The organism is Micromonospora sp. HM5-17, from assembly GCF_003762835.1.
Classification (GTDB): domain Bacteria; phylum Actinomycetota; class Actinomycetes; order Mycobacteriales; family Micromonosporaceae; genus Plantactinospora.
In genome coordinates this window covers 692,058-749,297 of record NZ_RJWA01000002.1, presented here as the reverse complement: position 1 = coordinate 749,297, position 57,240 = coordinate 692,058, and the positions used below count along the sequence as shown (strand labels likewise).

Annotated in this window: 49 protein-coding genes, 1 tRNA gene and 1 pseudogene (2 of these 51 running past the window's edge); 26 read left to right on the top strand and 25 right to left on the bottom strand. The window is 72.7% G+C overall.

The genetic code is table 11. From position 1 onward, the window contains the following. On the top strand, positions 1-459 hold the 3' portion of the coding sequence (locus EF879_RS28050; protein ID WP_233604313.1) for a hypothetical protein. Its footprint begins 324 nt before the window's first position; 459 of the gene's 783 nt are visible here — the last part of the coding sequence; its start codon lies off the left edge, out of view; its stop codon occupies positions 457-459. 419 nt (positions 460-878) lie between these two features. On the opposite strand, the pseudogene EF879_RS28045 reads toward EF879_RS28050, so the two are convergent. The 5 genes and pseudogenes from EF879_RS28045 to EF879_RS08385 form a co-directional block, all read right to left on the bottom strand. Further along, positions 879-1,241: pseudogene (locus EF879_RS28045) on the bottom strand (hypothetical protein); the annotation flags it as partial. A 279-nt stretch (positions 1,242-1,520) separates the two neighbouring features. Further along, positions 1,521-2,075, bottom strand: a complete 555-nt coding sequence (locus tag EF879_RS08395; RefSeq protein WP_123556429.1) for a GNAT family N-acetyltransferase — start codon at positions 2,073-2,075, stop codon at positions 1,521-1,523. Positions 2,076-2,090: 15 nt separating this feature from the next. After that, complete coding sequence (locus EF879_RS28495) at positions 2,091-2,213, bottom strand: hypothetical protein (protein WP_255420903.1); 123 nt, start codon at positions 2,211-2,213, stop codon at positions 2,091-2,093. A 152-nt stretch (positions 2,214-2,365) separates the two neighbouring features. Then, a tRNA-Val gene (locus tag EF879_RS08390) sits at positions 2,366-2,440 on the bottom strand. 50 nt (positions 2,441-2,490) lie between these two features. Next, positions 2,491-3,093, bottom strand: coding sequence for a TIGR02611 family protein (locus EF879_RS08385; RefSeq protein WP_370375457.1), 603 nt, complete (start codon positions 3,091-3,093; stop codon positions 2,491-2,493). 299 nt (positions 3,094-3,392) lie between these two features. Between EF879_RS08385 and EF879_RS08380 the strand changes: the two genes are divergently transcribed. Next, on the top strand, positions 3,393-3,824 hold the full coding sequence (locus tag EF879_RS08380) for an SsgA family sporulation/cell division regulator (RefSeq protein ID WP_101365276.1): 432 nt from the start codon (positions 3,393-3,395) through the stop codon (positions 3,822-3,824). A 197-nt stretch (positions 3,825-4,021) separates the two neighbouring features. Here the strand turns inward: EF879_RS08380 and EF879_RS08375 are convergent, their stop codons facing one another. The 3 genes from EF879_RS08375 to EF879_RS08365 form a co-directional block, all read right to left on the bottom strand. Then, the gene (locus EF879_RS08375) at positions 4,022-4,798 is read right to left on the bottom strand and encodes an SDR family oxidoreductase (protein ID WP_123556426.1); all 777 of its coding nucleotides are present in this window, start codon (positions 4,796-4,798) and stop codon (positions 4,022-4,024) included. A 259-nt stretch (positions 4,799-5,057) separates the two neighbouring features. Further along, positions 5,058-5,999: a hypothetical protein gene (locus EF879_RS08370; protein WP_123556424.1), complete on the bottom strand. Its 942-nt coding sequence runs from the start codon at positions 5,997-5,999 to the stop codon at positions 5,058-5,060. Positions 6,000-6,080: 81 nt separating this feature from the next. Next, positions 6,081-6,602, bottom strand: a complete 522-nt coding sequence (locus tag EF879_RS08365; RefSeq protein ID WP_123556937.1) for a VOC family protein — start codon at positions 6,600-6,602, stop codon at positions 6,081-6,083. A 159-nt stretch (positions 6,603-6,761) separates the two neighbouring features. Between EF879_RS08365 and EF879_RS08360 the strand changes: the two genes are divergently transcribed. Then, on the top strand, positions 6,762-8,558 hold the full coding sequence (locus EF879_RS08360; protein WP_123556422.1) for a tetratricopeptide repeat protein: 1,797 nt from the start codon (positions 6,762-6,764) through the stop codon (positions 8,556-8,558). On the opposite strand, the gene EF879_RS08355 is transcribed toward EF879_RS08360, so the two are convergent. Together EF879_RS08355 and EF879_RS08350 are read right to left on the bottom strand one after the other, a co-directional pair. Further along, positions 8,555-9,970, bottom strand: a complete 1,416-nt coding sequence (locus EF879_RS08355; protein ID WP_123556935.1) for a cell wall metabolism sensor histidine kinase WalK — start codon at positions 9,968-9,970, stop codon at positions 8,555-8,557. The two genes, EF879_RS08360 and EF879_RS08355, sit on opposite strands and share 4 nt — an antisense overlap. Before the next feature lie 74 nt (positions 9,971-10,044). Next, positions 10,045-10,701, bottom strand: coding sequence for a response regulator transcription factor (locus EF879_RS08350; RefSeq protein ID WP_123556420.1), 657 nt, complete (start codon positions 10,699-10,701; stop codon positions 10,045-10,047). Positions 10,702-10,797: 96 nt separating this feature from the next. On the opposite strand from EF879_RS08350, the gene EF879_RS08345 reads away from it, so the two are divergent. From EF879_RS08345 to EF879_RS08330, 4 genes are all read left to right on the top strand, one after another. Next, a complete protein-coding gene (locus tag EF879_RS08345; RefSeq protein ID WP_123556418.1) occupies positions 10,798-11,904 on the top strand; it encodes a hypothetical protein in 1,107 nt (368 codons plus the stop codon). Beyond that, positions 11,901-12,884, top strand: a complete 984-nt coding sequence (locus EF879_RS08340; protein WP_123556416.1) for an ABC transporter ATP-binding protein — start codon at positions 11,901-11,903, stop codon at positions 12,882-12,884. The genes EF879_RS08345 and EF879_RS08340 overlap by 4 nt, the downstream gene beginning before the upstream one ends. After that, on the top strand, positions 12,871-13,770 hold the full coding sequence (locus EF879_RS08335; protein WP_123556414.1) for an ABC transporter permease: 900 nt from the start codon (positions 12,871-12,873) through the stop codon (positions 13,768-13,770). Before EF879_RS08340 ends, EF879_RS08335 begins: the two co-directional genes overlap by 14 nt. 335 nt (positions 13,771-14,105) lie before the next feature. Further along, positions 14,106-16,427: an AAA family ATPase gene (locus EF879_RS08330; protein WP_123556413.1), complete on the top strand. Its 2,322-nt coding sequence runs from the start codon at positions 14,106-14,108 to the stop codon at positions 16,425-16,427. A gap of 84 nt (positions 16,428-16,511) precedes the next feature. On the opposite strand, the gene EF879_RS08325 is transcribed toward EF879_RS08330, so the two are convergent. Continuing rightward, positions 16,512-16,907, bottom strand: a complete 396-nt coding sequence (locus EF879_RS08325) for a hypothetical protein (protein ID WP_123556933.1) — start codon at positions 16,905-16,907, stop codon at positions 16,512-16,514. A 295-nt stretch (positions 16,908-17,202) separates the two neighbouring features. On the opposite strand from EF879_RS08325, the gene EF879_RS08320 reads away from it, so the two are divergent. Then, the gene (locus EF879_RS08320; RefSeq protein WP_233604312.1) at positions 17,203-17,598 is read left to right on the top strand and encodes a hypothetical protein; all 396 of its coding nucleotides are present in this window, start codon (positions 17,203-17,205) and stop codon (positions 17,596-17,598) included. Between the two features lie 215 nt (positions 17,599-17,813). Here the strand turns inward: EF879_RS08320 and EF879_RS08315 are convergent, their stop codons facing one another. Next, positions 17,814-18,791: a sporulation protein gene (locus EF879_RS08315; protein WP_123556411.1), complete on the bottom strand. Its 978-nt coding sequence runs from the start codon at positions 18,789-18,791 to the stop codon at positions 17,814-17,816. Positions 18,792-19,045: 254 nt separating this feature from the next. Here EF879_RS08315 and EF879_RS08310 point away from each other — a divergent pair, with 254 nt between their 5' ends. Further along, positions 19,046-19,933 carry an LLM class flavin-dependent oxidoreductase gene (locus EF879_RS08310; RefSeq protein ID WP_123556409.1) on the top strand — a complete coding sequence of 296 codons (888 nt, stop codon included), beginning with the start codon at positions 19,046-19,048 and terminating at the stop codon, positions 19,931-19,933. A gap of 159 nt (positions 19,934-20,092) precedes the next feature. On the opposite strand, the gene EF879_RS08305 is transcribed toward EF879_RS08310, so the two are convergent. Further along, a complete protein-coding gene (locus EF879_RS08305) occupies positions 20,093-21,475 on the bottom strand; it encodes a cellulase family glycosylhydrolase (RefSeq protein WP_123556407.1) in 1,383 nt (460 codons plus the stop codon). A gap of 502 nt (positions 21,476-21,977) precedes the next feature. Between EF879_RS08305 and EF879_RS08300 the strand changes: the two genes are divergently transcribed. The 4 genes from EF879_RS08300 to EF879_RS08285 all read left to right on the top strand — a co-directional run bounded on the left by EF879_RS08300 (position 21,978) and on the right by EF879_RS08285 (position 27,372). After that, on the top strand, positions 21,978-22,940 hold the full coding sequence (locus tag EF879_RS08300) for a TIGR03557 family F420-dependent LLM class oxidoreductase (RefSeq protein WP_123556405.1): 963 nt from the start codon (positions 21,978-21,980) through the stop codon (positions 22,938-22,940). Positions 22,941-23,778: 838 nt separating this feature from the next. After that, entirely contained in the window at positions 23,779-24,273 is a 495-nt protein-coding gene (locus EF879_RS08295) for a hypothetical protein (RefSeq protein WP_123556403.1), read from the top strand. A gap of 27 nt (positions 24,274-24,300) precedes the next feature. Further along, on the top strand, positions 24,301-26,625 hold the full coding sequence (locus EF879_RS08290; RefSeq protein ID WP_233604311.1) for a sensor histidine kinase: 2,325 nt from the start codon (positions 24,301-24,303) through the stop codon (positions 26,623-26,625). Between the two features lie 21 nt (positions 26,626-26,646). Continuing rightward, on the top strand, positions 26,647-27,372 hold the full coding sequence (locus tag EF879_RS08285; protein WP_123556401.1) for a response regulator transcription factor: 726 nt from the start codon (positions 26,647-26,649) through the stop codon (positions 27,370-27,372). 97 nt (positions 27,373-27,469) lie between these two features. On the opposite strand, the gene EF879_RS08280 is transcribed toward EF879_RS08285, so the two are convergent. Continuing rightward, positions 27,470-28,501, bottom strand: coding sequence for a YihY/virulence factor BrkB family protein (locus EF879_RS08280; RefSeq protein ID WP_123556399.1), 1,032 nt, complete (start codon positions 28,499-28,501; stop codon positions 27,470-27,472). Between the two features lie 464 nt (positions 28,502-28,965). Further along, complete coding sequence (locus EF879_RS08275; protein WP_123556397.1) at positions 28,966-29,727, bottom strand: methyltransferase domain-containing protein; 762 nt, start codon at positions 29,725-29,727, stop codon at positions 28,966-28,968. A 75-nt stretch (positions 29,728-29,802) separates the two neighbouring features. On the opposite strand from EF879_RS08275, the gene EF879_RS08270 reads away from it, so the two are divergent. After that, positions 29,803-30,219 (top strand): MerR family transcriptional regulator, encoded by a 417-nt coding sequence (locus EF879_RS08270; protein ID WP_123556395.1) that lies wholly within the window; start codon positions 29,803-29,805, stop codon positions 30,217-30,219. Positions 30,220-30,384: 165 nt separating this feature from the next. Here EF879_RS08270 and EF879_RS08265 read toward each other — a convergent pair whose 3' ends face one another. Continuing rightward, a complete protein-coding gene (locus EF879_RS08265; protein ID WP_123556394.1) occupies positions 30,385-31,002 on the bottom strand; it encodes a bifunctional 4-hydroxy-2-oxoglutarate aldolase/2-dehydro-3-deoxy-phosphogluconate aldolase in 618 nt (205 codons plus the stop codon). A 108-nt stretch (positions 31,003-31,110) separates the two neighbouring features. Here EF879_RS08265 and EF879_RS28040 point away from each other — a divergent pair, with 108 nt between their 5' ends. The 5 genes from EF879_RS28040 to EF879_RS08240 all read left to right on the top strand — a co-directional run bounded on the left by EF879_RS28040 (position 31,111) and on the right by EF879_RS08240 (position 37,324). Next, the gene (locus tag EF879_RS28040) at positions 31,111-32,103 is read left to right on the top strand and encodes a PP2C family serine/threonine-protein phosphatase (RefSeq protein WP_233604310.1); all 993 of its coding nucleotides are present in this window, start codon (positions 31,111-31,113) and stop codon (positions 32,101-32,103) included. Between the two features lie 208 nt (positions 32,104-32,311). Continuing rightward, positions 32,312-33,160 carry a universal stress protein gene (locus EF879_RS08255; RefSeq protein ID WP_123556392.1) on the top strand — a complete coding sequence of 283 codons (849 nt, stop codon included), beginning with the start codon at positions 32,312-32,314 and terminating at the stop codon, positions 33,158-33,160. A gap of 88 nt (positions 33,161-33,248) precedes the next feature. Then, a complete protein-coding gene (locus tag EF879_RS08250; RefSeq protein WP_123556390.1) occupies positions 33,249-35,627 on the top strand; it encodes a phosphoketolase in 2,379 nt (792 codons plus the stop codon). 127 nt (positions 35,628-35,754) lie between these two features. Beyond that, positions 35,755-36,678, top strand: a complete 924-nt coding sequence (locus EF879_RS08245; RefSeq protein ID WP_123556388.1) for a helix-turn-helix domain-containing GNAT family N-acetyltransferase — start codon at positions 35,755-35,757, stop codon at positions 36,676-36,678. 97 nt (positions 36,679-36,775) lie between these two features. After that, positions 36,776-37,324, top strand: coding sequence for an NUDIX domain-containing protein (locus EF879_RS08240; RefSeq protein ID WP_123556386.1), 549 nt, complete (start codon positions 36,776-36,778; stop codon positions 37,322-37,324). Positions 37,325-37,475: 151 nt separating this feature from the next. Here EF879_RS08240 and EF879_RS08235 read toward each other — a convergent pair whose 3' ends face one another. Together EF879_RS08235 and EF879_RS08230 are read right to left on the bottom strand one after the other, a co-directional pair. Further along, the gene (locus EF879_RS08235) at positions 37,476-37,886 is read right to left on the bottom strand and encodes a hypothetical protein (protein ID WP_123556384.1); all 411 of its coding nucleotides are present in this window, start codon (positions 37,884-37,886) and stop codon (positions 37,476-37,478) included. A gap of 69 nt (positions 37,887-37,955) precedes the next feature. After that, positions 37,956-38,825 carry a TIGR04222 domain-containing membrane protein gene (locus EF879_RS08230; protein WP_123556382.1) on the bottom strand — a complete coding sequence of 290 codons (870 nt, stop codon included), beginning with the start codon at positions 38,823-38,825 and terminating at the stop codon, positions 37,956-37,958. A 504-nt stretch (positions 38,826-39,329) separates the two neighbouring features. On the opposite strand from EF879_RS08230, the gene EF879_RS08225 reads away from it, so the two are divergent. From EF879_RS08225 to EF879_RS08210, 4 genes are all read left to right on the top strand, one after another. Then, the gene (locus tag EF879_RS08225) at positions 39,330-43,001 is read left to right on the top strand and encodes a discoidin domain-containing protein (RefSeq protein ID WP_123556380.1); all 3,672 of its coding nucleotides are present in this window, start codon (positions 39,330-39,332) and stop codon (positions 42,999-43,001) included. Positions 43,002-43,316: 315 nt separating this feature from the next. Continuing rightward, on the top strand, positions 43,317-44,453 hold the full coding sequence (locus tag EF879_RS08220) for a DUF418 domain-containing protein (RefSeq protein WP_199736237.1): 1,137 nt from the start codon (positions 43,317-43,319) through the stop codon (positions 44,451-44,453). A gap of 261 nt (positions 44,454-44,714) precedes the next feature. Then, positions 44,715-45,356 (top strand): RNA polymerase sigma factor, encoded by a 642-nt coding sequence (locus tag EF879_RS08215; protein WP_370375456.1) that lies wholly within the window; start codon positions 44,715-44,717, stop codon positions 45,354-45,356. Continuing rightward, positions 45,347-46,411 carry a hypothetical protein gene (locus EF879_RS08210; protein WP_123556376.1) on the top strand — a complete coding sequence of 355 codons (1,065 nt, stop codon included), beginning with the start codon at positions 45,347-45,349 and terminating at the stop codon, positions 46,409-46,411. Before EF879_RS08215 ends, EF879_RS08210 begins: the two co-directional genes overlap by 10 nt. Here EF879_RS08210 and EF879_RS08205 read toward each other — a convergent pair. Together EF879_RS08205 and EF879_RS26950 are read right to left on the bottom strand one after the other, a co-directional pair. Further along, entirely contained in the window at positions 46,350-47,540 is a 1,191-nt protein-coding gene (locus EF879_RS08205; protein ID WP_123556375.1) for an SGNH/GDSL hydrolase family protein, read from the bottom strand. The two genes, EF879_RS08210 and EF879_RS08205, sit on opposite strands and share 62 nt — an antisense overlap. A gap of 85 nt (positions 47,541-47,625) precedes the next feature. Further along, a complete protein-coding gene (locus tag EF879_RS26950; RefSeq protein WP_148086385.1) occupies positions 47,626-48,258 on the bottom strand; it encodes a hypothetical protein in 633 nt (210 codons plus the stop codon). Positions 48,259-48,495: 237 nt separating this feature from the next. Between EF879_RS26950 and EF879_RS08190 the strand changes: the two genes are divergently transcribed. Next, positions 48,496-48,933 (top strand): hypothetical protein, encoded by a 438-nt coding sequence (locus tag EF879_RS08190; RefSeq protein WP_233604309.1) that lies wholly within the window; start codon positions 48,496-48,498, stop codon positions 48,931-48,933. A 150-nt stretch (positions 48,934-49,083) separates the two neighbouring features. On the opposite strand, the gene EF879_RS08185 is transcribed toward EF879_RS08190, so the two are convergent. Beyond that, a complete protein-coding gene (locus EF879_RS08185; RefSeq protein WP_123556923.1) occupies positions 49,084-50,334 on the bottom strand; it encodes an FAD-dependent oxidoreductase in 1,251 nt (416 codons plus the stop codon). Between the two features lie 198 nt (positions 50,335-50,532). Beyond that, a complete protein-coding gene (locus EF879_RS08180) occupies positions 50,533-51,087 on the bottom strand; it encodes a hypothetical protein (RefSeq protein WP_123556369.1) in 555 nt (184 codons plus the stop codon). A gap of 75 nt (positions 51,088-51,162) precedes the next feature. Between EF879_RS08180 and EF879_RS08175 the strand changes: the two genes are divergently transcribed. Continuing rightward, entirely contained in the window at positions 51,163-51,828 is a 666-nt protein-coding gene (locus EF879_RS08175; protein WP_148086384.1) for a hypothetical protein, read from the top strand. Continuing rightward, a complete protein-coding gene (locus EF879_RS08170; RefSeq protein ID WP_123556365.1) occupies positions 51,825-52,472 on the top strand; it encodes a hypothetical protein in 648 nt (215 codons plus the stop codon). The genes EF879_RS08175 and EF879_RS08170 overlap by 4 nt, the downstream gene beginning before the upstream one ends. Here the strand turns inward: EF879_RS08170 and EF879_RS08165 are convergent. The 3 genes from EF879_RS08165 to EF879_RS08155 form a co-directional block, all read right to left on the bottom strand. Beyond that, the gene (locus tag EF879_RS08165) at positions 52,448-52,996 is read right to left on the bottom strand and encodes a hypothetical protein (RefSeq protein WP_123556363.1); all 549 of its coding nucleotides are present in this window, start codon (positions 52,994-52,996) and stop codon (positions 52,448-52,450) included. The two genes, EF879_RS08170 and EF879_RS08165, sit on opposite strands and share 25 nt — an antisense overlap. 89 nt (positions 52,997-53,085) lie before the next feature. After that, a complete protein-coding gene (locus EF879_RS08160) occupies positions 53,086-53,328 on the bottom strand; it encodes a hypothetical protein (protein WP_148086383.1) in 243 nt (80 codons plus the stop codon). Continuing rightward, positions 53,328-57,240 carry the end of a DUF6531 domain-containing protein gene (locus tag EF879_RS08155; protein WP_123556360.1) on the bottom strand. It continues 20,273 nt past the right edge of the window, so the window shows 3,913 of its 24,186 coding nt (coding positions 20,274-24,186); its start codon lies off the right edge, out of view; the stop codon is at positions 53,328-53,330. The genes EF879_RS08160 and EF879_RS08155 overlap by 1 nt, the downstream gene beginning before the upstream one ends.

The window sequence follows — 57,240 nt, the reverse complement described above, 5'->3', positions numbered from 1 at the left end:
CTGGACCAGGAGCTGCGCGAGGCTCCCGACCACTTCGAGCTGCCGTACGAGTACAACCCGCGGACGAGCCGGATTCCCCTGGCCGCCGGCGCCACGTCCACCCCGCGACGCTCGCCGCTGACCGACGACGACCTGACCCGCCTGATCGGGGACCGGAGAACCAGCCCGACCGGCGCGGGCAAGACACACCTGGCCGGAGCGGACTACCGGCTCGCCGTCGTCACCGGCACGCCCGCACTGGGCATCGACCGGGTGAGAGAGGTGCTGACCACGGTCGCCGCCCGGCAGGGCCGGCCACTCGAAACGGTCCCGCTCGCCGAGGTTCGCCGGTGGCGGCAGCGACGAGTCATCACTGCCGGTTGGCCAGTAGCCGATCGTCGGGGCGGGCCGGCTGTGCGGTCCCACTCCCGAATCTGCTCGACCATCGCCGTCGCGGGCCGCTCACCGTGTCGGCCGTAGGCGCGCGCCCCGAACTCCACGCCCGCACCCCGCAGGGCGGGACGGACCGCGAGATAGGCGAACGAGTCCTCCCGCACAACTCCGTAGGGGAACCACTGCCCACGCTCGGCGGCCAACTCTGTTCCATCCTCGGCGATAACCTGGCAGAACCCAGGCAGGTAGCCGGCATTCCACAGATGCAAGTCGGCGAACGACGTCCCGTGCGGGATCGTGACACCCGACCACACCTCGGTGCGGCCGGTCGCCAGCACCCCGTCGAGCCGGTCGATACCCTCGGGCACGGCTTCGTCGAACCGAAGCTGGACATGATGGCCATTCGCGTCCGGCAGCTCGACGACCCGCTCCTGGTGCTGCCCGCCGCCCTGCATAGGCACAAAACCGCATACCTCGGCGCTCTCGCTCACCAGGTGATCGCCGTCTCGGTGGAACGCGACGGAGCGGGTGACTCCACCCATCCGCAACGGCACAACCAGCGTCCCGTTGCGTGCCAGCTGGTCCAGCCAGGCCGGAGAGATGTCCCAGGCACCGACCGTAACGATGATCGCTGCGAACTCGCCGTACCCGGGCAGGCCCTGCTGCGCGTCGGCCCGTACGACCGTGACCCGGTCGTCATACCCGGGCTGGCCAGCAGCCAGGCGGGGGTGGACTGGCAGTCCGGTGAGTTCTACGTCAAGCGCAGGCCAGGACGGGTCAACAGGCTCGCGTTGGACGCGGCGCTGGCGCGTGGACTGTGGGAGCGGTCGGAGCAGTTGCTCGGGCGCGCGTAGCCCGCCGGGCTGCATGACCATCAGCAGCGGGGCCGTCACCTCGCTTCGCGCGCGACGTGTCCGTCCACGATCGCCGCTTCTCCCCGATCGTGCGGCGGTCGCCGCACCCGGACGCGTTGTCGGCGGCGGTGCAGCCCTGCCTCGGCTTGCTCGCGGGATGGGTGTGGTGTTGGGGTGTGCGGCGGGGCTGTGGTCCGGGGCGCGGCTGTGTCCGCGTATGTCCGAGTGCCACGGACGCTCGACGAGTGGTGATCCTGCCGTGTCAGGTTGAGCGACCGACCAGCGTGGAGCTGCCTACGCCTGGGTCGGGGTGGTGGGCCATTCGTGGGCGAGGAGGGAGTAGAGCAGGGAGTCTCGCCAGGCGCCGTTGGTGAAGACGTGGTCGCGCAGTCGACCCTCGTACCGCATGCCAAGCCTCTTCACCACGGCGATGGAGGCGGCGTTCTCCGGGCCGATGGCGGCGGTGATGCGGTGCAGGCCGAGGGTGGTGAAGCCGTAGGCGACGAGGGTGCCGGCGGCGTCGGTGGCGTAGCCGTGGCCCCAGTGGTCGGCGTGGATGGCGTACCCGAGCTTGGCCGCCTGGTGTCCGGTGAGGCCGAGTCGGGCGAAGCCGATCATCCGATCGGTGTGGTCGGCGACCGCGAGGTAGTACTCGGTCCGGGGTTCGGCCTCGGCACGCTGGATGGCGCCGTCGATCATCGCGGCGGCCTGGTCTCGGTCGCGGCTGTCGAAGGACAGCCACCGGGTCACCCGGTCGTCGCCGACGATCGCGTGGGCGTCGGGGACGTCGTCGTGGCGGAACTCGCGGAGGGTGATCAGGCGGCCGGGGATGGGGTCGATCGGGTACACGCGGTCAATCCTGACCTATCGCGGCAGGGCGTTGGCGGGGGTGTGGGTGAAGTGCTCCATGCCGTCGATCAGGTCGCGGGCGTCGGCGGCGAGTCCGGCGCGGGTGACGGCCTGGTGGACGAGACGCATGGAGTACACGACGCCATTGAACCGCTACACCCACTCGACGGCCGAGCGGGACAGAGGGTGCTCAAGTCGTTTGCTGCCTTCTCGCTGCCTCCGGCCACCAAGTAGCCCTCAGGAACGAGTCAAGGCCCCTCACTTGGGGGGCCTTGAGCTTGTTATATGGATGGTGGGCGATACTGGGATCGAACCAGTGACCTCTTCGGTGTGAACGAAGCGCTCTCCCGCTGAGCTAATCGCCCTCAGCGCCGACGACTGTACCTGATCGGCCGGACGTCGCGCATCTTTGGGGTCAGTGCGTCGCGAGGTAGGTCATGATCCGGGCGACGACATCGATGCCCAGGCTGACCCGCAGTGAGAACCAGACCACCACGGCGACGAAGACGAGACCGACCGAGCCGATGACCATTCTCACCAGAAGCGACTGACCGCGTACCCAGCGTGCCCAGGCCTGCACATGCCGCCGGGTAAAGCCCAACAGCCTCTTGGCCCAGTGGAACTCCACCGCCCAGATACCCAAACCACCGATCACGATCAACCAGCCGGGGCCGGGCAGGGGGATCAGGGCGAGGCCGAGCAGGACGACGACGGCACCGGCGAGCGCCACCATGACCCTGAGGGTGAACCGGCCCGTCGGGTTGGCCCGAACGATCTGCAGGGCGGTACGGATCCGCCGCCACCGCAACGGCGGGTCAGGGCTGGTGGCGGTCATCACCGACTCACCACCGGTGACGGACTCCCCCATCGCACACTCCTCTCGCGAGTCTGCCGACCGATCCCCCCGTGGGACGCGCTCGCCCTCCGGCACGTCGTACCTCCGCTCCTTGCCCGTCCCTGCCGTATCGGTGCGGAGCCCGGCCGCCGTCCTCGCCCCCGTCGCGGGCGCTGTCTCCATTGAGGATGGATTGGTCGGCATTTCACCCCCCAGCGCGGCCCGGGCCGTCACCCAACAGGACGACTGGACGTTACCGGAGTAAGTCGACGACTGAACCACCTGGCGTCGTCGGGCAGGGATCCGTACCTGGGTAGAACCGGACATCCTACATAAAGATTCGATTTCGATCCGCGACTACGAAACCCCTTCCCACTACTGGGTGATATCAGCGTATGGCGGAGCGTAACCATGAGTAGCAGCTGAGGATGGGAAAGGGCGGGGCACATACGTCCCGCAGCGGTGCCGGGGGGAGAACGTCCATGAGTGTCATCCGACCAACCACGGTCGAGGTCGAGACGTCGTTAAGGCTCGTTGCACCTGACGCCACGGCTCTGCCCGTGCGCGCCAGCCTGCGCTACGACCCAGCCGACCCGTACGCGGTCCATGTCCTGTTCCACGCGGAATCCGCCGGCGGCGAGGCCGTCAGCTGGTCCTTCGCGCGGGAACTGCTCGTCACCGGGCTGGACGAGCCGGCCGGGATCGGCGACGTCCGGGTCTGGCCCTGGGCAACGCCCCGCGGGGACTTCGTCGCTCTCGCGCTCTCGTCACCCGACGGTAACGCACTGTTCGAGGTGCCTCGGAGCGTCCTGGTGAGGTTCCTGCGCCGGACATACGTGGTGGTGCCCCGCGGTCGGGAAGGGGACCACCTCGACGTCGACACCGCCGTCAACCGTCTGCTCGCCGGGCGCTGAGGCGCGCCGGAAGCACACTCCGTAGTACCGACCACGCCGCGCGGACCTGCCGAGTCCGCGCGGCGCCCTGTTTCTACCGGTCCGGTGTCACGTCCGGGACGCGAATCGCCCCCTGTTTCGATCCTCCACCGCCCGGCCGCCCCCGTTCGGCCGTCCAGCCCCCGGATGTCCTGATCCGACCCGGCCGGAGCCTCGGGTCAGCCGTGCGCGGTAATCCCGCCATCGACCGGAATGATCGCTCCGGTCAGATACGACCCCGCCCGCGACGCCAGATAGATCGCCGCCCCGGCCATGTCGTCCGGCCGGCCGATCCGCCCGAGCGGTACCTGGTGCTCGATCGTTGCCCGGGTGGCCGGATCCTCCAACGCGAAGGCGGTCATCTTGCTCTCGAAGGGTCCCGGGGCGATCGCGTTCACCGTGATGTGCTCGGGCGCGAGCTGGTGGGCGAGGCTGCGGGTCAACATGTGGACGGCGGCCTTGGTCGCCGAGTACGCGTACACCTCCATCCAGGGCACCCGGATCCCGTCGATCGAGCCGATGTTGATCACGCGAGCCGGATCGTCGGCGCTGGCCGACGCCCGCAACGCCGGCAGCAGCGCGGTGGTCAGCTGGAAGACCGCCTTGACGTTGATCGCCCAGAGCTTGTCGAAGGCGCTCTCCGGGTACGCCTCAAGCGGTGCCCCCCAGGTCGCGCCGGCGTTGTTGACCAGGACGTCCAGTGCCGGAACCCGATCGAGCACCGCCTCGGCGAGCCGACTCGCCCCCGCGGCGGTCGAGATGTCGGCGGGTATCGCCTCGCACCGGCCGAGCGCGGAGAGGCGCTCGGCCACCGCCGCGCAGACGTCCGGCTTGCGGGAGGAGACGATCACGTGTGCCCCGGCCTCGACGAAACCCTGGGCGATCATGAGGCCGATTCCTCGGGTCCCGCCGGTGACCAACACCGCCTTGCCGTCGACCGCGAACAGCCCGGACATGGACGCCTCCCTCGTGGGCGGCCGACGCCGCCGCGACGACGTCGGATCCGAGTGACGTTCGCAACTGTATGCCGGCGCCCCGCCCGGGCGGCCACCCAAGCCCGGCCGGTGCGCCACCGACACCGCGATGCGGTCACCGCCGAGGCTGCCCGTCCTCGTCCGCGCTGCCGCCGCCCCTGCTCCGGCCTGCTGGCTCGGACCGCGGGGGGTGGCGCCGCCGGACGCGACGTCAACCCGGCCCGAGCCCACCGGACCGGGGTCAGCCGTCCTGTCGCCGTAGCCGGATGACGACCTCGCCGGAGAGGCGGCCGGCGGCCGGGTCCCGGTCGACCACCCCGGCAGCCAGTAGGTCGTCGAGCACCCGCACCACGTCACCGGCCCGGTAGACGGTCCGTTCGGCGGCGAAGTGCCGCAGCTCGGCCACCGTGGCGCCGTCGAGCCCGGCGAGCCGGGCCAGGAGGTCACGACGCAGCGGGCCGGTGTCCGGCACCGGTGAGATCTCCAGCAGGTGTCCCTCGGGATCGCCGGGATCGCGGTACCGCACGTTCGCGTGCTCCGGCACCGCCCAGAGCGCGTCCTTGAAGGCGTCCAGCCGCCTACCGTGGGTGGTGGCGAAGGCGACGAGTCTCGCCTCGGCCGCCGTTCCGGGGTGCGCGGTTCCCTCGACCACCTCCACCTCGGTCAGCAGCGGAAAGCCGAGGTCATCCAGCTGCTGTCGAAGGTCGGCGCCGGACCGGGCCGGCGGATCGAGCACGAGCATCAGCTCGGCGGGGCGGCCGGCCGCGACCGCGGCGAACAGGTCGGTGCCCGGAAGCGGCCCGCCGGTCGCGTCGAGGTAGACCAGCACCGGCGCGGCGGCCGCGCCGCTCGCCTTGAGCAGCACCGGCAGCCGGCCGACGTCGCCGGGTGCCGCGTGCGCGGTCACCGCCGCCGGGAGCTCCGCCGCCACCGCCTGGTGTCGGGCAAGAAGGTCGTCCTCGGGCGGGACGAGCGTCACCGCGGTCAGCTGCCGGCCTCGTGGCGGCACGTCGGCGAGGTCGCGGAGGACCCGCAGGGCGGCCTCGGCGGTCCCGTCGGCGGAGTCGCGGTACGTCTGGACGAAGGTGGCCCGCCGGGATCGGCGGAGGGCGTCCGGCACCCAGGCCGCGAGATGGCGGACCAGGACATCGCGGAGGACGGAGCCGATCGGGTGAGCGGACATGGTGCCGGTTCTACCGTGCCTCGCCCGGGCCCGTCGCAGCGGGGTGGCGGGAGCGGGCTGATGCCGCCCGTAGCCCGCGGTTCAGGTTGGTATCGAGATCCCGACGCCACCCCGGGTCTGGCCGCCGTACCGCTGCTTCTCCCGGGCCAGGTCGAGGCGGCCGATCCGCTTCCGGGCCTCCAGGGCCGCGTCGTCGAGCCGGTCCGCCGGAACCAGCCAGACCACCTCGAACTCCAACCCGTCCGGGTCGCGGCCGTAGAGGCTCTTCGTGCTGCCGTGGTCGGAGCTGCCGACCAGCGCGCCGACCTCGCCGAGCCGGGCCCCGATCGCCTCCAACTCGTCGAGGGTGTCCACCTCCCAGGCGAGATGGTAGAGGCCGACCGTGCTCCTCCCCGCGTCAGACGCGCCGGCCGCGGCGCCCACCTCGAACAGTCCCAGGTCGTGGTCGTTGGTCGAACCGGGTGCCTGCAGGAACGCGGCGCCGTCGAATCCGTCCGGGGTCATCGCGACCTGCCGGAAGCCCAGGACGTCCCGGTAGAAGGCGACGCTGCGGGCGAGATCGCGGACGAAGAGGACGGCGTGGTTGAGGCGATGGATCGGCATGGCCACCACGGTAGCCCTCGCGACCACCCCCGAACGCGGGTCGCACCGCGACGCCGGGCACCGCACCCGACGCCACGATCCCGGTTCGGCGGATCTCCTGAGCGAACTGCCCCCGGCCGGCCCCTTGTACCGACCGTCGCCGGCCAAGCACGATGAGGCGTGGCTTCCGGCTTCGGTGAACTCACCCAGCAGGCGCACGCGCTCGTGGCCGCGGGCGACCTGGCCGGCGCCCGGGACCTCCTCGGGGCTGCACTGCGCGGTGCCGACCCGAGCCCCGGCAACGCCGAACCCGACCTGGCCGAGGCGGCCGGCCTCCAGGCCCGCGTACTGGTCACGCTCGGGGACGCCCACGCGGCACGCGGCTGGGCCGCCTTCGCGTACTCCGCGGCCACCCGGCTGTACGGGCCGACCGATCAGCGAACGGTCGCCGCCGCCGCCACCCTCGCCGCCGTTCTGCACCGGGTCGGCAACCACGCCCGAGCCGCCGAGCTGTACCGCGATGTGATCATCGAGTTGACCGCAACCGACGGACCCGAGTCGCTACGGGTGCTCGCCGCGCACGCCGACCTCGCCACCGTCGAGTACGCCCAGGGCGAGTGCACGGTCGCCCGGGATCGGCTCCAGGACGCCTGGGAACTGCACCGCGAGGTGTACGGCGACGCCCACCCGAGCGGCATCCGAATGCTCGCCCGGCTCGGCGCCATGCAACGGGACTGCGGCCGCTTCGCCGAGGCGCACCAGAGTCTCGCGCTCGCCCGGGAGCTGTGCCGCGCACACCTGCCGGCCGACCATCCGCTGACCGCGCAGGTCGCGGCGCTCGCCCGAGCGGCGGCCGACCCCGACCACGTCTGTGCCGACGCCTCGACGCCGACCGGGAAGCCGCCCCGGGCCCCGGCCGCCCGGATCGACACCCCCGCCGATCCGCCCGACCCGGGCCCGGGCGCGCCGCCTGGCACCACCCACGCGTACGGCGTACCCGAGCCGGCCTCGGAGTCGGTCCCGCCGGCCCCGGCGTCGCCGCACTCCGCGTCCGTGCCGCCACCCCGGCTGCCGCTCGCCCCGCCGGTCAGCCCGCCCCCGGTCGGCCCGGCGCCCCGATGGGCCACGCCGGCCGGCGAGCGGTCGGCCCGCCCCCCGGTGCCCCCACCCCGAAGCGCGGTCGACCACGTCGGATCCCCCGTCCCGGAGGTCCACGATCCGGACGGCGCGGACGACGAGGACCCCGACGTCGAGCCGGGTTGGTGGCCCCCGACCGTGGCGCCGCCAGACCCCGTGGCCGGGGCGGGTTCCGGCCGGCCGGAGCCGGCGACCCCCGCGTTGCCGCCGGCCGTTCCGGCCTTCATCGCCGACGGGCACCCGGGGCGGACACGGCCGGCCCCCGGCCCACGCCGCACGGACGCCGAGGAGTTCGACGAGACCGACTCGGGGCGGTTCCGGCACCTGCCGGCGATCCGTTCCCCGCGGCTCCCGGTCCGGATCCCCCGGCCGGACCGGCCGGGCCGACGAATGTCACCGGCCGTCGTCGCCGGGCTCGTGCTGCTGGTGCTGACCGGTACGGCGGCGGTGGCGACCGGTTTCGGACTGACCGGCAACGGAGAGGAGCGCCCGGTCGGCGCGGCGCGCACCACCGGAGCAGCCAGCCCGGCGGCGTCCCCGCCCGCATCCCCCGGCGCTCCCCCGGGCGAGGTCACGCTGGTCGACGACCGGACGCGCGTGACCCTGACCTGGGCATACCCGGTCGGCGCGGCGGGGCGGGTGGTGCTGGCCGGGGGGCGTGCCGGCCAGGAGCTGCGGCCCTTCCAGGAGCTACCCCCGGGATCCACCGGCTACGTCGTCTACAACCTCGACGCCCGAACCAACTACTGCTTCTCGGTCGCCGTGGTCTACTCGCCCGAGGTGGTGGGGCGGGCCGATCCGGTCTGCACGGAGCGCTCGGGCAGCGAGCCGGCGCGCTAGGCCTCCGCCGGGGTGTCCGGGTCGGGTGCCGGTTCCGCGCCCCCGGGTGGCGTCGGACCATCGTCCGGCGGTCGGGGTGCGGCGGGTAGCCGTACCTCGACCCGGAGCCCGGGCTCCGCGTCGGCCAGGGTGACGGTGCCCCCCTGCCGCCGGACCAGCTCGCGGACGATGGCCAGTCCCAGTCCGGCGCCGCCGGCGTCCCGGGCCCGGGCGTCGTCCAGCCGGGTGAACCGGTCGAAGACCCGCTCCCGGTCCGCCGGCGGGATACCCGGGCCGTCGTCGGTCACCGTGACCAGGTGGTACGTCGGACCGTCCCGGCCGCCGGGAACGGCTTCCAACACCACCTTGCTGGTCGTGTGCCGTACGGCGTTGTCCAGCAGGTTGGCCAGGATCCGGGTCAGCGCGTCCGGCTCCCCCACCGTCCAGAGCGGAAACCTCGGCGGCCGTACCTGCACCGGCGGCGCGGGGTAGCGCTCGGCGACCCCCGCCAGCAGCTCCCCCAGCTCGATCGGGACACCGGCCGCGGGCGGCGCCCCGCCCGCCTCGTCGAAGCGGGCGAGCAGCAGCAGGTCGTCAACCAACCGGCTCAGCCGCTGGATGTCCGCGAGCAGGTCGTCGGCGACCCCCGGCCAGTCGGTCGCCGCCCCGAGCCGCTGCGCCACCTCCAGCTGGGTCCGCATGTTCGCCAGCGGGCTGCGCAACTCGTGCGCGGCGTCGGCGACGAAGGCTCGCTGTCGGTTCCGGGCGGACTCAAGCCGACTCAGCATCCCGTTGAGGGTCACCGCCAGCCGGTGGATCTCGTCCCGGGACGCGGGCACCGGGAGCCTCCCGGGCCGGGCCCCACCGGTGATCTCCTCCGCGCCGGCCCGCAGCGCCTCCACCGGTCGCAGGGTCGCCCCGATCACCCGCCAGGCCACCCCGGCCAGCAGGACGAGGAGCAGCGGGAAGCCGACCAGCAGGATGGTCCGCACCACGGCCACGCTGTTCCGGACATCCGCGGTCGACTTGGCGACCAGGACCGTCTGCGGATCGTCCGCCGGCCCGGCGGGGACGGCGACGACCCGGATCGGCCCGTCCCAGCCGAGCCGGCGTCCGGGCAGGTAGAAGCGATCCTGCTCCCCCGCGTGGAACCGTCGCAGCTGGTCGGGCGGGAGCATCGGCACCAGCCGGTCGGCGTCGATCGAGGCGGCCCGGATCCGGCCCTGCGCGTCGACGACCTGCACCCGGACCTGATTGCCGGCGACCGGTAGCGGATCGGGCAGGGCGTTCTCACCGGCCAGCCGGGCGACCGCCTCAGCGGTCTTGAGGGCCTCGGTGTCCACGGTCCGTTGCAGCGCGTAGCCGAGTGCGCCGAGCAGGACGAGTCCGCCGACCGCGAGCCCGGCGCAGAGCCCGGCCACACCGATGATCATGAGTCGGGCACGCAGGCTCAGCCGCAGCCAGAGGCGGCAGAGCCGGCAGAGGCGGCGCCGGGCACCCGCCCCCATCACGTGACCAGTCGGTAGCCGGCGCCCCGGACCGTCTCCAGCCGGTCCCGGCCGATCTTGCGCCGCAGGTAGCCGACGTACACCTCGACGGCGTTCGGGGCGGTGTTCAGGCTCGTGTCCCAGACGTGGTCCAGCAGCTCGGTCTTTGACACCACCTCGCCCGCCCGACGCAGCAGGTACTCCAGCAGCGCGTACTCGCGGGCGGTCAGTTCCACCTCGACCCCGCCCCGGGTCACCCGGCGGCGGGCCGGGTCCAGCGCCAGGTCTCCGGCGACCAGCACCGCGGGACGCTGGGGAGCGCCCCGGCGGAGCAGCGCGCGCAGCCGGGCCAGCAGGACCACGTACGAGAAGGGCTTGGTGAGGTAGTCGTCGGCCCCGCAGTCCAGCCCGTCCGCCTGGTCGTACTCGCCGTCCTTGGCAGAGAGCATGAGCACCGGGAGCCAGTGCTGCTCCGCCCGGAGCTGGCGGACCACCCGGTAGCCGGAGAGCCCGGGCAGCATCACGTCGAGGATCATGGCGTCGTACCCGCCGTGCCGCGCGAGTTCGAGCCCCTCCGGCCCGGTGCCGGCCACGTCGACCACGAACCCCTCGGCCTGGAGACCGCGCTGCAGCGCCGTGGCCAGCCTGGCCTCGTCCTCCACCACCAGCAACCGCACGGACCCAAGCCTGCCATCCGTCGCTGAGCGGGACCACAGCGCTTCTCAGCGGTTTCTCAGTGGCCACGGCGCAGGATGAGAGCAGGAGGTAGGAGCATGTCCGTTTTCCACACCCGGCCGGCGCTGCGCTGGCTGGTCCCGACCGGCGCGGCCCTGGCGATCGTCGGCGGCGGTGCGGCGGTCGGCACGTTCGCCTCGGCGGCCGAACCCAGCCTGCCCGAGCGCAGCGCCGCCCAACTCCTCGTCGACCTGCAGACCGCCCAGTTGGACGGCCTCTCCGGTACGGTGATCACGCGGGCCGATCTCGGCCTGCCGAGCCTGCCCCTGCCGAGCGGCGCGGGCGCGGCCCGGCTGGCCTCGCTGGTCTCCGGCACCCACACGCTGCGGGTCTGGTACGCCGGCCCGGATCAGACGCGGGTGGCGCTGCTCGACACCCTCGGCGAGACCGACGTGATCCGCAACGGCAGCGACGTCTGGTTCTGGGACAGCCAGGCCAACGAGGCACGGCACAGTACGCTCTCCGACTCGGAGCCGGGCCGCCCGGCCGGCGCCGCCGCGCTGCCGTCGACTCCGCAGGAGGCCGCCGATCGGGCGCTGGCCGCGATCGACCCGAGCACCCGGGTCAGCGTCGGCCGCTCCACCTCGGTCGCCGGTCGGGATGCCTACGAGCTGGTGCTGGAGCCGCGTGACGAGGGCTCGCTGGTCGGCCAGCTCAGGTTCGCCATCGACGCCGCCGAGCACGTGCCGCTGCGGTTCCAGGTCATCCCGCGGGGCACCCGCCAGCCGGCGTTCGAACTCGCGTTCACGCATGTCGACTTCGACCGTCCCGACCCGGTCCAGTTCACCTTCAACCCGCCCCCGGGGACGCGGGTGATCGAGGAGCCGGCCGGTCCGGAACCCAGGCCGGGGAAGGACCACCCGGAGCCGACGGTGGTGGGTGAGGGCTGGACGACCGTCCTGGTCGGCCGGCTTCCCGACGACAACCGACCGGGTGCCGGCGGGCCGGACGACGCCGGCACGCCGAAGCCGGGTGACGGGCTGCGGGGCCTGCTCGACCGGCTGCCGGCGGTGAGCGGGGCCTGGGGCAGCGGCCGGCTCCTGACCGGCACGCTCTTCAGCGTGCTGGTGACGGACGACGGTCGGGTGCTGGCCGGCGCGGTGACCCCGGAGCGGCTCTACACCGTCGCACAGCAGGTCAGATGAGCCAGTCACCGGTCGACGCGCCACGCCGCGCGCCTGGGGTCAGCTGGGCGGCGGAGCTGGCGGTGCAGAGCCGAGGGCTGACCAAGCGGTTCGGCCGCCAGGTCGCGGTGGATGCCGTCGACCTGGCGGTCCCCCGCGGGGCGGTGTACGGCTTCCTGGGCCCGAACGGCTCGGGCAAGACCACCACCATTCGGATGCTCCTCGGGCTGGTCCGGCCGACGGCGGGGACGCACGCCCTGCTGGGTACGGAGATGCCGGAGGGGGCGGCGCGGGTGCTGCCCCGGATCGGAGCGCTGGTGGAGGGGCCGGCGTTCCACCCGTACCTGTCGGGGGCGGAGAACCTCCGCCGCCTCGACGCCGCGGACCCGACCGCCGACCCGCGGACGGCAGCGGCGCGGATCGGCGCCGCGCTGGACCGGGTTGGGCTGGCCGCGGCGGCGGGCAAGCGGTACCGGACGTACTCGCTGGGGATGCGACAGCGGCTGGCACTGGCCGCGGCGATCCTGGCGCCCCGGGAGTTGCTGATCCTCGACGAGCCCACCAACGGGCTCGACCCGCAGGGCACCCGGGAGGTCCGGGCCCTGCTCACCTCGCTCGCCGCCGAGGGGGCCACCGTGCTGCTCTCCACCCACCTGCTCTCCGAGGTGGAACAGATCTGCACCGACGTGGGGGTGATGCACCGGGGCCGGTTGGTCGCGCAGGCGCCCCTGGCCGAGCTGCGCGCGTCCGCCGCGCCCCGGGCCCGGGTGGAGACCGACCGTCCGGCCGAGGCCGCCCGGGTGCTGCGCGAGCTCGGTCTCACCGACGTCGCGGAGGCCGCCCGGGAGACGACCGGCCTGCTCGGGCCGGTCCCGCCGGAGAAGGTCGTCGCCGCGTTGGTGCACGCCGCGGTGCCGGTACGCGGCTTCGCGGTGGCCGCACCGGATCTGGAGGAGCTCTTCGTCTCGCTCACCGGGGAGGGTTTCGATGTCAGCGGCTGAGCCGACCACCCGGGCACCCGGCTCCCCCGGTGCCGGTGCGGTGGCGGCCCCCGGTGCCGGGCACGGCTGGTCCGGTACCGGCCGGTTCTTCCGCTCCGAGCTGCGGCTGATCTTCGGCCGGCGCCGTAACCAGGCCGGGATGGCGGTGCTGGCGGCGTTTCCGGTGATCATCGCGATCGCGACCCGGATCGACCCGCCAACGGGCGGAGGCGGCGAGGCCGACTTCTTCGCCTCGATCACCGGCAACGGGTTCTTCGTCGCGCTGGCCGCGCTCAGTGTCGAGATCGGGCTCTTCCTCCCGGTCGCGGTCGCGGCGATCGCCGGGGACAGCGTGGCCGGCGAGGCGAACCTCGGCACCCTGCGCTACCTGCTGACCGTGCCGGTCAGCCGCAACCGGCTGCTCGCGGTCAAGTACGCCGCCATCGTCGTCTTCGCCCTCGCCGTCACCCTGCTGGTGGCGGTGGTGGGACTGGTGGCGGGGCTGGTGCTCTTCGGCGGCGGTCCGGTGACCCTGCTCTCCGGCAACCAGGTCGGGTTCGGTGAGGGGCTGCTCCGGCTCCTCGCCGTCTGCGGCTACCTCACGGTGGGGTTGAGCGCGCTCGGTGCCCTGGGGCTCTTCGTCTCGACGCTGACCGAGCAACCGATGGGAGCGATCATCGCGAACACCATCCTGGTGGTGGCCAGCCAGGTGCTGAACGCCATACCGCAGTTGGACTGGCTGCATCCGTACCTGCTGACCCACTACTGGCTGAACTTCGCCGAGCTACTCCGGGATCCCGTGGCGTTCGAGGCGCTCCGCCCGGGACTGCTCTCGGCTGCCGCGTACATCGTGATCTTCATCTCCGCCGCCTGGGCACGGTTCGCCGGACGCGACGTGACGAGCTGACCGCTTCGGGGGCGCCCCGGGTGTCCGGGTTGGACCGTACGCGCCCCCGGAGCGCGGCGGGACGCTGACGCCGGGACAACCGACGTGGCGACGACCACCACCCGCACCGCGCGGCCTTCGACGGGCGGGACAATCGGCGGCTGACCGAAAGCGGACAGGCTGGTTGGCCGCCCGAATGGCGTCTGGCCGCCTCTTTCCGCGTGCGCTATCGTTTATCGGCTCATCCAATGAAAAAGGACGGCGATTAAGCCGTCCGGCATTATTGTAACCGATGGAGAGACGGTTTGTCAAAGCATTCCGGCCTTTCGCGTCCCCACCAACAGAGCGCCGGGCAGATGGTGGAACCGGCCAGCAACCGCTCCGACCCCGACGTCGCGAACGGGCCAGCCGACGCCGCCGACCCGGAGCTGGCCGGCGAACAGCGATACGTCTCCATGCTCTACGGACGCCTCGACGAGCTGCGGGCGCAGGCGGCCCACCGGCTCGCGGCCGCGCTGCGGAACACCGGCGGGACCCAGCAGGAGCGGTCCCAGCGCGACACCACGGTGCGGATGTACGCCGAGCAGGTCGCGCGACTGGGCGCGGTGGAGCAGGGCCTCTGCTTCGGTCGGCTCGACCTTGACGACGGCACCCGCCGGTACGTCGGCCGGATCGGCCTCTTCGGGGACAGCGAGCACGAGGCTCTGCTGTTGGACTGGCGTGCCCCGGCGGCCCGGCAGTTCTACCTCGCCACCGCCGCCGCACCGGACGGGGTTCGGCGACGCCGGCACATCCGGACCCGCTTCCGGGAGGTCGTGGGGCTGAACGACGAGGTGCTCGACCTCTCCGACACGAGCCTGGCCGGCCACCGGGACAGCGGCGGGCTGACCAGCGAGGCCGCCCTGCTCGCCGCGCTGAACGCGAGCCGCACCGGGCGGATGACCGACATCGTGGAGACCATCCAGGCCGAGCAGGACCGGGTGATCCGGGCCGACCTGGACGGTGTCCTCGTCGTTCAGGGCGGGCCGGGAACCGGTAAGACCGCGGTGGCGCTGCACCGCGCCGCCTACCTGCTCTACACCCACCGGCAGGTCCTCTCCACCCGGGGTGTGCTCCTGGTCGGTCCAAACGCCACCTTCCTCCGCTACATCTCCCAGGTGCTGCCGGCGCTCGCCGAGACCGGGGTCCTGCTCCGTACGGTCGGGGAGCTCTTTCCCGGGATCACCGCCACCCGGGCCGAACCGGCCGAGGTCGCGGAGCTCAAGGGCCGGCTCGACATGGTCGAGGTGCTGGCCGCCGCGGTCCGGGACCGGCAGCGGGTGCCGGACGAGCCGGTGGAGATCAACATTGACCGGGACACCCTCGTCCTGGAGCCGGCCACCATCGCCGCCGCCCGGGAGCGGGTACGCCGGATGGGGCGCCCACACAACCTGGCCCGCCCGTTCTTCGAGATCGAGATCATCCACGCCCTCGCCGAACAGCTCGCCGAGCGGATCGGTGCCGACCCGCTGGGCGGCGAGAACCTCCTCGACGAGGCCGACCTCGCGGAGTTTCGCCGGGAGCTGCGAACCGAGCCGGAGGTGCAGGCGGTGCTCGACTGGCTCTGGCCGGTCCTCACCCCGCAGCAGGTGGTGGCCGGGCTCTTCGCCTCGGAGGCCCGGCTGGCGGCAGCTGCCCCGAACCTCACCGACGCGGAACGGGCCCTGCTGCGGCGGGAGCCCTGGGGCGGGTGGAGCCCGGCGGACGTACCGCTGCTCGACGAGGCCGCCGAGCTGCTCGGCGAGGACGACAGCGCTGCCCGGGAGCGGGCCGAGCGGCAACGCCAGGCGGAGATCGAGTACGCCGAGGGCGTACTGGAGATCGCCCGCGGCTCGAAGTCCTTCGACTTCGAGGACGACGCCGAGGACGAGATCCTCGACGTCACGGACCTGCTCGTCGCCGACCGGCTGGCCGAACGGCAGGCGGAGGCCGAGCAGTTGACCACCGCCCAGCGGGCGGCGGCGGACCGGCGCTGGGCGTTCGGCCACGTGATCGTCGACGAGGCGCAGGAACTCTCCCCCATGGCCTGGCGGATGCTGATGCGGCGCTGCCCGAGTCGGTCGATGACCCTGGTCGGCGACGTCGCCCAGACCGGATCGTTGGCCGGCGCCTCCTCCTGGGAGCGGGTCCTGTCGCCGTACGTCGGCGACCGGTGGCGGCTGGAGGAGCTGACGGTGAGCTACCGGACCCCGGCCGAGATCATGGCGGTCGCCGCCGAGGTGCTGGCCGAGATCGACCCCGCCCTCACGCCACCCCGGGCGGTACGTGCCACCGGCGTACCCCCCTGGGACGTCCGGGTCGACCGGTCCGACCTGGCCGACCGGCTCGCGGCGGCGATCCGGGACGAGTCCGCCGCGGTCGGCGACGGCCGGCTGGGGGTGATCGTGCCGGCCGGATTGGTCGACGAGCTGACCCCGGTGGTACGCGCGGCCGAGCCGGGGGTGTCGCTCGGTGACGACCCGGAACTCCGTAGCCGGGTGGTGATGCTCACCGTCGCCCAGGTCAAGGGACTGGAGTTCGACTCGGTGCTGGTCGTCGATCCGGAGCGGATCGTCGCCGAGTCGCCACGCGGCCGCAACGACCTGTACGTCGCGTTGACCCGGGCAACCCAGCGGTTGGGCGTCCTGCGGGTGGGCTGAGCCGAGGCGCGGCCGCGCGGCGGCCTGCCCGGCGGGGGCACGCGGGCCGTGGTCGGTACCGCCACGCGCATCCTGGCGGGCGGTCTAGGTGTCGGTGAAGTTGCCGACCTGCGTCGCCTGCCCGGATCCGTCGCTGGTGGATCCGCTGGCCGGGGTGTTGGTGCCACCGGTCGTGGCGTCCCCGGTGGTGGTCGGAGCGACCGGGCCGCCCGGCCGCCGGGCACGGCGGTGGCTGCTCGCCGGCCCGGCGGTGCCACCGGTGGTGGTGACGACCCCGCGGTTGCGGGTCGGTCCGCCGTCCCGCAGCACGTCCGGATCGCGCGCCCTGTCCGCCGGGTCCTCGATGTCGCGTTCGTGCGCCTCCCGGCCCTCGTCGACCGGCAGCGTCACCTCGTCCGTCGCGCCGGGAGCGTACTCGCCGCCGCCGATCCGCCGCTCCGCGCGGCGCGCCGACTCCCGCCGCTCGTTCTTCCCGCCCACGGCCACCACCTCGCACCTCGTCGTCCGGTGCGTGGAGTGTCCCCCGTGCCCGGGTCGGCAAACACCGGCGCGTGGCGCCGGACGCCGGGGCCGCCCGCATCCGCCGCGCACCGGGACGGGTGGCGACGCCGGTCTCACGTCCCCCTCGGGCCCGGCGGGCATCGGCCGATCCCGGCCGCGTCGCCGTTTGTGCTCCACCCCCTCGGGTAGCCAACAGGTGCCCCACCGTGGGTGGCGTGTGAGTGCCCCGGCAGGGGAAATTGCCGAAATTCTCATCGAATCCGAGGAGGAAAAGATGAGTACGCAGACCCCGTCCAGGCAGTCGATGGACCAGCAGCAGATCACGGAGATGCAGTCGGCACCGACCCGGGAGCTGCCCGGTCAGAACATCTCCAACCGGCAGATACAGCAGACGCTGGCGGACATGCAGGCCCGGATGGACGACGAGGCGCGGCACCGTGGCCGGGGCACCGAGACCAAGCCCTCGTTCCTGAGCACCGAGCTGTATGTCTACCTGCTCGCCGTCGGCGGTGTCCTGGGCGTGTCCGCCTGGACCGGCACCAACGCCGCCGGGGTGGACCGGTTCCCGGTGAACCAGGCATGGTTCTTCGTCACGCTGCTGACCATCGCCTACCTGGGTAGCCGCGGCCTGGCGAAGCTGGGCAACGCCTGGCGACGCTCTGGCCGGTGACGGCACTCCGGGCGCCCGGACGGCAACCGGGGGCGTCCCGGAGGTCTCGACGGTAGTGACATGACCCGTGGTCCCCACCGGATTCGGTGGGGACCACGGCGTACGGTCAGGACGCCGGAGGCCGCGCCCCGGGTCCGGAGCAGGGAGCACGCCGCTTCGTTCGGGGCTGCTCAGAGTCCCGCTCCTCGACCGAACCGGTGTCAGACCGTGGGCGGTCACTCCTCGTCGAAGTCGCCCTCGAAGACGTCCTCCAGCACCTCGCCGGCGAGCATCCCGCCGGCCACGCCGAGTGCGGCGCCCGCGACGAACCCGCCCAGGCCGCCCAGGCCGCCGTGGCCGCCGTGGCCGCCGTGGTGTGCCTGCTTGCCCGGCAGACCGCCGTGGCCGAAGCCGGGGTGGCCGAAGCCGGGGTGGCTGGTGTAGCTGGCGATGGTCTGGGCGAGCCAGGTCTCCACCTGCTGACGCCAGTCGACCTGGTCGACCTCGGCGTGCTGGGCCACGTACCGGCCGACGGTGTCGTGCCCGCCGGTGAAGAGGCCGCCCCGCTTGTCGCACTCGATGATGACGTCGACGCCCTGCTGGTTGGTCACGAAGGTCAGCTCGACTTCCCGAATGGCGTACGCGTACTGCGGCGCGGCGTAGAACTCGATCTCCTGGTAGAACGGGAGCGTCTGGTGCACGCCGTAGATGTGGCCCTGCTCGAGGTCCGCGGTCTTGAACTGGAAGCCGAGCTGCGCGAACGCTTCGAGAATCTTCTCGTGCACCGGGAGCGGGTGCACCGCGATGGGGTCGAGGTCGCCCTTGTCCACGGCCCGAGCGATCGCCAGCTCCGTACGGAGCCCCATGGTCATGCCGCGCAGCCGCTGGCCGTAGACGTCGGTGATCGGGGTCTCCCAGGGGACCGGAAGCTGGAACGGGATGGACATCTCCTGCTTGGCCTCCAGCCGCAGGGGCCCGCTCACCGGCAGCCGGTAGAACTCCACGGCGCCGGCGTACTCGGTGTCACCCGCCTCCATCTCGACCTGGGTGACCAGAGCGAGGGTGATCTGCTCGATGTCGGCCGCCGTCTCGCCCCCGCGCAGGTTCACCTGCCCATCGAGCACCAGGCCGGGCCGGGTGTTCGGGTTGGTCAGCACGGTGTCCACACTCGGACCACCGACACCGAGCGCGCTCAACATCTTCTTGAAGACCATAGGGTTTGCTCCTGTATCCGGAGGGTTACTCCTCGCGACGGGGGATGCCGCGGACCTCGGGCACGTTCCTCCACGGTGGATCATCACACCACGGGGTGACCCTATTCGCCGTAGCTGTGAGATCGCTGAAAGCGTTCGGGCGGTCACCCAATAGGGTGAGCCCCAGTCGGCGATCGGCCCGCGCCGGGCCCGCTCCGCGCGGGACCGGCTCCCGCCCGGGGGGGCGTCACCGCGGTGCCCTAGACTCCGGGCCCATGCGTGTCGGCATCGTCGTCCTCCCCGACCAGCGCTGGTCCGTCGCCGAGTCCCGGTGGCGTCGCGTCGAGGAGTGGGGCTTCGACCACGCGTGGACGTACGACCATCTCGGCTGGCGCGATCTGGTCGACGGCCCGTGGTTCGACGCGGTGGCGACGCTGACCGCGGCGGCGACGGCGACGACCCGAATCCGGCTCGGCACGCTCGTGGCCTCCCCCAACTTCCGGCATCCGGTGCACTTCGCCCGTGAGGTCACCGCCCTCGACGACATCTCCCGGGGCCGGCTGCTCCTCGGGCTCGGGGCCGGCGGGGCCGGCTTCGACGCCACGGTGCTCGGCGGTGAGGCACCGTCGCCCCGGCAGCGGGTCGACCGGTTCGGCGAGTTCACCGAACTGCTGGATCTGCTGCTCCGCACCGACCGGGTCACCTGGCGCGGCACCTACTACGCGGCGGTCGACGCCCGCAGCACCCCGGGCTGCGTCCAGTCGCCGCGGGTGCCGTTCGTCGTCGCCGCGAACGGACCCCGGTCGATGCGGCTGGCCGCCAGGTACGGCCAGGCTTGGGTGACCACCGGGATACGCGACGGCGACGACGTCGAGGCGTGGTGGCGGTCCGTGGCCGCCCTCGGCGAGCGGCTCGACCGGGTCCTGGCCGAGGAGGGCCGCGACCCGGCGACGCTGGACCGTTACCTCTCGCTCGACGCCGGCCCGGTCTTCTCGCTCTCCAGCGCCAGCTACTTCGACGAGGCCGCCGGGCGCGCCGCCGAGCTGGGCTTCACCGACGTGATCACACACTGGCCCCGAGAGTCGAGCTGGTACGCCGGTGACGAGGCGGTGCTGGAGAAGGTGGCGACGGAGGTCCTGCCCGGTCTGCGTCAGGCCGGCTGAGAAGCGCGATCGGGGGCGCCGGGCCGGAGCCGCCGCCCCACGTGCACGGGTCGACCGGACGACCGGACTGACGACCCGGCACCGCCTTGGTGCGACGGCGGTGCGGAGCCGCCGCCGTCGCCGCCCCACCGGCGGGCAACCGGCGGGGCGGCGCCGCGCTCAGCTGGCGGTGCAGCTCACCGTCGGCACGGTGTTGCTGCCGGTCCACGATCCGATGAAGCCGAATCCGGCGCTCGCGCCGGCCGCCAGGCTGCCGTTCCACGACACGTTCCGGGCGGTGACGCTCGACCCGCTGCTGGTGACGGTGGCGTTCCACGCCTGGGTCACCCGCTGTCCGTTGGCGAAGGTCCAGCTGACGGTCCAGCCGCTGATCGGCGCGCTGCCCGCGGTCACCCGGACGTCGGCCTGGAAGCCTCCCTGCCACTGGTTGGTGATCGCGTACGTCGCCGTGCAGCCGCCGCTACCGCCCGGCGGGGTGGTCGGCGGGGTCGTGGGCGGAGTGGTGGGCGGGGTGGTCGGGGGCGTCGTCGGGGGGTTCCCGCCGTAGACGGTCGCCTCCCGGCTGGTCTGCCGGATCCCGTTCGCCCCGTTGAAGATGCGCTGGCCCCAGGAGGTGAGCTGGTTGACGTTGAAGTTCGTCACCATGTCGAGGTACTCGACCCCGCCGCCGTTGCCGCTCCACGACCAGCCGATGTAGCCGATTCCGTTCTGCTGGGCGTACGCCATGATGGTGTCCTCGTCCGGGTTGCCGTCCGAGTGGTTGTGGCCGAACTCGCCCACCACGATGGGCAGGTTGGCGCTACGGAACCGGCCCAGGTAGTCGGTGATCTCGGCCGCGGTGTCGAAGACGCCGTACATGTGGATCGAGAAGATGGTGTTGCGGTCGGGGTCGCTGGTGAAGACGCTCTGCGCGTTGTCCCGCATGATGAAGCGCCAGTCCTGGCCCCACATCGGGGCGTCGACCATGATGGTGTGGTCGAAGCCGGCGTCGCGCAGCCGCGTGATCGCGTTGCGGGTGTGGGTCGCCCAGTTGGCGCTGACGCTCTCGTTGTTGCCGAACGGCTCGTTCCCGATGTTGATGATGACGTAGCTCTCCTGGCCGACCAGGGCGCTCCGGATGCTGATCCAGTAGCTGACCGCCTGGTCCAGGGTGATCGCGGCGCCCTCCTCGCCATACCCGGTGGTGTCGTGCACCTCCAGGACGCAGATCAGCCGGTTCTGCTTGCACAGGCTGACCACGTTGGCGACGTCGCTGGCGCTGTTCTGGGTCCACCGGTGGCCGCTGCTGAGCACGACCCGGACGGTGTTCGCGCCCAGCGACTTGATGTTCGCGAATGAACCGGTTTGGTTCGGGTACCAGGTGTGTGGGTGACTGACCCCGCGCATGATGAACTCGTTGCCGTTCGCGTCGAGCAGCCGCCCGCCGGCGATGGTGAAGCCGGCCGCCGCCCGGGCCGGCACGCCGAACACGGCAACGGCGCCGACCATGGCGACGACGAGTGCGAACAGGCTCGCGGCGATGGCGGAGATCTTCGTTTTCATGACCTACCTCAGGGAGATTCCCCGGTTGGGGAGAGACGTGTGGGGACGGGTAACTGCTGCCCGACAGTTACCGGCCGACTCCCTTCGGCGGCACGGATCAGGGTAGGCGCATGAATCGATTAACGCAACCGGTTAAGTTGTTGCCACCCAGGGGCCGGACTCATGCTGGCCGCGAACCGCCCGGTGGGCGCATCCCGTCCGCGTCGATGGCTCCGCGGCCGACCCAGCCTGACGCCCGGCCGTCTCGACGCCCGCCCCGGGGCCGGGCGCTACGGTGCCGGTCTGGCCATCAGCCACTCGCACCCCGCCAGCGTTACCTGAACCGGTTAAGGGTGTCGGTACGGATCCCCGTACCGGGCTCGTGGGGGTCGTCCGGCCCGCCACGACCCCCGTGGTGGGCGTGGACCTCGCCGAGGCGCGACGGGGGTAGCGGAGCCGCCCAGGGGTAGAGGAACCGTCGGGGAGAGAGCGCCGGAGCCGGACGACAGAGGAGGTTCGCCCCATGGTGGCGGTGGGCTACACCCTGATGTGTGAACAGACCGGGCCGAAGGAGCTGGTCGCGCAGGCGGTCCAGGCCGAGGAGGCCGGTTTCGACTATCTGGTCATCTCCGACCACTACTATCCCTGGTTGACCTCACAGGGCCATTCGCCGTACGCCTGGGCCGTGCTCGGGGCGGTCGCGCACGCAACCTCCCGGATCAGGCTGATGACCCTCGTGACCTGTCCGATCCGGCGCTACCATCCGGCGGTGGTCGCGCAGAAGGCGGCGACCGTCGGCGTCCTCTCCGACGGGCGGTTCACACTCTCGCTCGGCGCCGGAGAGAACCTGAACGAGCACGTCGTCGGCGCCTGGCCGCACGTCCACCAGCGACACGAGATGTTCGAGGAGGCGCTGCAGATCATCCGGCCGCTGCTGGACGGGGAGAACCTCTCCTTCGCCGGCCACCACTTCGAGGTGCCCGAGGCGTACCTCTGGGACCGGCCGGAGACGCGGATTCCCATCGCCGTCGCCGCTTCCGGACCGCACTCCGTCCGGCTCGCCGCCGAGTACGGCGACGCGCTGGTCTGCGACAACCCCGACGCCGGCGTTGTCCGGCGGTACGACGAAATCGGCGGCGCCGGCCGGCCACGGTACGGCCAGGTGGCGCTCTGCTACGGTCCGGACACCGACGACTGCCGCACGACGGTCCACGAACAGTGGCGCTGGGCGACGCTGAACTGGTCGGTCAAGTCGGAGCTGCCCGGTCCCGAGTCGTTCCGCAACGCCACCGAGGCCGTCCGGCCGGCGGACGTCGCCCAGGTGGTGCCCTGCGGACCGGACCTGGACGCCCACGTCGCGGCCGTGCGGCGGTACGTCGACGCCGGCTTCACCGACGTGGCGCTCGTCCAGGTCGGCGTCGAGAGCCAGCCGATGTTCCTGGACTGGGCCCGCGACGAGTTGCTGCCCCGACTGCGGGAGGTGTGACCGGCATGCGAATCGGTGGTGTGGAGGTCAGGCCCCTCGGCGGCGGCCTCGGTTGCCTGCTGATGATCCTGATCTCGCTACTCGGCTCCGTCGTGCTGACCGTTCTGGTCAACCTCGTGTTCTGAGGCGCCTCGACCGCTCGCCGGGCCGTCGGTCCGGCGACCGGTGCCGCCGGCCAGCGGTCGCTCGTCGCCCGGCCGCCGCACGGGTTCCCGGCCTCCGGTCCGTGCCTGCGGCCCACCGACCGCCCGCAGCACTCCGGCAGCCCGGTCGGGCCCACGGGCCCCCAGCTGCCCGTCGGCCCGACCGCCCCCCGTCGACCCGGCCGCCCCGCCGATCCCCGCCCCCCAGCGGTCCGGCCGGCGCGGACGTCCCGGCCCCACCGTCCACATCGTCACGACCGACGGCGGTGGGCGGACGACCACCGCTGGCACGTCCTCGACCAGGTTGCCGTCCGGGTCGACGAGACACGGACGCCATCCCCCGTCCAGGTCGAACGGCCACCGTCGGCGAACTCGGCGAACGATCCCGGCCGTCGCCGGGGCGGCCGGTGCCCCTCATCAGGGTGCCGGCGACGGCATCGGGCCAACATCGACCAGACGTACCGCAGCACGCGACCGGACCGCCGCCGGCACCGGCGTCCGCCGCCCCGAGGGCACCGGAATATCCCGGGCCGGCCGGGACACCGGTCCCGGGCCTCCGGGACACCGGAACGGTCATGATGCCTAGCCGACGGCTGGTACCCACTCCACGTTGAGGATCGGTCCTAGGCTGCGGGTGACAGCACGTCGCGACCAGCGCCGATCACTGTCGGAAGCGGATACCCGAAGGGAGTGTCATGACCACGTTGTCGAGTCGCCCGGCCACAGCCACGGACGTCCAGCCGATCGTCATCGCCAGCGACAACAGCTTCGCCCACGCCTATGACAGCGTGGCGGAGATGTTGGCCGAGAAGGACCTCGGCGAAAAGGGAGGCCTCGAGTTCTTCGATCGGGCGGGACGGCGGCTCGTCCCGGTGCTCAGCCACGCGTGGGAGCTGGAAGGACTGGTGCCGGCACTCGACGACCCGGACCCCGAGCTGGTCCAGGCCCGGCTACAGGCCGTGGTCCAGCACGTGGGCGACTACATCCGGCGGCACCCGGAGGTGGTGGCCGGGTCGGGTCTGTCCGTGGACGAGGCGATCGCGGCCCTGCCGACGATCGGCACCGGGACGCTGGCGGAGGACGCCGCGCAGTTCCCGGGTGCCCAGCCGTCGTCGGACGGGGCCATCCAGCTGATGGACTCGGGTGGATGGTTCCACAACGCACTGCACGCGGCCGGCTGGTCGCACTGACAATCTGACCGGTCGGGGGTCGCTGGGGTGAGGTCCACCGAAGAAGCCGGACGGTGGCCGGTACGTCGGGTCGGCGTCGTGGCCGGGGCGGCGGCGCTCGTCGCACTGGTCATCGTCGGGCAGCTGGTGAACACCGGGGGGACGACGGGAGTCCTGACCGCCGAGAACGCGGTGATCGCGGTGGCCTTCCTCACGATGGGCGCGATGGTGCTCGTGAGCACGCCCCGCCATCTCGTGGGCCGACTCATGCTCGCCGCCGGGGGGGCGGCGAGCATCGGCGTACTCTCGACGAGTTGGACGAACTGGCTGGTCGTGGACTGGCTCAGTCAGTGGACCTGGTGGCCGGCGTACGGGTTGATCACACTCGCCCTGCTGGTCTTCCCGGACGGGCGCCTGCCCTCGCCCCGCTGGCGGCCGCTGGCCGTGCTCATCGTCGCCGGTACGGTGGTGGCGGCGGTCGCCTTCGCGGTCGCCGCCCTGGACGACCCGCGCGATCTGATCAACACCAGCGACCCCGGGCCGGCGGTGACCGGTCGGGCCCGGCTGCTGGTGCAGATCGGGCTGCTCGCCGTCGCGGCGACCCTGGTCGGCCTGGTCGCCGTCCTGGTCTCACTCTTCCAGCGGTGGCGGCGGGCCGATGGTGAGGCCCGAGCCCAACTGGCCTGCCTGCTGACGGCCGGGGTCCTGCTGGTGCTCGGCGTGGTGCTCGAGGCGATGAACCTGACCGGTGCCTGGGTCATCATGGTGGTGGCCCTGCCGGTCGGCATGGGGCTCGCGATCCTCCGGTACCGGCTGTACGGCCTGGACCAGGTCATCAACCGGACCCTCGTCTGGCTGGTGATGAGCCTGCTGGTGATCGCCGGCTTCGTCGGGCTGATCACCCTGCTGCGTGACCTGCTGATGGCGGACGACACCTCAAACGCCTCCCTGGTGGCCACCGGGCTGATCGCGGTGGCCTTCGAGCCGGTCCGTGGCCGGGTCCAACGTGGTGTCAACCGACTGCTCTACGGCGACCGGGACGACCCGTACCAGGTGATCACCCGCCTGGGCGACCTGCTCGGTCGGACGGTCGAGCCGAACGCGGTGCTCCCGCTGCTGACCGGCACGATCGCCCGTTCGCTGCGGGTGCCGCAGGTGGCGGTCGAGGTCGAGGGCCGGGAGGGCCCGCGGATCCTGGCCGCGCACGGCACGTCGAACAACCCGATCGAGTCGTTCGAGATGGTCGCCCGAGGAGAACGGGTCGGCCGGCTGCTCGTGGCGAACCGGAGTGCGACCAGCCGGTTCTCCCCGGTCGAGCGACGGCTCCTCAACGACCTCGCCCTCCAGGCGGCGGTGGCGGCCGACGCGGTACGGCTGATCCACGACCTGCAGGAGTCCCGGGAACGGCTGATCACGGCACGGGAGGAGGAGCGGCGGCGGCTGCGCCGGGATCTGCACGACGGGCTGGGGCCGACCCTCGCCGGGATGGCGATGCAGGTCCGGGCCGCGCAGAAGCTCGCCGCGGGACAACCCCGGACCGCCCGGATCCTCGACGCGCTCGCGGCCGACCTGCAGACCTGCACCGCCGAGGTACGCCGGCTCGTCAGCCACCTACGTCCACCGGCGCTGGACCGGGGCCTCGCGGCCGCGCTGCGTAACGAGTGCGCCCGGTTCGACACCGCCACGCTGTCGGTCCGGCTGGAGGTCGACGGCGACCTTCAGGGGCTCCCGGCGGCGATCGAGGTGGCCGCGTACCGGATCGTCGCGGAGGCGCTGACCAACGTGACCCGGCACGCCCAGGCCAGCAACTGCCGGGTGACCGTCCGTCGGGACCGGGCGCTGACGCTGGACATTGTCGACGACGGCGTCGGGCTGGGCCCGCGTCGGCCCGGCGGGGTGGGCCTCGACTCGATGCGGGAGCGCGCCACCGAACTCGGCGGCGACTTCGAGATCAGCGCCGTGGAGCCGCACGGCACCGCGGTCCGGGTCCGGCTGCCCTTCCAGCCGATCCCCTCCGACGCCGCCGCGGACGGATCGGGGGGCGAGGGGCGTACCGGACCGGCCCGGGAGGCGGAACCGCCCCGGACGACGGAGTCGGCCCGGGAACCGGAGCCGCCCCCCGCCGGTGCCGCGGCACCACAGGCCGGCGACGCCGTTGCCGGCTCCCGGGCGCACCCGACGGAGCTCGGCACCCGCGCATCCGCCGCAGACCCCTCCGGGAACAGCCCCGAGATCGGGTCATCGTCCGGCCAGGCCAAGCCCGAGCCCGGTCTGCCGCACCCTCGAGCCCGCTGCGTTCCATCCGACACGGGCGGCCGGGACGACGGCACCAGCGTCCGGACCCCGGACGGGGAGGCTGACCTCATCGGATAGCCCGCTACGCTGAACCCCGCGATGGCCGCGACCGGCGACGCGGGGCGCCGGGTCGGCGGCCTCGCCCCACGACCCCGGCGTGCAGAGGCGGGCGACGACATGGTGCACGGTGGACGGATCCTCATCGTCGACGACCACCCGGTGGTCCGGCGCGGCCTGCGCACCATGCTCGAAGGTGAGACATGGGTGAGCGAGGTCTTCGAGGCGGCAACCGTCGCCGAGGCGGTCGCCCTCGCGGTCGCCGAGCGGGTCGAGGTGGTCGCGATGGACGTGACGCTGCCCGACGGGGACGGGGTCGAGGCCACCGGGCGGATCCTGCAGGCTCGCCCGGAGGTCAAGGTGTTGATGCTGACCATGGCCGACGACGAGGAGATCGTGGTCCGTGCCCTCCGTACCGGCGCCCGGGGCTACGTCCTCAAGGACACCGATCCGGACGCCGTCGTCGACGCGTTGCGGACGGTGGCACAGGGTGGCGTCGTGCTGGGGCCGGGAATCGGCCCCTCGGTGCTCGCCTCGCTGAACCGTACGCCGGCCGAGCCGCCGGCCCCGTTCAACCAGCTCACCGCGCGCGAGCGGGACATCCTCGGCCGGCTCGCGCTCGGCGACACGAATGCCCGGATCGCCCGGCACTTCGGGCTCAGTGAGAAGACGGTACGCAACCAGCTCTCCAGCATCTTCGCGAAGCTCGGGGTATCCGACCGGGTGCAGGCGGCGCTGCTCGCCCGCGACGCCGGTCTCGGCCGCTGAGCACCGGGAACATCGCTCCCCCACGCCGGGCACTCGGCGGAACGGGCGAACTGACCACCGACCGGGACGGGGCAGGCGGCGGCCCGGCGGCGTGACGTCAGGCGCCGTGCCCCGCCGCACTGCTCGCGCCGACCACGTCCGGCTCTGGCACGTCGACCACGTCCGGTTGTGGCGCCGGCTGCCAGCAATCCGGTTCGGCCGGCTCACGGTCACCGATCCGCAGCGCCTCGAGTTGGGCGGCGAAGGCGAGGCCACCGAAGAGCGCGATCCCGGTCAGGTTGGCCCAGAGGAGCAGCGCCATCATCCCGGTCAGCGCGCCGTAGGTGGCGCCGAAGGCGTCGCTGAACCCGACATAGCCGGCGAGCAGGACGCTGGCCAGCCACCACAGCACCGTGCTGAGTCCGGCCCCGAACAACAACCAGGAGAGCCCGGGCTGGCGGCGCCGCGGGGCGTGCCGGAACATCACCGCCACCGCGAAGACGGTCAACCCGAGGCTGAGCGGCCAGCGCAGGACGTCCCAGCCGAGGTCCGCGGCCGATCCCCACCAGTCGTAGTGCCGCCGGACCGAGTCGCCCAACGCACCACCGCCGACAAGGATGAAGAACCCGGCCAGCGCCGGGGCGCCGGCACAGACCGCCAGAACGGCAGCCCGGAGGTACTTTCGGAGCGCCGGCCGGTCCCGTTCCACCCCGTAGATCCGGTTGGCGCCCCGCTCGACCTGGGCCATCGTCGTCGTGAGCGAGACCATCCCGGTGAGCAGGCCCAGCAGCAGCGCCAGCTCGCCGGCGTCCTCGGTCCGCTCGGTGTCGACGAGCAGCTCCGTGACGACGGCGTCGCTCGCCCCGGGAGTCAGCGCGACCACCGTCTCGGCGACCACCAGCCCGCCCTCCGCCACACCGAGTTCGCTGGTCAGGCCGGTGAGTGCGATCAGGAACGGCACCACCGCCAGGCAGAGTTGCAGGGCGAGCGCCCGCGAGTGGCTGAACGCGTCGCCGTAGCGGAACCGGATGAAGGCATCCCGAAGCAGGTGCCAACCGCCGTACCGGCGCAGCGTGTGCCACGCGTCGTCGGCGGAGAGCTCCTCGTCGGCCATCAGCCGCGTCTCGGGGACCCGCCGGGTGCTGCTCACCGGCCCTCCCCCAAGGAAGGGCCCCCTGTTATCGCTTTTGGTATAGGAAGGGGCCCTTCCTCACCAGTCGGGACGGCGAGCCGGGGGACGATCCGGCGCAGCCAATCGAGGTCGGGCTGTTCCATCGGGTTGACCACCACCGCGGACCGTGGTCCGCCGGTACCGCTCGTCGCGCCGCACGTGCCGTGTCCGTTCACGGCCGCCAGTGTGCAGCAGCCGGCGCCGCCGGGGCGAGTCGGGCGCCGCGACCTGGCCGGTCACCAGGCGGTCGGGTGCCCGGGCCTGGCCACCCGCCGCAGGCCCCGGGCGGCCCGCCTGAGAAACCCCGGCGGGCCGCCCGGGGCGCAGACGGCCTGCCGGAGGCCGTCGATCGTCTGCCGCCACAGCTCGCGGAGGTCGAGCCGGCTTCGGTGAGGATGCGGGCGGCCAGCCGTACGGGTTCGGTCTCGGCGAAGACGCGAGGATCAGCGGGTCGCGGCAGCCAGGAACATGGGGGCGGCGACGATCAACCGGCCGCTGGCGGCACGCCGGTTCTGCTCGCCGAGCCACGCCTCGGCCTGCTCGGCGCTGATCGCACCCGTCCGACGAGCGGCCTCGGCGTACCTGGTCAGCAGCTGGTGTGCGGTGGCATCGGTGAGGATCGCGGTGTGCACCTCGACCTCGACGTCCTGGAAGCCGCCGTCGAGCAGGAGGTTGCGGTAGGCGCGGGCGATGCGGGGCTGGGGCACGGTGTCGGCGCGGGCCTGCACGATGCGCCGGGTCAGGTCGGGCTGGTCGGAGTCGATGATGACGGCCTCCCAGTCCTGACCGACGAGGACGATGCGACCGCCGGGAGCGAGGACGCGGCGGGCTTCGGCCAGGGCGGCGGCGGGTTCGGGCAGCATGTGATACACCTTGTCGGCCCGGTAGCCCTGGGCCCGCCCGTCGTCGAGGGGCAGGTCGGTGGCGTTGCCGGCGCGCACGTCGATGCCGGGGAACCGGTTGCGGGCGGCCGCCAGCATCGCCGCGTCGGGGTCCACACCGATAGCACGGGCGCCCTGCTGGGCGAGTTCGGCGACGGCACGGCCGGCGCCGCAGCCGACGTCGACGACCGTCGCGCCCGGGCGCACCCGCAGCAGCTGGTAGCCGCGGTTGCGGAGCGCGACGGCGTCGGGCGCGTTCTCGGCCGCGTCGAGGAGCCGGATGAGCTTCTCGGAATCCGTGTGGATGGTGTGCGTGTCGGACATGGGCGTACTGTGCGACTTCAGGTGGACCTGAAGTCAATTCGGAACGGCGCGAATCTGACCTCGGTGAGGTGGCCGATGGAGTACTCGATCGGGGAACTGGCCGCCCGCTTCGGGCTGGCCACGCACGTCCTGCGGCACTGGGAGGACGTGGGCCTGCTGTCACCGGCGCGGCGGGTGGCGGGCCGGCGGGTGTACGACGCGACGCACGTGACCCGAGTGGCGGAGATCCTGCTGGGCAAGGAGGCGGGGTTCAGCCTGGCGCAGCTGCGGGAGCTGTTCCTCGCGCCGGACCGGGATCGGCGACGGGACGTGCTGCGTGACCAGTTGGCCCAGGTGCGGGAACGGATCGCCCGGCTCACGCTGTCACAGACGCTGCTGGAACACGGCCTGCGCTGCGGACACCAGGATTACCACTCGTGCCCTCGCTACCAGGAGATGGTGCTCGCCCGGCTGGACGGCGTGAACATGGCTGAGGCACTGGACCACTCCTGAGCCTCGATCGTCCCGCCGCTCGGGCGCCACACCTCGCCCGAACGATGCAGACCGGCACAGCCGGCGCGAATCGGCCCACACGATGCGGTCCGCGGCATGAACGGGCAAGCCGGTTACCGACGACAGGCCCAACTGCGCAGACTGGGCGGCGCGCCGATGGTCGGCTCAGGCCACGGCGGCCAGGAACGCGGTGGCACGCAGGCGCAGCCCGTCCAGGTCGCCGCCGCGCGGCGCGTCGCCGAGCAGCGGGCCGCTGACCCCCACGGCGACGGCGCCGGCCGCGAGGTAGTTCGGCGCCGTACCGGTGTCCACCCCACCTACGGGCACGAACGGCACCTCCGGGAACGGTTCTCGCAGCGCCGACAGGTACGCCGGACCGCCCAGCGAGGCGGGGAAGAGCTTGACCGCGGCGGCTCCGGACAGGCTGGCGGCCACCACCTCGGTCGGGGTCAGCGCGCCGACCAGGGCGGGGAGGCCGAGTCGGACCGCCTCGGCGACCGCCGGCACCACGCCCGGGGTGACCACGAACGACGCGCCGGCCTGCTCGGCCTGCACCACGTCCGCCTCGGTGAGGACCGCGCCGGCGCCCAGCGGGGCCTCCGGGCCCAGTGCCGCCCTGGCCCGGACGAGCACCCCGGCGGCGTCCTTCGACGTCACCGAGACCTCGATCAGGCTGATCCCGGCCTCGGCGAGCACCAGCACGCACTCCAGCGCGGCGTCGGGGTCGTCGGCCCGGACGACCGCCAGCAGGCGATGCCGCCGCAGCACGTCGGGCAGGTTCACCGCCCCATCCTCGCAGCCCGGCCCGGTCTTCCGGGATCGGTTCGGGAGTATCGGACAGTTGCCACCATACCGCCCAGCCCATGACCGAACTTTGCTAACCTCCCCGCCATGCACCGAAGCCCTGTGACGGGTCCGGACCAGATGCCCGGCGAGGGCGACGTCACCCGCACCTTCCACCACGCCGGCCACCGGCTCGAGGTCGCCGGCGGCACCCGGGTCGGCCACCGGTACCGGGCCAACTTCGACGTCCTGCACGTCGATCCGCGGATGCCGTTCGTGGCGGTGGCCGACGGCATGGGTGACGGCGAGGGCAGCGCGGTCGCAGGCAGCACCGCGATGGAGACCCTCGTGGCGGCGGTCCGGGCGGCCGGCCCCGACCTCGGCCCCGACCTGCTCCGCGCCGCCGTCGCGGAGGCACAGTCCCGGGTCCGCGCGGCCGGCCGCGAACTGGGCGAGCTGACCGGCTGCACCCTCACCGCGCTGGTCGTGACGCCGGTCGAGACGTACGCCGCGTCGTCCGGCCACGCGCCCCGGCACGGGTTGCCGGAGGATTACCCGTACGAGTACGCCTCTCGTGGCCGGCACTGGGCCAGACCGGTCGAGACCGACCCCGGCGGGTGGTCCGGACGCGCCCTGCCGGCCACCCGCACGGCACCGGTGAGCGGGCCGCCCGCGTCGGTCACCCCCACCGGGGCGTACGCCTGGATCGTGCAGCTCGGCGACTCCCGCGCCTACCGGCTCCGTGACGGACTGCTCGAACTGCTCACCGTCGACCACACCGCCGCCTGGCTCGGCGCGATCTACGGCTGGTACCCGGCCGACTCGGCCGAGGCCGCGACGGCGCGGTACCGGCTCACCCGGTACATCGGCCACCCCGACGCCCCGGAACCGGACCTGCTGCACGTCTCGCTCCGTCCCGGAGACGTCTACTGCGTCTGCACGGACGGGGTCGCCGAACAGCTCGACTACCATCGGCTGGCGAGCCGGCTCGGCGGGTCGGGCCGCCCGGGTGAGCTGGTCCGGGGCATCCTCGCGGACACGCTCGCGGCGGGCGGGCGGGACAACGCCACCGTCGCGGTGCTCCGGGTCCACGCCGAGTGATTCGCGGCGAGGCCGAACCGAGCCCAGAGCCACACCACGGCACGTGCTCCGGGCCCACGCCGGCTGAGCGTGGGCGAGCCGACTGGCTCGCCTGACTCAACCGGTCGAATCGGGTACATCCGGCAAGTCACCTCGATATCCTCGGCCTGTGAGTGGACGTTCCGCGTCGCGACGCGGCTGATGGACGGGCCGGACCCGGTGAACGCCCGTGGGTGACGCGGCAGCGAAGCCGGTCGTCGTGGTCGGAGTCGACGACTCCCCGCTCAGCATGACCGCGGTCCGCCTGGCCGCGCGGGAGGCCGCCCTCCACTCTCGGCCGCTGCGCATCGTGCACACGTTCAACTGGGTCGCCGACCCGATGGAGCCGATGCCGGAGGAGCCTCGGAAGCCCGCCGAGGAGCTGCTCGAACGGGCGATCGCCACCGCCACCGGGGCTCAGCCGAACCTCACCGTGACGGCCGCGCTCATCGAGGGCCCGGTCGTCACCACGCTGCTGCGCGAGTCGGGCGCCGCCGCCCTGCTTGTCGTCGGCGACGGCGGGTTGACCCAGAACCCCAAGGTGCCAGCCAACAACGACGCCGTCGCCGTCCAGCTCGCCGCCCGAGCCGGGTGCAGCGTGCTGGTGGCCCGGGAACAACTCCCGGCGCCCGGGCCCGTGCTGGTCGGGGTGGACGGCTCCGTCAGCTCGCTCTGCGCCCTCGACTTCGCCTTCGACGCCGCCTCGCGCCGGTCGGCCGAGCTGGTCGTGGTGCAGGTATGGGACCCGGACGACCGGACCACCAGCGTCCCGCCGGAGATGGCCGACCAACTGGCCGAGACGGTGGCGCCCTGGCAACGGAAGTACCCGTCGGTCCGGGTCGAGCAGCACGTCCGTGCCGGGGCGCCGGAGGACACGCTGGTCGAGGAGGCGCGGCGGGCCGAGGTCGTGGTGGTCAGCGCCCGGGGCGAGGAGCCGTGGCGCGGCATGCTCGGTGCGGTGAGCCAGTCGATGCTGTACCACTCGCCGGCGCCGGTGATCGTCGTTCGCAGCAGGCACGGCCTGTACATCCAGGAATGAACCCGCGCGTCCGGGACGGGACCGGCCATGCCGAGGGGTGGATCTCGGCAGGGAACGGGAGCGCCCGGGAGGGCTCAGGAGGGCTCACATGACCAAGACCTCGCTGGACCCGGGGGTCCGGCTCACCGACGACGAGCTGGACCGGATCGACGCGTACTGGCGAGCCGCCAACTATCTCAGCGTCGGGCAGATCTACCTGATGGCGAACCCGCTGCTGCGCGAGCCGCTGAGACCGGAGCACGTCAAGCCCCGGCTGCTCGGCCACTGGGGCACCGACCCGGGGCTCAACCTGATCTACGTTCACCTCAACCGGGCCATCGTCGCCCGCGACCTGAACATGATGCTGGTGACCGGCCCGGGTCACGGCGCTCCGGCGATCATCGCGAACACCTGGCTGGAGGGGACGTTCACCGAGCGGTATCCGTCGGTGGGCCGGGACGAGGCCGGGATGGCCCGGCTGTTCCGGCAGTTCTCGTTTCCGGGCGGGGTGCCGAGTCACGTCACGGCGGACGTCCCGGGGTCGATCCACGAGGGCGGCGAGCTGGGCTACGCGCTGATGCACGCGTACGGCGCCGCCTTCGACAACCCGGACCTGACGGTGGCCTGCGTGATCGGCGACGGGGAGGCGGAGACCGGGCCGCTCGCCGGCAGCTGGCTCTCCACGCTCTTCCTCAATCCGGCCCGAGACGGGGCGGTGCTGCCGATCCTGCACCTCAACGGCTTCAAGATCGCCAATCCGACGACCTTCTCCCGGATCCCGGAGCCGGACCTGGTCGGGATCCTGCGCGGTTTCGGCTACCAGCCGTACGTCGTCGCCGGTGACCAGCCGAGACAGGTGCACCGCGACCTCGCCGCCACCCTCGACCAGGTACTTGACGACATCGCCGGGATCCAACGCCGGGTGCGCGGCGGCGGCCCGGTCGAGCGACCGCGCTGGCCGATGATCGTGCTCCGTACGCCGAAGGGCTGGACCGGCCCGAGGGAGGTCGACGGCGTACGGGTCGAGGGGACGTTCCACTCGCACCAGGTCCCGCTCCCCGGTGTCCGGGACGATCCGGCGCACCGGGCCGAGCTGGAGCGCTGGCTACGGTCGTACCGGCCGGAGGAACTCTTCGACGCGACCGGCGCGCCCGTGCCGGCACTCTCCGCGCTGGTCCCCCGCGGCGACCGGCGGATGAGCGCGAACCCGCACGCCAACGGCGGAGAGCTGCTCCGGGACCTGGTCCTGCCGGACTTCCGTGAGTACGCCGTGTCGGTCGAGGCCCCCGGCGAGCCCCTGGTCAGCTCGACCGGGATGCTCGGTCCCTGGATCCGGGACGTGATCCGGGCCAACCCGGACCGGTTCCGGCTCTTCGGCCCCGACGAGGTCGAGTCCAACGGCCTCGCCGCGACCTTCGAGGCGACCGACCGGGCGTTCCTGGGCGAGATCGAGCCGGGCGACGAACACCTCGCCCCGGAGGGGCGGACCATGGAGGTCCTCTCCGAGCACCTCTGCCAGGGATGGCTGGAGGGTTACCTGCTCACCGGTCGGCACGGCGTCTTCACCAGCTACGAGGCGTTCGTCCACATCGTCGACTCGATGGTCAACCAGCACGCCAAGTGGCTCAAGGTCACCCGCGACATCCCCTGGCGCCGCCCGATCGCCTCGCTCAACTACCTGCTCACCAGCCACGTCTGGCGTCAGGACCACAACGGCTTCTCGCACCAGGACCCCGGCTTCATCGACCACGTCGCGAACAAGAAGGCCGAGGTCGTCCGCATCTATCTGCCGCCGGACGCCAACACCCTGCTCTGCACCATGGACCACTGCCTCCGCAGTCGGCACTACGTCAACGTCGTCATCGCCGGCAAGCAGGCGGCGCCGACCTGGCTGTCGATGAGGGACGCGGTGCTGCACTGCCGGCGCGGCCTCGGCATCTGGGACTGGGCCAGTACCGACGGAGGCAGCGAGCCCGACGTGGTGCTCGCCTGTGCCGGCGACGTACCGACCCTGGAGACCCTCGCCGCCGCCGACCTGCTCCGCCAGTACCTGCCGGAGCTGCGGGTGCGGGTCGTCAACGTCGTCGACCTGATGCGTCTGCAACCGGAGACCGCCCACCCGCACGGGCTCCCCGACGCGCAGTTCGACACCCTCTTCACCCGAGACCGCCCGGTGATCTTCGCGTACCACGGCTACCCGTGGCTGATCCACCGCCTCACCTACCGGCGCGCCAACCACGCCAATCTCCACGTGCGCGGCTACCGGGAGGAGGGCACCACCACCACGCCCTTCGACATGGTCATGCTGAACGACCTCGACCGCTTCCATCTCGTCATCGACGTCATCGACCGCGTCCCCGGCCTCGCCGCCCGGGCCGCCCACCTCCGTCAGGCCATGGTCGACGCGCGTCAGGAGTGCCGCGACCACACCCGCCGCTACGGCGAGGACGCGCCGATGGTCGCCGACTGGCGGTGGCACGGCCGCTGACCGCCGGGCAGCACCCTGACCACCCGTGACCGGCCAGCCACGGCCGGCGCCGTCGTGATCGGCCCTTGACAGCCGGGTCGCCCGGGCACATAGTTGCCTTAGTCAAGGGTTTAGTTGAGGTGGTCACATGACCGTGCCGCGGCCCGACCAGGTCACCACCGTCCGGGAGTTCAACCGCTTCTACACGCGGATCATCGGCCTCCTCGACGAGGGACTGCTGCACACGCCGTACTCGCTCACCGAGGCCCGGGTGATCTTCGAGCTGGCGCAACGGGGCCCCACCGACGTGGCCGACCTCCGCCGCGATCTCTCCCTCGACGCCGGCTACCTGAGTCGGATCCTCGCCCGGTTCACCGGCAACGGCCTGGTGACCCGGGTCCGGTCCCCGCAGGACGCCCGGCGGCAGGTGGTCACGCTCACCGAGACCGGCCGGGCTGCGTACGAGATGCTGAACGAGCGCTCCGACGCCCAGGTCGTCGCCCTGCTGTCCGGACTCTCCGAGACGGCCCGCCGGCAGCTCGTCGAGGCGATGCGGACCATCCGGACGGTGCTCGGCCCGACGCCGACGCCGCGCGCGTACCTGCTTCGGGCGCTACGGCCCGGCGACGCCGGATGGGTGGTGCACCGGCACGGCGCGCGGTACGCCGAGGAGTACGGCTGGGACGACAGCTTCGAGGCGCTGGTGGCCCGGATCGTCGCCGACTACCTCACCGACCGCGATCCCCGGCGGGAGAACGCCTGGATCGCCGAACTCGACGGCGAGCCCGTCGGCTGCGTGTTCTGCGTACGCCGCGATGACGCGGTGGCCCAGCTGCGGCTGCTGCTCGTGGAGCCGCACGCCCGCGGCCTGGGCATCGGCAGCCGGCTCGTCGACGAGTGCCTGCGCTTCGCCCGCGCCGCGGGATACCGGGAGATCATGCTCTGGACCAACGACGTTCTCACCGACGCGCGGCGGATCTACGAGAAGGCCGGGTTCGAACTGCGCGACCAGGCTCCACACCACAGCTTCGGCCACGACCTGGTGGAGCAGACGTGGTGGCGGCGGCTGTGACGCCGATGCCAGATATCCGGTACGACGACGGCGCCCTGCCGCCCCGAGACCGGATGAGCCGGTGGAAGACGGGACCGGCGGCTGGTTGGATGGGTCTGTGACAGACCAGGCGGCGCGGTCGGCGGACGAGCTGTTGGACATCGTCGACGAGCGGGACCGGGTGGTGGGGCAGGCGCGGCGCGCCGAGGCGTACGCCCGCCGACTCCGGCACCGTACCGCGTTCGTGCTGGTCCGGGACGCGGCCGACCGGATCTTCGTGCACCGGCGGACGGCACGGAAGCTCGTCTTCCCGTCGGCGTACGACATGTTCGTCGGTGGCGTGGTCGGGGCCGGCGAGACGTACGACGAGGCGGCGCGCCGCGAGGCCGAGGAGGAGTTGGGCGTCGAGGGGCTGCCCGCCCCGACGCCGCTGTTCCGGTTCCTCTACGAGACACCGGAGCACGCCTGGTGGTCGGCCGTCTACGAGGTGCGGTGCGACCAGCCGGTGCACCCACAGCCGGAGGAGGTCGCCTGGCACGCGTTCCTCACGGAGACGGAACTGGAGGCGCGACTGCCCGAGTGGACGTGGGTGCCGGACGGGTTGGCGGCGTATCACCGGCTGCGTGCCTGGCGGCGTGACCCGGGCCGGCGGGCGTCCGGAGCGTGACCTGTCGCCCGCCCCTGCCGAGCGATGCGGGGCCGTACCGCTGGGCCACTGCCGCGCCGATCCCCACCGGCACCCCGAGGTGGTCCACGGGTCTCCCTTCGGATCGTCCGCCGGTCCCTCGTGGGCCACACCGCAGCGGCGTCCAGGCCGCTCAGGCGTACGGCTGGTGCCCGGGGCCGGAGACGGGACCGGGCACCGACGGATACGGCTGCCGCCCGCCCGGCGCGGAGGGCGGTGCCGGCATCGACGGGGCGACCGACCCCGGCTGCGGGCCGGCGACCGGCGCAGTGGCGGGGAAGCCGGCGTGCCCCGCCGACGCCACCACGTTACGGCCGACCTGGAATCCCACCCCGGCGACCATCGTCGTCAGGCTCCCGATGGCGAGGACCAGGGAGGTCGTCTCCATGCTGCGTGCCGTGTAGTCGCAGGCCGGATCCTGCGCCTTGCTCGGCGAGCCGCACTCAGAGTCGATCAGGATCGCGGTCACCACCGCGAGCAGCAGTCCGAAGAGAGAAAGGAGAAAGAGCAGGATAAAGCCTACGTGGACCTTGGCACGTTGCATCTGGCGGAGTGTAGTGGATCATCACGCGTCTCGTGGGCCCGTCGCCGCCGTCGCCGGCCCGGCGGCCGGTCACCCGCCCCCACCGCACCCTCCTCCCCCGCACCCGCCGCCGTACGAGCCGCCGCCGCAGGACGCCCCGACGGCGCCGCTCAGCCCGGTACCCAGCCCCGCCTGTTCGGCGAGCGCCTCGGAGCCCATCACCGGGTCGAGGTACCACAGCACCCCGGTGCCGAACAGCGCGACACCGAGCGCGGCGGCGGCGGGGCCGTACGTGGCCAGCGCCGGGCGCTGGTCGGGATGGAGGTGCTGGTGGGCACGGCGCAGTTCGGCCAGCATCGCCCCGGCGGCGGCGCTCTCCCGGGGAATCCGCGTGGCGAGGACGACGAACCCGACGGCGACCAGCAGGGTCGCGAGGCCGCTGTAGAGGCTCGGCCGGCCGGCGCCCAGGCCGAGGGTCCAGCGGACGGCCCCGACGGCCACCAGGCCCAGCATCACCCAGGCCCCACGCCTCGCCGACCGGCGGGTACGGGGACCGAGCAGCAGCCCGAGTTCCACCAGGCCGTCGCGAATCTCGCCGACCGCCGCGACGACGGCGGTGTCGGCCCGCAGCCCCTGCTGTGTCACCAGGTCGCCCGCGGCCGTGTACACCGCCTTCTCCAGCGGTGTCGCGTCAGCCGGCAGCGGACGCGGCGTCCGCAGTCGCGGGCCCCGGCCGACGACCCGGACGGCTCCCACGGCGCGCAGCCGGGTGAGTGCGGCATAGACGGCGAGCCGCGCTCCGGCGTTCAGGTAGCCGACCTGCTCCGGGCGCAGGTCGGCCGGCCGCACCCGAACCGGTCCGGCAATCACCCGGCGCCGGTGCACGGCCGCCAGAGCGAAGACCACGGCCGCCAGTCCCAGGTAGGCGCCGACGAAGAGCGGGATCGAGCGGTACGACATCGACGCCCTCCTTGGTCAGGGGGTGTCAGTCCAGTGTCCGGCGCGCCCGCCAACCAGGCACCGGAAGACCGGTCTCGGTCCGGCAACACCCCCGATTCCGAACCCGGGCGGTGTCCACACCCGAGCGAGCGGTCCGCCGAGTACGGGACGTCGACGTGCTCGTCGAGCCAGCGATCGACGCGGACCTGTCCCGCGCTGTTGACTCACCCGTAGCCTGTCTGCAACATTTGAACGATCTCGCGAAACTTTCCGACTGCGAGCTGCTACATACAGCCCCAACAACCGGAATTCTCGAACAGTCACTCGTACCCCTTCCCGGCCGCCCGGGAGGACCTGGCCTCGCGGGGGCCGTGGCGGCAGCGGACAGGCGGACGGGCGGCGATCTCGTCCGCCGGGGCGGCGATCCGCTCGCCTCCGGCGGCGAGCGGCGACCGGACCAGACGCCGACCGGTCCGGTCGCCGCGCAGTACCCGCGTCGGTTCCCACCACTGCCGAAGGAAGGCAATGAGCCACCAACCCCCACCGGAAACCCCCCGTCCCCGCCGGCCGCACCGGGCAACCGGGCGGCCGGCCCGGCCGCGGCTGTTCGCGACCGTGCTCGCCACCGGCCTCCTCCTCACCGCCGGGGCGCTCTCCCCCACGCCCGCATCCGCCCGTCCCGACCCCGGCTCCGGCACGCCCCAGCGCGCCGCGCTCGCCGTGGCCGCCACCCTCACCGCCAGCAGTTCCCACCCGGAGTACCCGGTGGCCAACGCCGGCGACGGCAACCAGGCCAGCTACTGGGAGAGCGCCAACAACGCCTTCCCCCAGTGGATCCAGGCGGACCTCGGCACGGCCAGCACCGTCGACCGGCTCGTCCTCAAGCTGCCCATCGCGGGCTGGGGTACCCGGACCCAGACCCTCTCGGTCCAGTACGGGGACAACCCCGCCAACCTCGCCACCCTGGTCGCCGCCACCGGCTACACCTTCAACCCGGCGACCGGCAACACGGTGACCATCACCCTCCCCAGAACCACCACGCGCTACCTCCGGCTGCACGTCACCGCCAACACCGGCTGGCCCGCCGCCCAGCTCTCCGAGTTCGAGGTGTACGGCCCGACCGGCGGCCCCGACACCCAGGCGCCCACCGCACCGACGAATCTGGCCTACACCGAGCCCGCCAGCGGACAGATCCGGCTCACCTGGAACGCCTCCACCGACAACGTCGGGGTGGTCGGGTACGACATCTACGCCAACGGCGCGCTTCGGGCGAACGTCGGCGGCGGCACGCTGACGTACACCGACAACCAGCCGACCAGCGCCACGGTCTCGTACCACGTCCGGGCCCGCGACGCCGCCGGCAACCTCTCGCCGCCGAGCAACGCCGTCACCCGGACCGGCAGCGGCGGCGGGACGAACCTCGCGCTCAACAAGCCGATCACCGCCTCCTCGACCGTGCACACCTTCGTCGCCGCCAACGCCAACGACGGCAGCGTCTCGACGTACTGGGAGGGCGCCGGCGGGGCGTACCCGAGCGTCCTCACCGTCCAGTTGGGCGCGAACGCGGTGATCAACGCCGTCCAGGTGCGTCTCAACCCCGACCCGATCTGGGGGCCGCGGACCCAGACCATCCAGGTCCTGGGCCGGGAGCAGAACGGCGGCGGCTTCACCAGCCTCTCCGCCGCCACGCTCTACCACTTCGACCCGGCCAGCGGCAACAGCGTGACCATCCCGGTCAGCGCCACCGTGGCCGACGTCCGCCTCTCGATCACCTCGAACTCGGGCGCGCCGGCCGGGCAGGTCGCCGAGTTCATCGTCCTCGGCACCCCGGCGCCGAACCCGGACCTGACCGTCACCGCCGCCACCTGGAGCCCGGCGAACCCGGTCGAGACCGACAGCGTCACCCTGTCGGCCACGGTCCGCAACGCCGGCACCGCCGCCTCCGGCGCCACCACCGTCACCTTCTACCTCGGAACAACCCGGGTCGGCACCGCCAACGTCGGCGGGCTGGCGGCCGGGGCGACCAACACGGTCAGCGCGACGGTCGGCCCGCGCAACGCCGGCAGCTACCAGCTGACCGCTCGGGTCGACGAGGACAACACCGTCGTCGAGCTGAACGAGGCGAACAACGCCTACACCAATCCGGCGAACCTGACGGTCAGCCCGGTCGCCAGCTCCGACCTCGTCGGCACGGTGAGCTGGTCGCCGAGCAACCCGTCGAACGGCAGCGTGGTCACCTTCTCCGTGGTGATCAGGAACCAGGGCACGATCGCCTCGGCCGGCGGGGCGCACGGCGTCACCGTGACCCTGCTGAACGCCAGCGGCGGCACGGTACGCACCCTCACCGGCTCGTACACCGGGACGATCGCCGCCGGGGCCAGCACCGCCCCGATCAACCTCGGCACCTGGACCGCGGTCAACGGCCGGTACACCGTCCGGACCGTCCTCGCCGCCGACGGCAACGAGCTGCCGGTGAAGCAGGGCAACAACAGCAGCGACAGCCCGTTCTTCGTCGGGCGGGGCGCGAACCTGCCGTACGAGATGTACGAGGCCGAGGACGGCGTCCTCGGTGGCGGTGCGGCGATCGTCGGGCCGAACCGGACCATCGGCGACCTCGCCGGCGAGGCCTCCGGTCGGCGGGCGGTCACGCTGAACACCACCGGCGCGTACGTCGAGTGGACCACCCGGGCAGAGGCCAACGCGCTGGTCACCCGCTTCTCCATCCCGGACGCCCCGGGCGGTGGAGGGATCACCGCGACGCTGAACATCTACGTCAACGGCACCTTCCACAAGGCCATCGAGCTGACCTCCCGGTACGCCTGGCTCTACGGCGCCGAGGCGAGCCCGAACAACTCCCCCGGCTCCGGCGGCCCCCGGCACATCTACGACGAGGCGAACGTGCTGCTCAACTCGTCGATCCCGGCCGGCAGCCGGATCCGGCTCCAGAAGGACGCGGCGAACACCACCACGTACGCGATCGACTTCATCAACACCGAGCGGGTCTCGCCGCGGCCGAACCCGGATCCGGCCCGCTACACCACGCCGGCCGGCTTCACCCACCAGGACGTGCAGAACGCGCTCGACCGGGTACGGATGGACACCACCGGCACCCTGGTCGGGGTCTACCTGCCGCCGGGCACGTACAGCACCTCCCAGAAGTTCGACGTGTACGGCAAGCCGGTCAAGGTGGTCGGCGCGGGCATGTGGTACACCCGCTTCCAGACCCCACCCGGTCAGGAGAACACCGACGCCGGGTTCCGGGTCGAGGGGACGGCGAACGGCTCCTCCTTCGAGCACCTCGCCTTCTTCGGCAACTACACGTCCCGGATCGACGGGCCCGGCAAGGTCTGGGGCGAGTTGCAGAACGTCTCGAACCTGACCTTCGACAACATCTGGGTCGAGCACACGGTCTGCATGTTCTGGGGCGTACACGTCAGCAACATCACGATCAAGAACTCGCGGATCCGCAACACCTTCGCCGACGCGATCAACATGACCAACGGCAGCACCAACAACCTGGTCAGCAACGTCGAGGGGCGCGGCAACGGCGACGACGCGTTCGCGCTCTTCTCGGCCACCGACGCGGGCGGCGGGGCGAACACCGGCAACGTCTTCGAGAACCTGACCGCGACGCTGACCTGGCGGGCGGCGGGGGTCGCGGTGTACGGCGGGCAGAACAACACCTTCCGCAACCTGTACATCGCCGACCAGCTCACCTACCCGGGCATCACCATCAGCTCGCTGGACTTCGGGTACCCCTTCGTCGGGTTCGGGCCGGGGCTGACCCGGATCGAGAACGCCTCGGTAATTCGGTCCGGTGGGCACTTCTGGGGCGCCCAGACGTTCCCCGGGATCTGGGTCTTCTCGGCGTCCAGGGAGCTGCGGGGCATCCGGGTCAGTGACGTGGACATCGTCGACCCGACGTACCACGGCATCATGTTCCAGACCAAGTACACCGGCGGCCAACCGGAGAACCCGGTCACCGACACGGTCTTCACCAACATCTCGATCAGCGGTGCCCAGCGCAGCGGCGACGAGTTCGACGCGAAGTCCGGCTTCGGGATCTGGGCCAACGAGATGCCCGAGCCCGGCCAGGGTCCGGCGGTCGGCAGCGCGGTCTTCACCAACCTCCGGATGAGCAACAACTACCAGAACATCCGGAACACCACCTCCACCTTCACGATCACCGTCAACTGACGCGGTCGTCCGGGGAAGGGCTCTCGGCCACCGCCGCCAAGCGGGCGCGGGGCCGGGGGCCCTTCGCCGTGTGCCCCGTCCGGCCGGCCGCCGGACCGCCCCCGTCGCCGACCCGGTACCTCCTTCGCTCTCCGACCCGGTATCCCGGGAGGCCGCGCCGGCTCCGTCGAAGGTGGTACCCCGGATTCCGCGCCGGAGACGACGTACCGGGTCGTGTGGTCGCCGACGCTGGGTGCGACGTCGAGGACGGGAGAGGGGACGATGACAACCGCCGTACCGACCGCCACACGCGCGGGCTCCGCGACCGGTCGCCTGATGCTGTTGGACGTGCTCCGCGGGGTCGCCATCCTCGGCACGCTCGCCACCAACATCTGGATCTTCACCGATCCCGCCGCCGAGTACGGCGTCCTCGTCGACACCGACAGCATCACCCCGCTGGCGGGCAGCCCGGTCGAGACCGTCTTCCGGTTCCTCGCGAACGGCAAGTTCCTGGCGCTGCTCACCATCCTGTTCGGGGTCGGGTTGGCGATCCAGCACGCGTCGGCGTCCCGGCGCGGCGAACGCTGGCCGGGACGCTATCGCTGGCGGGCGGTGCTGCTCTTCGTCGAGGGGACCCTGCACTTCCTGCTGGTCTTCGCCTTCGACGTCCTGATGGGGTACGCCGTCACCGCGCTCGTGGTCGCCGGGCTGCTGGGCCGATCCCGGCGCGTCCAGCACGCGGTCTTCTGGACCGCCGGCACGCTGCACCTGGCGCTGATGCTGCTCGGCACCGCCGCCCTGCTCGCCGAACCGGACCCGGAGCCGGCGACCAACCCGCGACTCGTGACGCTGTTCAGCTCCCGCGGCTACCTCGACCAGGTGCTGTTCCGGATCGACAATCTGCTGGCGCTACGACTGGAGCCGATCCTCACCTTCGGCCTGATGCTCTTCCTCTTCCTGCTCGGCGTACGGCTCTTTCGGGCCGGCGCGTTCGGCGCCGACGAGACCGGACGCCGGATCCGACGCCGGCTCGCCGGACTCGGCCTCGGACTCGGCCTGCCACTGAACGCCGCGACCACGCTCGGTGGCCCCGACCTCTTCCTGATCGACCGGTACGTCCTGCCGCCGCTGGTCACCCTCGGCTACCTCGGCCTGATCGGGATGCTGCTCGACCGGCTCACCCGTCCCGGGGCGGCCGCCCCGGTCCTCGCGTCCGGCCTCACCGCCGGCCTCGCCTCGGTCGGCCGTACGGCGCTGAGCTGCTACGTCCTCCAGAACCTGCTCTGCGCGGCGATCTGCTACGGCTGGGGGCTCGGCCTGGCCACCCGGCTGGCCGACGCCCGCCCCTGGTGGGTCCTCGGCCTCTGGGTGGCGGTCTGCACCGTCCTCGTCGTCGGTGCCCGGCTCTGGCTGCGCCGGTTCACCCAGGGGCCGCTGGAGTCCGTCCAGAAAGCACTGCTGGCCCGAGTCTGAGGGCGTTCGCGGCCGGTGTCCCGAAGGGGTCGTCGGCGGCGATCCGATGGCGGAGCCGGGGTGGTGCGGGTACGCCCCCCGGGACCGGTACGCGACGTCAGGCGGCGGACCGGTGGCGACGCGGGACCGCTGCGTGTTACCGCGACATGCCGCCGGAGGCCGCGAGATTCGTCACGGGATCCGGCAGACGCAGCGCTTGCCCCAGGACGCGATCCACCCCTAGCGTAGGGCGGCCACCAGCTCAGACGAGGGAAGCAACCGGTGCGGATCGCCCCGAACGACCTGGCCGCCGCGGTCCGGTCGGCACAGGACGGGGACGAGGAGGCGTTCCGACTGCTCTACCGGACGCTCCAGCCCGGCCTGCTGCGCTACCTGACCGTGCTGGTCGGCGCCGACGCCGAGGACGTGGCCTCGGAGACCTGGCTCCAGATCGCCCGTGACCTCCACTCCTTCGCCGGCGACCCCGGATTCCGGGCCTGGGCGACGCGGATCGCCCGTAACCGCGCCCTGGACCATCTGCGCCGGCAACGCCGCCGTCCGGCGCTGCCCGTGCCGGTCGAGGCACTGGCGGACCTGCCGGCCGCCGAGGACACCGCCGACCGGGCGGACGAGGGGCTCGGCACCGATGCGGCGATCGCGTTGATCGCCTCGCTGCCCCGGACGGAGGCCGAGGCGGTCCTGTTACGAGCCGTCATCGGACTGGACGCGGAGAGCACCGCCCGCGTGTTGGGTAAACGTCCCGGCGCGGTCCGGACCGCCACACACCGTGGACTGCGCCGGCTGGCCCGACTCCTGGCGCAGGAGGCGGCCCCTGGTTGCCGGGCCGGCGCCGACCGGGTGACCAGCGCGCCGGCTGACGTACGCTCCGGCGCGGATGTCGAGGCGGGTCGGGCATGGCGCTGAGGAGAGCATGGACGGGGTTCCGCCGACCGGGTCGGCCGGAGGCGGACGCGGCGGAGCGGCTACTGGACACCGCGGCCGAGACGGCGGGGGCACCGGGGCACTCCCCCGGCGATGCCCCGCTCCGACCGCGCGGCGAGACCGCCCCGCACCACCGTGTCGGGGTGCCGTCGCCGGAACCGCTCGCCGAGCTGCTCGCGGCGGCCGCCGCGCCGGCGCGGCCCGACGAACTCGCCGGTGAGGAGGCGGCCGTGGCGGCGTTCCGAGCGATCCGCCAGGCCCACGACGCCGCCACCGCGCAGCCGGCCACGGCCGCCCGGGCGGTTCCGGCCGCGGCCGACCAGACACCCCCGGTGCCCCCGGGCCGGGCGGGCCTCGGCCGCCGGGCGTGGCCGGCGGGCGCCGGACGGCCACGGCGCCGGCTGACCGCCGGGGCCGCCGTCTGGGTCGCGGTCGCCGTCGCAACGATCACCACCGGCGCGGCGGTGGCCGCCGAGTCCGGAATCCTGAAACCCACACCGCCGTCCGACCCGACCAGCACCCGGTCCCGCGCGACGACGGCCGCCCCGCCGACCGCGTCGCCGACCACCGCCCCGGTCGAAGCACCGGGAGTCACCCCGTCCGGGACGCCCGGAGCCACCCCGGCCGGGCCCACACGCGTACCCCCCGCTCCCTCGGTCGTTGGCAAATGCCGCCGGTATCTCGCCCGGAACGCGGGACCCGGCAGGGCACCGGCGAAGACTCCACCGCCCGAGCTCGTCGAGGCCGCGGGCGGCGCCGCCGAGGTGGAGGCGTACTGCCGCACGCTTCAGGAGGCCGACCCGGGCCGTGGTCGAGATGGCGCCGGCAGCGGAAAGGGCAACGGCGCGAACAACGGCAACGGAGACGGGAAGGGGAAGGGGAACGGCACGGGCAACGGCACCGGCCCGGGCGGCAACCGCGGCCGGGGTGGCGGGAGCACAAACGGCACCGGGACCGATCGGGACAAGCGTTGTGTCACGCCCGGAACAGCTCGACCGGTACGGCCTCGGCGAGCAGGCGGTAGCCGGCCGGAGTGAGGTGCAGGTGGTCGCCGGTGTCGGCGATCGGCCGGAGGCGACGCGGCTCCGCCGGGTCGCGTACCGCCCGGTCGAAGTCGAGCACGGCGTCGAACCGGCCGCTGCCGCGGATCCAACCGTTGACCGCCTGTCGGGACGCCTCCCGGAACCCGGCCGGGTCGTCGTAGTCGTCGTGGCCGCCGAACGGGGTCAGGGTCGCCCCGTACACCCGGATGCCGTGAGCGTGCGCCCGGGTCACGATCTGGTCGTACGCGGCGATCAGGTCGTCGGTGACGGCCTTCTGCGCCGACTCGGTGGCCCCGGCGGTGCCGATGTCGTTGACCCCCTCGAAGACGACCAGCCACCGCACCCCGCTCTGCGCCAGCACATCCCGGTCCAGCCGGGCCAGGGCGTTCGGGCCCAGCCCGTCCTGGAGGACCCGGTTGCCGCCGGCACCCTGGTTCAGCACGGCGACGTCGGGGACGCCCGCGTCGTGCAGCCGGTCGAGGAGCTGGTCGGGCCAGCGGTCGTTGCCGTCCGTCGTGGAACCCCGCCCGTCGGTCAACGAGTCGCCGAGCACCACCACCGCGGCGCCGGCCGATTCCGCCGCCACCTCCACCCCGCTGATGAAGTACCAGTGCTCGACCGGGACAGCCCCGGGCAGCGCCGGGTCGGCGACGTGGTTGCCGGCGAGCAGATGGGAGGTGGTGCGGGATCCCGGGTGCGAGGTGACGGCGGCCGCGTCCTGCCCCTGGGCCAGGTAGAGCGTGACGGCGAGGTTGCTCCGCGCCGCCACGGGAAACTCGACCGGGTCGGAGACCAGATGCGCCCCGGCGGGAACCGTCGCCGAGCCACGGCCGCCGAACCGTACGGCGCGTACGCTGCCCGGCTCGACGTCGCGGACCCCGGCGTGCCCGCCCACGGGGCGCGCCACCGTGACCGCGGTGAGCGACAGCGGCGTCCCGCCGAAGGTGTTCGAGATCCGGAGCCGAATCCGCGGACCGCCCAGGGAGACCCGCAGGGTCTGGCGCAGTGTGCTGTCCGCCAGCGCCACTTCGGGCCCGGTGAACGGCGCGGGTGGCAGGTTGCCCGGCTCGGTGAGCATCGGCATCGCCGTCCAGCTCGTCACCCAGCGTGTCTGTGCCGTCATCCGTTCTGCCACCTATCAGCTCCTGTCACTCGACCGGACGCCCGCCGACCGACCCTACCGAGCCCGGACCGGGTCGCGCGGGTGGTCAGCGGCGGCAGGGTTGGAGCCGGCTGGTCGTCCGGGCGGTCCGGCTGGAGCCGTCGGTGAATCTGACCTCTGCCGTGATGGCGATCGGCCCGCCGGCGGCGTTCTGCGGCTCGGCCCGGAACGGCCCGAGGGTGCCGAGCCACGACTCGCCGGTGCCACCGAGGTGCCGGGCCGGCCGGGTACCGGTGAACGGCACCGGGGTCCGCACGTGGTAGCGGACGGTGGCCGCCGAGACGTCGCGCGGCCGGTTGACCCGGATCGTCACCAGCGCCCGGCTCGGCTCGCCACAGCCCTCCTGCTGCAGGCCGGCGGCGGTCCGCTGCCCGAGACCAGCGGTGAGGCTGACCGTCACCGTGGCGCGCTGGGCCAGGCTGCGTGGTGTGCGGGCCGGGGCGCCGGTGGTGGCCGCGGGCCGGGTGCTGCGGCTGGGGCTCGGGGCACCGGTCGGGGTCGGGCTGGGGCTGGGCGGGGTGGGCACCGTGGACGGTGTGGGCGACGCCGAGACGGTTAGCGCAGGCTCCCACCGAGGCGGCTCGCCACCGCCGCCGCAGGCCGTCGAGAGTGGCAGGATCGCCCCTGCCAGGGCGAGCGTGATGACAGCCCGGGTACGCCGGGGGGCGAGGAGGGTCACGGTGATCCCATCAGTCGGTGTGTCCGGTTCGCGGCATCGGCCGGCGTTGACCGTAGTCCTCGTCGTCGATGTCACGCAATCCGACCCCAGGACGCGGGAGGCATCCGCCTTCGGCATCTCGTGCCGGATGCGAGAGCGGGGCGTGGTCACCGGGAACGCCGGACTGCGGGGCGCGACGGTGGACGGTCGGGACCCGAGCCGGGTGCGAGATCCGGACGGTGGAGTGAGGATGGTCAGGTGACGAACGTGCCGGCTGCCCCGCCTGGCTGGGCCGGACGCTGGACGGACGCCCCGCTGTCGGTACGCGGCCTCGTCGGCGCGTACGTCGTCGTGTTCGGCTACGGCACGATCGTCCACATCGTCCAGCTGGCGGTCGCGCCCACGGGGCCGTACCCCGGGACGCCGGCCTGGCTGGCGGCGTACTTCGTCTCCCTGACCCTGTGGGATCCGCTCGCGGCGGTCCTGCTGCTGCGTCGCCGGCGGGCTGGCCTCCGGCTCGGCTGCGTCGTCCTCGTCACCGACGCGATCGCCAACGGCTTCGCCAACTACGGGCTACCCACGGGGTCCCCGCTCGGCCGGGTCGGGCATGCCGTCATCACGCTGCTCGCGCTCGGCGCCGTCCTCACCGCGCCGGCGTTGAGCCGCTGGCTCCATCCGGTCCGGCGCGCGGCCTGATCCCCCCGCGTCCCAGGCCCGGTCCGCGGCGACGACCCGCGGCGGTTCCGCGCGGGGCAGGGGGGCGGGTCCCGGGTCGACGGCTCACCCCGACGGGCCCGGCACGGCGGGCGGGAGCGCCGGGCGCGGCGCCGGTGCCCGGCCGGGGAGCTACCGCCGGCGCCCGCCAGCCGGAAGTGGGCGTCGGGCGAACGGCGGGGCGTGCTCGGGGCGGAGGCCGACGCCGATGAGATAGGCCGGGAGGGCGGTGAGCGCCGGGACCCGGCGCAGCAGCGCGAGCAGCGGCGCGGGTGGCCCCGCCCACCGGCCCTGAAGGATGGGCTCGGCGAGGGCCCGGTGCAGGAACCGTTGCAACGCCTGGACCAGGATCGTCGGCCACAGCCGGCGGGCCCGCACGGCCGCCAGGTCGGCCGACGTCAGGGTGCCGCGCCGAAGCGGCTCGGCGAGCAGGGTGGCGGCGGCGACCGCGTCCTGCACCGCGAGGTTGATGCCGACCCCGCCGATCGGCGACATCGCGTGGGCCGCGTCGCCCAGGCAGAGCAGGCCGGGGAGGTGCCACCGGTCGAGCCGGTTCAGGCGTACGTCGAGGTGTTTGACGTCGTCCATCGAGGCGATCGCGTCGACCCGGCCGGCGAACCGCGGCTCGATCTCCGCGATCTCCCGGCGGAAGGCCTCGATTCCCCGATCCCGAAGCTGCCGGTCGCTGCCCTTGGGAGCGATGTAGGCGATCTGTAGGTATCCCTCGCGCGGAACGACGACCAGGAAGCGGCCCCGGCCCGCGCGGGGCGTCAGCCCGGCCGGATCGTCGGCCGGGTCGCGGGGCAGCCGGAACCACCAGGCGTCCAGCGGCACCGGAAACTCTCGGAGCCGCAGCCCGGCCTCGCCCCGGACAATCGACCACCGGCCGTCGCAGGCGATGGTGAGCTCAGCCCGAAGCGTACCCTCGACGCCGTCCGGCCCCCGGTACCGCACGCCCCGGATCCGGTCACCCTCCCGGAGCAGCCCGGTCACCTCGGTTCGCATCCGCAGCGTGAACGAGGGTTCCGCCGCGCCCGCCTCGGCGAGCAGGGTGAGCAGATCCCACTGCGGCACCATCGCGACGTAGGGGTGACTGATCCGCAGCCGGCGGAAGTCGGCGATGGTGACCGTCCGGCCCCCGCCGATCGGGACGGTGACCTCCTCCAGCCGGCTCTGCGGCAGTGCCGCGAACCGGTCGCCGAGCCCCAGTTCGTCGAGGAGCCGGAGGGTCGACGGATGCACGGTGTCGCCCCGGAAGTCACGCAGGAAGTCGTCGTGCTTCTCCAGCACGGTGACGGCGACACCGGCCCTGGCCAGCAGCAGTCCGACCATCATCCCGGCCGGACCGCCTCCGATGACGACGCACGTCGTACGCTCGTCCATCTCGGCCACCTTATTCAACAGAAAATGAATTCTTCTGTTCACGGTAGCCCCGTTCGACACGACTGGCAACCGCGCGCCGGCACCGGGCCGGAGATGCGCCCCCTCGTACGCCGGTCCGCCGTCCCGGCCACGGCCGGAACGGGACGCCCCGCGCTCCGGATTCGGCCGAGGTGCCCCGTGCCGGACCCGAGGGACGGCTCAGGTCGCGAAACGCTCGGCCAACTCCCGGTACGTCTGGGCGACCGCCTCCAGCCGTGCCCGCCGGAAGCGGCCCGGCTCGGTCTGGTAGACCTCACGTCCCCGGTCGCTGTCGAACGCCTCGAACGGTACGGCGTCCGCATCGGGCGGGATGAACTTCAGCACCTCACCGACCGCGGCCGCCGCGCCGCGCAGGTCCACCCGCGCGTCGCGCCGCTGCTCTGCGCTCAGCCCGTCCGGGTTGGCGGGGACGCCGCTGGCGATCGTGTCGGCCACCCAGAGCCACTCCCCCGGGTCCAGCAACTCGGAGGGTCGGTCCGCGCCGAACTGGGGATTCTCCGGGTCGACCAGAAGCGGCCGCTCCGGGATCCGGAACATGAACTCACGCTCGTTCCCACAGCTCGGGCAGGCCCCGGTGTACCGGCTGGCCAGGTCACCCTGCACGGAGACCACGGCACTGACCGGCTCGAAGTCGCTTTCCCCGCACCTCTCGCAGGGATGCAGTTCCATGTAGAGGTAAGCCTCGGCGCTGGTACGGGCCAGCCGCAGTGTCATGCCTGCGACCCTACTGTCTGGGCCGGCGGACGGCAGCCCTCGGGCGTACGGACGACCGGGCAGTAGCATGTGCCGGTGGCAACCGCCCCGGACCGACCGCCGACCGTGCTACCCGTCGGCCTCTTCGTCGGTAGCTTTCCTGGCGATCTGGACGACGACGCGGAGCCGCGGCACGAGATCCGGCGCGGCACCGAGATCCACGAGGTTTCCGATGACGAGTTCCTCGCGTGGGTCGCCGCACACGGGACGGACGAGACACCCGCCGCCGGACCCCCCAGTCTGGACCTGGTGGAGCGGGAGTTGCGCGCCCAGGGGCTCGCCGCGCCGGCGGCGGTCGTCGACCGGTTGCTCGACCGCGGGCTGCTCACCGCGTTCCCCTCGGACGACACGGCGGCGGCCGCGTTCGCCCGCGCCCACCGGGTCGTACCGACCCTCCTGGGCCTCGGCAACTCGCCGGAGGAGCCGGAGCTGTACTCGATTGGCCTGATCGGCGCCGCCGTGGTCCAGGTGAGCCGACCGGTCTTCGAGCTGTGGTCGTGGGCCGGCCTGGAGGCCGACCTGTGGTCGGCCTGCGAGTCGTTCGCCGCGCAGGAGCGTGAGGCCGGCGGCACGGATCCCGAGCTCTGCGATCCTGGCCGCGTACTCGCCGGTTTCCTCACCGCGCTGGCCGGGCTGCTCGCCGTACAGGCCGTCTATCTCGACGTGGTTCGCCGCAGTGCCGTCCTGGAAGGACTGCGATGAACACGGAGGACAGGGTGGAGGCGCCGTCCGGTGGCGGCCTGTTGTTTCCACTCGGGCACTACCTCGGCGCGGTGTATCCCGGGCCGGACGAACCGCTCGCCTACCACCGCCTGCGCCTCGGCGACGGCGTGGTCCGGCTCTTCTCCGACGAGGAGTTCGGGCTGTGGACCCTGGCGCACGGCCTGCCCGGCGACCCGGCGGGCCAGCCGTGGACCGTGGCCGCGCTCGCCGAAGCGGTACGCCGGCGGGACGGGCAGGACGTGACGCCGATCCTCGCCGACCTGCTGACCGAAGGGGCGCTGGCCGAGGTGACGCCGGGCACCGAGGAGGCCGTCGTGTTCGCCCGCGCCCACCGCTTCCACTCGCTGCTGACCGGGCTGGGGATCGATCCGGAGCTTCCGGACCGTTTTCTCCTCGGCCTGATCGGTCAGCCGCTGGCGGTGGTCGACGAGCTGAGCTACGAACTCTGGCAGTGGGCGCCGCTGCACGCCACCATCTGGGACGTCTGCCGGGCGCTGGCGGAGATCGAGTCCGAGCCGGGTGGTCAAAAGGTCGATCCCCACCTGGTGCTCGACGACGTACTCCACCGGCTCCAGGAGCTGATCCGGGCCAGTGCCGGCTACCTCGACGAGGCCCGTTCGTAGGCGTCCAGCCTGCGCCGGCGGTCGGCGAGCAGTGCCTCGAGCCGGTCACGCCCGAATTCTGCCGGGTGGGCCTGGTACACCCGCCGGCCGTCGGGAGTGAAGAACGCGTCCGGGGACACGGCATCCGCCCCGGCCGGAACGAACTTGAGCACCTCCGCCAGCGCCGCCACGGACATCTCGATCAGGCCGTACGCCTCGTCGAGATCGTCCGGGGCGAGGGTCGCCGGGTCGTCGGGAACGCTCTCGGCCAGCTCGGCGCTCACCGCGTAGAACTCGCCGGGGTCGACGATCCGTGACGGCTCCGCTCCGCCGTACGCGGGCGGCGGAGGCGGCACCGCCGGTACCTCGAACTCGAAGCGCCGCTGGGCCGAACAGCGGGAGCAGTGGCCCTGGTACACCGAGACCAGGCGGTCGCCGCGCCGCTCCTGCCGGTGTCGCGACCAGGTGAACCCGTCCTCCCCGCAGGAACAGGGCCGCAGTTCCATGTAGAGGTGGCATTCCTCGGGTGACCGGGCGATCAGCATGTCCGGCGGTTTCCTTCCGTGCACCGGCGGCGAACTCTGCACGGCAAGGGTACGCACGCTGGCCCGACTCCGACGATCGCACCCATCGCTCAACCAGGAGAAGCGCCCTCCGACACCTGCCCGGACGGCACGTACTCCGTCGCCCTCTCGCCATCTCTCCAATAGATCCAGACCCGCCCGCACACCGGGCAGTGCAGCACGAGTCTCGCCATGCCGAGAAGCTGGACGGCGCCGAGATCCACGTCGAACTCACGGGAGGACAGGAGAAACAGGCTGGCCTCGGGATCGTCGTCCCTCAGAATCGTCCCACACGCGCACGCCATCTTCGCCATCACTGCCCGCCTATAAATATCAGTTCGCCGATGAACTCGCTCTTGTTCCAGCTCCTGATCATCCCATTGACCCGCGCCAGCGCGTTGGCGAAATCAGCGGTCGAGAGACCCGTGCGACTCAGGTCGACGATCACACCTCCGCCGTGCACCTGCGAATACTTCTTGGCGATACGTCCGATGATGTTCGTGACGGAGCCGGTCGTCGGCGAATAGACATCCCACCGAACACCGTCGACCAGCAGGTCGCTCGTCATTCCTCCGGGCCTCGTGCCGACGGGGTCGCGAAGAATGACGTGACCTCCACGCGCCGCCATGTACCGCGCAGCCGCGATCTCCGAGGAACTCGGTCGGGTCGCGGTCAACCGGAGGATTCCCGGGTTGGGGCCGGCGATCAGCTGGCCGCCGCTGGAGGAGCCGCCGCAGCCGGCCGGAGCGAGGCCGAGCGGATCGATCTGGACGGTCGGGTTGGGGACGTAGGCGTGCGGGTCGGGACCGGGAAGGAGGCCGAGCGGGTCGGGGCTCTGGTAGCGGCCGGTGTCCGGGTCGTAGTAGCGGTGGTAGTTGTACGACGTCCCGGTTTCCGGGTCGTGGATTTGGCCCGGGAAGCGGAGGGGACAATCGACCCCGGTGCCGGTGACGTGGGTCGGAACGCCCCAGATGGTGGTCCGCTGCCGCCAGGCGACCTCACCGTCGGGGGTGACGAGTTCGGTGGGCATGCCGACCAGGTCCGTGACGACAGCGTAGAAGCGGCGGTCCACCTCGGCCGGGTCGTCCGGGTCGACCAGCCCGTCGGTCTGGCTGACCGGGGTGAACGAGCCGGGGGCGTACTCCCAGGTGCTGATCCGGTCGCCGGCCGACCCCCGGTGCACCTGTTCGACCAGCAGCGCACCGTCCCAGTGGTAGTCGACCTGCTCGGCCACCCCGCCGTCGCCGTCCAGCCGCTGTTTGCCGACCCGCCGGCCCAGTGCGTCGTACCGGTAGCGCCAGCGGGTGCCGTCCGGGGTGGTCACCCCCACCAGCCGGTCCTCGCTGTCCCAGGTGTACCGCCAGGTCAGCGGCTTGGCCGAGTGCCGGGTACGCTGCCGCAGCGTCACCCGGCCGGCGTCGTCGTACTCGTAGCGGACGCTGCCGGCCCGGCGGATCAGTGTGCCGCGGTACCGCCGCTCGCCCCGCGCGTCGGCGCTCGTCGCCGCCTCCGGCCAGTCCGCGTGGACGAGGTTGCCGACCTCGTCGTACGCGTACCGTTCCGTCCAGCCGGCGGCGCGCACCGCGGTCACCCGCCCGACCCGATCCAGCTCCAGCTCACGACCGCCGGTGAGCCGGTCGGTGACGGCGAGCAGATGCCCGTCGGTCCGGTACCGGTACGCCTGCTCGGCGATCGTCCGCGGGGTGTCCGGCGGCGTGCCCGGCGCCCCACCGGGGTTCGCGACGACGACCTGGGACAACAGCCGATGGTCCGGGTCCCAGGTACGGTCGAACACCAGGGCGCCGACACTGCGCCGGACCTCCCGACCTCCCGCGTCGTGGCCGAACCGGATCGTCTCCCCACCCGTGTGCAGCGCCACCGCTCGGTGCGCGGCGTCGTATTCCCACACACTCTCCGCTCCGGACGGCGTGCGCCGCCTGATCCGCCGGCCGATCCGGTCGTACGTCGAGGTGACCGACACCCCGTCCCGGATCTCGGCGAGCACCCGGCCGAGCGGGTCTCGCTCCCACCGGAGCTCGACCTCCGGTGTCGACGCGTACGTCAACCGTCCCACCGGGTCGTACCCGAACCAGGTGACCCCCTCCGGCGCACGCTTCTCCACCACGTTGCCGAGGACGTCGCGGACCAGGTCGACGCGCTGGCCGACACCGTTGGTCTGGGCCACCACCTGCCCGGCGGCGTCGCGCAGGTAGGTCCTGGTCCGGCCGTCGAAGTCGGTCTCGGCGACCAGCCGCCCGGCCGGGTCGTATGCGTAGCGCCAGGTCAGCCCCTGCGGGTTGGTGACCGTGGTCAGCCGCAGCTCGGTGTCGTACCCGAACGTCAGCCGGCGCCCGTCCGGGTCGGTCCGGGCAACCGGGAGGTCGAACGCACCGATCTCGAACTCGGTCCTCGCCCCGGTCGGGTCGGTGTGGCTGACCAGGTTGCCCTCGGCGTCGTAGCGCCACTGTTCGACCGCCCCGCCCGGTGACCGCCGCCAGGCGAGCCGGCCCTCGGGGGTGTAGCCGAGCCGGGTCACCCCACCGACCGGGTCGGTGATCTCGACGACCCGGCCCGCCGGATCCCGCCGGTAGGTGGTGGCGGCGCCGTTGGCGTCGACCACCCGCCGGACCAACCCGGCCGGATCGGAGTCGATCCGCAGGACGCCGCCGAGCGGATCGACGACCTCGACCAGGCGTCCGGAGCCGTCGTGGCGGTACCGCGTGGTGGCCCCGGTGGGGTCGGTGACGCTGATCGGGTTTCCGCGCTCGTCGTAGTCGCGTCGCCAGACCGCACCGTCGAAGTCGACCACCTCCACCGGCTGGTGCAGCGCGTTGTAGGTGGCGGTGGCCCGCGATCCGTCCGGCCGGACCACCTCGACGAGGTTGCCGGCCTCGTCGTAGCCGTACCGGGTGGTTCGGCCGAGCGGGTCGGTCTCCGACAGCTTCCGGTCGTACCGGTCCCAGGTGTAACGGGTCTCGTGACCGAGCGGGTCGGTGACCGACTCGACCTGCAGCAGCTCGTTGAAGCGGTAGCGGGTGACGTGACCGAGTGAGTCGACCACGGTGGTGGTGCGGGTCTCGTGGTCGTAGTCGAGCCGGCCCGCCAGGAAGTCGCCGGTGCCACCGGTCGCGACGCAGCGCCCGTCGGGCCCGTACGTGTAGTGGTACTCGGTGTGGTTCCGGTCCACCCAGCGAACGATCCGCCCGTCCGCGTCGTACTCGTACCGCAGGGGCAGGCCGGTGGAGTTGATGACTTCGACCAGGTCACCGGCGTCGTCGTAGCGGAACCGGACCAGCCGGGACCCGTCCGGCTCGTCCGGCACGTCGGCGAGGGACAGCCCGACGATCCGGTCCCCGTCGACCTCCACCAGGACCCGGTAACCGCCGGAGTGGGTGACCGCAAGCAGCGTGCCGTACCGGTCGTGGTGCAGGTCGATCCGGTGGCCGTTGCGATCGGTCATCGCCACCAGGGGCAGCGGAGCGACCGGGTCGTCCGTCACCGGGGCGAAGTGCCAGCTCACGCCCTGCGACGGATCGGTCACCGTGTACCTACCGTCCGCCTGACGGCGTAGCGGCCAGCGCGGGCCCTCGACGGGCAGCCGTGCCGGTCCGCCCTCGTCGCCCGCCGGGTACACCAGGATCATCCCGTCCGCGGTGGCGAAGTACGCCCCCGTGTCGTCGATCTCCAGACGCTGGTCCAGCGTGGAGGCCCACGAGCGGCCGAACCAGCCGCCGAGCCGGTACGACGACAGGTGGGTTCGGGAGAGCAGCAGCGGCAGGACGCCGGGCAACTCCACGTCGGTCTGGGTCAGCACCATGTCGCCCGTGGCGACGTCGATCGGGTCGAACCGGACCAGCCGCTTGATCGCCTCGATGCCGTTGGCGCGAGGGTTGGCCAGCCCCCAGCGGGCCACCGAGGCCATCTTGCGTCCCCGCGCCGCCACCGTCTGCCACCCGCGCCGAGCCGCCGCGGACGCGCGGTCCGCGCCGCGCCGCGCCGCCGCCGACGTCTCGCCCCACCCACGCCGGGCCGCCGCCGACGTCTCGTCCCACCCCCGCCGGAGCGCCGCCGCTGCCCTGTCGGCTCCCCGTCGGGCCGCCGTCGACGCCGCACCGGCCGCCCGACGGACGAACGAGGGACGCGCCGGGCCAGACGGCGGAAGCTTGGCCTCAGCCGCGAGATCCGCACCCTCGGCGGCCAGCTTCCGGGCGTGTTCGGACATCTCC

What these genes read in the sequence shown, in the direction of transcription:
- EF879_RS08385 (WP_370375457.1), bottom strand. Translation starts at nt 3,093, where the DNA reads ATGGAGACAGCGCCCGCGACGGGGGCGAGGACGGCGGCCGGGCTCCGC.
- EF879_RS08380 (WP_101365276.1), top strand. Translation starts at nt 3,393, where the DNA reads ATGAGTGTCATCCGACCAACCACGGTCGAGGTCGAGACGTCGTTAAGG.
- EF879_RS08375 (WP_123556426.1), bottom strand. Translation starts at nt 4,798, where the DNA reads ATGTCCGGGCTGTTCGCGGTCGACGGCAAGGCGGTGTTGGTCACCGGC.
- EF879_RS08370 (WP_123556424.1), bottom strand. Translation starts at nt 5,999, where the DNA reads ATGTCCGCTCACCCGATCGGCTCCGTCCTCCGCGATGTCCTGGTCCGC.
- EF879_RS08365 (WP_123556937.1), bottom strand. Translation starts at nt 6,602, where the DNA reads ATGCCGATCCATCGCCTCAACCACGCCGTCCTCTTCGTCCGCGATCTC.
- EF879_RS08355 (WP_123556935.1), bottom strand. Translation starts at nt 9,970, where the DNA reads ATGATCATCGGTGTGGCCGGGCTCTGCGCCGGGCTCGCGGTCGGCGGA.
- EF879_RS08345 (WP_123556418.1), top strand. Translation starts at nt 10,798, where the DNA reads ATGTCCGTTTTCCACACCCGGCCGGCGCTGCGCTGGCTGGTCCCGACC.
- EF879_RS08340 (WP_123556416.1), top strand. Translation starts at nt 11,901, where the DNA reads ATGAGCCAGTCACCGGTCGACGCGCCACGCCGCGCGCCTGGGGTCAGC.
- EF879_RS08335 (WP_123556414.1), top strand. Translation starts at nt 12,871, where the DNA reads ATGTCAGCGGCTGAGCCGACCACCCGGGCACCCGGCTCCCCCGGTGCC.
- EF879_RS08330 (WP_123556413.1), top strand. Translation starts at nt 14,106, where the DNA reads ATGGTGGAACCGGCCAGCAACCGCTCCGACCCCGACGTCGCGAACGGG.
- EF879_RS08320 (WP_233604312.1), top strand. Translation starts at nt 17,203, where the DNA reads ATGAGTACGCAGACCCCGTCCAGGCAGTCGATGGACCAGCAGCAGATC.
- EF879_RS08315 (WP_123556411.1), bottom strand. Translation starts at nt 18,791, where the DNA reads ATGGTCTTCAAGAAGATGTTGAGCGCGCTCGGTGTCGGTGGTCCGAGT.
- EF879_RS08310 (WP_123556409.1), top strand. Translation starts at nt 19,046, where the DNA reads ATGCGTGTCGGCATCGTCGTCCTCCCCGACCAGCGCTGGTCCGTCGCC.
- EF879_RS08305 (WP_123556407.1), bottom strand. Translation starts at nt 21,475, where the DNA reads ATGAAAACGAAGATCTCCGCCATCGCCGCGAGCCTGTTCGCACTCGTC.
- EF879_RS08300 (WP_123556405.1), top strand. Translation starts at nt 21,978, where the DNA reads ATGGTGGCGGTGGGCTACACCCTGATGTGTGAACAGACCGGGCCGAAG.
- EF879_RS08295 (WP_123556403.1), top strand. Translation starts at nt 23,779, where the DNA reads ATGACCACGTTGTCGAGTCGCCCGGCCACAGCCACGGACGTCCAGCCG.
- EF879_RS08285 (WP_123556401.1), top strand. Translation starts at nt 26,647, where the DNA reads ATGGCCGCGACCGGCGACGCGGGGCGCCGGGTCGGCGGCCTCGCCCCA.
- EF879_RS08275 (WP_123556397.1), bottom strand. Translation starts at nt 29,727, where the DNA reads ATGTCCGACACGCACACCATCCACACGGATTCCGAGAAGCTCATCCGG.
- EF879_RS08270 (WP_123556395.1), top strand. Translation starts at nt 29,803, where the DNA reads ATGGAGTACTCGATCGGGGAACTGGCCGCCCGCTTCGGGCTGGCCACG.
- EF879_RS28040 (WP_233604310.1), top strand. Translation starts at nt 31,111, where the DNA reads ATGCACCGAAGCCCTGTGACGGGTCCGGACCAGATGCCCGGCGAGGGC.
- EF879_RS08250 (WP_123556390.1), top strand. Translation starts at nt 33,249, where the DNA reads ATGACCAAGACCTCGCTGGACCCGGGGGTCCGGCTCACCGACGACGAG.
- EF879_RS08245 (WP_123556388.1), top strand. Translation starts at nt 35,755, where the DNA reads ATGACCGTGCCGCGGCCCGACCAGGTCACCACCGTCCGGGAGTTCAAC.
- EF879_RS08235 (WP_123556384.1), bottom strand. Translation starts at nt 37,886, where the DNA reads ATGCAACGTGCCAAGGTCCACGTAGGCTTTATCCTGCTCTTTCTCCTT.
- EF879_RS08230 (WP_123556382.1), bottom strand. Translation starts at nt 38,825, where the DNA reads ATGTCGTACCGCTCGATCCCGCTCTTCGTCGGCGCCTACCTGGGACTG.
- EF879_RS08225 (WP_123556380.1), top strand. Translation starts at nt 39,330, where the DNA reads ATGAGCCACCAACCCCCACCGGAAACCCCCCGTCCCCGCCGGCCGCAC.
- EF879_RS08220 (WP_199736237.1), top strand. Translation starts at nt 43,317, where the DNA reads ATGCTGTTGGACGTGCTCCGCGGGGTCGCCATCCTCGGCACGCTCGCC.
- EF879_RS08210 (WP_123556376.1), top strand. Translation starts at nt 45,347, where the DNA reads ATGGCGCTGAGGAGAGCATGGACGGGGTTCCGCCGACCGGGTCGGCCG.
- EF879_RS08205 (WP_123556375.1), bottom strand. Translation starts at nt 47,540, where the DNA reads ATGACGGCACAGACACGCTGGGTGACGAGCTGGACGGCGATGCCGATG.
- EF879_RS08185 (WP_123556923.1), bottom strand. Translation starts at nt 50,334, where the DNA reads ATGGACGAGCGTACGACGTGCGTCGTCATCGGAGGCGGTCCGGCCGGG.
- EF879_RS08180 (WP_123556369.1), bottom strand. Translation starts at nt 51,087, where the DNA reads ATGACACTGCGGCTGGCCCGTACCAGCGCCGAGGCTTACCTCTACATG.
- EF879_RS08170 (WP_123556365.1), top strand. Translation starts at nt 51,825, where the DNA reads ATGAACACGGAGGACAGGGTGGAGGCGCCGTCCGGTGGCGGCCTGTTG.
- EF879_RS08165 (WP_123556363.1), bottom strand. Translation starts at nt 52,996, where the DNA reads ATGCTGATCGCCCGGTCACCCGAGGAATGCCACCTCTACATGGAACTG.
- EF879_RS08160 (WP_148086383.1), bottom strand. Translation starts at nt 53,328, where the DNA reads ATGGCGAAGATGGCGTGCGCGTGTGGGACGATTCTGAGGGACGACGAT.